The sequence below is a fragment of the Pseudomonas sp. TE6283 genome (genome assembly GCF_054060555.1).
The window spans coordinates 112,545-170,215 of record NZ_JBSSDH010000005.1 but is presented as its reverse complement, the minus strand read 5'-3'; the positions used below and the strand labels follow the sequence as shown (position 1 = coordinate 170,215).

General features: G+C 62.2%; 50 protein-coding genes and 2 pseudogenes (2 of these 52 cut by a window edge). 13 read left to right on the top strand and 39 right to left on the bottom strand.

Annotated elements, in window-relative coordinates:
* Window positions 1-1,298, bottom strand: partial view of an aminotransferase-like domain-containing protein gene (locus tag ACVWZ5_RS09610; RefSeq protein WP_241411926.1) — the 5' portion only. 100 nt of this gene lie to the left of the window's left edge; 1,298 of the gene's 1,398 nt are visible here — the first part of the coding sequence; it begins with the start codon at window positions 1,296-1,298; its stop codon lies beyond the left edge, outside the window.
* Between the two features lie 123 nt (window positions 1,299-1,421).
* On the opposite strand from ACVWZ5_RS09610, the gene ACVWZ5_RS09605 reads away from it, so the two are divergent.
* Complete coding sequence (locus tag ACVWZ5_RS09605) at window positions 1,422-2,603, top strand: MFS transporter (protein WP_457340579.1); 1,182 nt, start codon at window positions 1,422-1,424, stop codon at window positions 2,601-2,603.
* Here the strand turns inward: ACVWZ5_RS09605 and ACVWZ5_RS09600 are convergent.
* A complete protein-coding gene (locus tag ACVWZ5_RS09600) occupies window positions 2,554-3,315 on the bottom strand; it encodes an SDR family oxidoreductase (protein ID WP_062573232.1) in 762 nt (253 codons plus the stop codon). The two genes, ACVWZ5_RS09605 and ACVWZ5_RS09600, sit on opposite strands and share 50 nt — an antisense overlap.
* Before the next feature lie 176 nt (window positions 3,316-3,491).
* On the opposite strand from ACVWZ5_RS09600, the gene ACVWZ5_RS09595 reads away from it, so the two are divergent.
* Complete coding sequence (locus ACVWZ5_RS09595; RefSeq protein ID WP_096048404.1) at window positions 3,492-4,493, top strand: NADP-dependent oxidoreductase; 1,002 nt, start codon at window positions 3,492-3,494, stop codon at window positions 4,491-4,493.
* 57 nt (window positions 4,494-4,550) lie between these two features.
* On the opposite strand, the gene pyrF is transcribed toward ACVWZ5_RS09595, so the two are convergent.
* Entirely contained in the window at window positions 4,551-5,252 is a 702-nt protein-coding gene (gene pyrF / locus ACVWZ5_RS09590; protein WP_028691781.1) for an orotidine-5'-phosphate decarboxylase, read from the bottom strand.
* A 182-nt stretch (window positions 5,253-5,434) separates the two neighbouring features.
* On the opposite strand from pyrF, the gene ACVWZ5_RS09585 reads away from it, so the two are divergent.
* Complete coding sequence (locus ACVWZ5_RS09585; protein ID WP_065414470.1) at window positions 5,435-5,602, top strand: DUF2897 family protein; 168 nt, start codon at window positions 5,435-5,437, stop codon at window positions 5,600-5,602.
* 62 nt (window positions 5,603-5,664) lie between these two features.
* Here ACVWZ5_RS09585 and ACVWZ5_RS09580 read toward each other — a convergent pair whose 3' ends face one another.
* A complete protein-coding gene (locus ACVWZ5_RS09580) occupies window positions 5,665-5,997 on the bottom strand; it encodes a ComEA family DNA-binding protein (RefSeq protein WP_457340578.1) in 333 nt (110 codons plus the stop codon).
* A 316-nt stretch (window positions 5,998-6,313) separates the two neighbouring features.
* On the opposite strand from ACVWZ5_RS09580, the pseudogene ACVWZ5_RS09575 reads away from it, so the two are divergent.
* Window positions 6,314-7,435: pseudogene (locus ACVWZ5_RS09575) on the top strand (IS3 family transposase).
* The gene (locus tag ACVWZ5_RS09570; protein WP_435767865.1) at window positions 7,377-7,808 is read left to right on the top strand and encodes a hypothetical protein; all 432 of its coding nucleotides are present in this window, start codon (window positions 7,377-7,379) and stop codon (window positions 7,806-7,808) included. The pseudogene ACVWZ5_RS09575 and the gene ACVWZ5_RS09570 overlap by 59 nt, the downstream one beginning before the upstream one ends.
* A 3-nt stretch (window positions 7,809-7,811) precedes the next feature.
* Here the strand turns inward: ACVWZ5_RS09570 and ACVWZ5_RS09565 are convergent, their stop codons facing one another.
* From ACVWZ5_RS09565 to mtnA, 26 genes and pseudogenes are all read right to left on the bottom strand, one after another.
* The gene (locus tag ACVWZ5_RS09565) at window positions 7,812-9,824 is read right to left on the bottom strand and encodes a polysaccharide biosynthesis protein (RefSeq protein ID WP_435767866.1); all 2,013 of its coding nucleotides are present in this window, start codon (window positions 9,822-9,824) and stop codon (window positions 7,812-7,814) included.
* 69 nt (window positions 9,825-9,893) lie between these two features.
* A pseudogene (locus ACVWZ5_RS09560) lies at window positions 9,894-10,690 on the bottom strand (glycosyl transferase).
* A 307-nt stretch (window positions 10,691-10,997) separates the two neighbouring features.
* A complete protein-coding gene (locus ACVWZ5_RS09555; RefSeq protein WP_435767867.1) occupies window positions 10,998-11,423 on the bottom strand; it encodes a MaoC family dehydratase in 426 nt (141 codons plus the stop codon).
* On the bottom strand, window positions 11,420-12,088 hold the full coding sequence (locus ACVWZ5_RS09550; RefSeq protein ID WP_207851818.1) for an acetyltransferase: 669 nt from the start codon (window positions 12,086-12,088) through the stop codon (window positions 11,420-11,422). The genes ACVWZ5_RS09555 and ACVWZ5_RS09550 overlap by 4 nt, the downstream gene beginning before the upstream one ends.
* Window positions 12,089-12,149: 61 nt before the next feature.
* Entirely contained in the window at window positions 12,150-13,328 is a 1,179-nt protein-coding gene (locus ACVWZ5_RS09545; RefSeq protein WP_435767868.1) for a DegT/DnrJ/EryC1/StrS family aminotransferase, read from the bottom strand.
* Window positions 13,329-13,411: 83 nt separating this feature from the next.
* Window positions 13,412-14,008: a sugar transferase gene (locus ACVWZ5_RS09540; protein ID WP_062573207.1), complete on the bottom strand. Its 597-nt coding sequence runs from the start codon at window positions 14,006-14,008 to the stop codon at window positions 13,412-13,414.
* A 43-nt stretch (window positions 14,009-14,051) separates the two neighbouring features.
* Window positions 14,052-15,272: a glycosyltransferase gene (locus tag ACVWZ5_RS09535; RefSeq protein WP_435767869.1), complete on the bottom strand. Its 1,221-nt coding sequence runs from the start codon at window positions 15,270-15,272 to the stop codon at window positions 14,052-14,054.
* 6 nt (window positions 15,273-15,278) lie between these two features.
* A complete protein-coding gene (wecB, locus tag ACVWZ5_RS09530; protein ID WP_062573205.1) occupies window positions 15,279-16,409 on the bottom strand; it encodes a non-hydrolyzing UDP-N-acetylglucosamine 2-epimerase in 1,131 nt (376 codons plus the stop codon).
* A 23-nt stretch (window positions 16,410-16,432) separates the two neighbouring features.
* Entirely contained in the window at window positions 16,433-17,533 is a 1,101-nt protein-coding gene (wbjC, locus tag ACVWZ5_RS09525) for a UDP-2-acetamido-2,6-beta-L-arabino-hexul-4-ose reductase (RefSeq protein WP_435767870.1), read from the bottom strand.
* A 3-nt stretch (window positions 17,534-17,536) separates the two neighbouring features.
* The gene (locus tag ACVWZ5_RS09520; RefSeq protein WP_062573203.1) at window positions 17,537-18,571 is read right to left on the bottom strand and encodes a polysaccharide biosynthesis protein; all 1,035 of its coding nucleotides are present in this window, start codon (window positions 18,569-18,571) and stop codon (window positions 17,537-17,539) included.
* Between the two features lie 83 nt (window positions 18,572-18,654).
* Window positions 18,655-19,872 carry a glycosyltransferase gene (locus ACVWZ5_RS09515; RefSeq protein ID WP_435767871.1) on the bottom strand — a complete coding sequence of 406 codons (1,218 nt, stop codon included), beginning with the start codon at window positions 19,870-19,872 and terminating at the stop codon, window positions 18,655-18,657.
* Window positions 19,869-21,101: a hypothetical protein gene (locus ACVWZ5_RS09510; RefSeq protein WP_435767872.1), complete on the bottom strand. Its 1,233-nt coding sequence runs from the start codon at window positions 21,099-21,101 to the stop codon at window positions 19,869-19,871. The genes ACVWZ5_RS09515 and ACVWZ5_RS09510 overlap by 4 nt, the downstream gene beginning before the upstream one ends.
* Window positions 21,094-22,356 (bottom strand): EpsG family protein, encoded by a 1,263-nt coding sequence (locus tag ACVWZ5_RS09505; RefSeq protein ID WP_435767873.1) that lies wholly within the window; start codon window positions 22,354-22,356, stop codon window positions 21,094-21,096. Before ACVWZ5_RS09505 ends, ACVWZ5_RS09510 begins: the two co-directional genes overlap by 8 nt.
* An 85-nt stretch (window positions 22,357-22,441) precedes the next feature.
* Window positions 22,442-23,491 (bottom strand): LPS O-antigen chain length determinant protein WzzB, encoded by a 1,050-nt coding sequence (locus tag ACVWZ5_RS09500; RefSeq protein ID WP_435767874.1) that lies wholly within the window; start codon window positions 23,489-23,491, stop codon window positions 22,442-22,444.
* Between the two features lie 613 nt (window positions 23,492-24,104).
* Window positions 24,105-24,302 carry an MBL fold metallo-hydrolase RNA specificity domain-containing protein gene (locus tag ACVWZ5_RS09495; RefSeq protein WP_435767875.1) on the bottom strand — a complete coding sequence of 66 codons (198 nt, stop codon included), beginning with the start codon at window positions 24,300-24,302 and terminating at the stop codon, window positions 24,105-24,107.
* Window positions 24,303-24,339: 37 nt separating this feature from the next.
* Window positions 24,340-24,468, bottom strand: coding sequence for a hypothetical protein (locus tag ACVWZ5_RS09490; RefSeq protein ID WP_457340593.1), 129 nt, complete (start codon window positions 24,466-24,468; stop codon window positions 24,340-24,342).
* 52 nt (window positions 24,469-24,520) lie between these two features.
* Window positions 24,521-24,904: a hypothetical protein gene (locus tag ACVWZ5_RS09485; protein ID WP_435767884.1), complete on the bottom strand. Its 384-nt coding sequence runs from the start codon at window positions 24,902-24,904 to the stop codon at window positions 24,521-24,523.
* A gap of 310 nt (window positions 24,905-25,214) precedes the next feature.
* Window positions 25,215-25,478, bottom strand: coding sequence for a lipopolysaccharide assembly protein LapA domain-containing protein (locus ACVWZ5_RS09480; protein ID WP_435767876.1), 264 nt, complete (start codon window positions 25,476-25,478; stop codon window positions 25,215-25,217).
* Between the two features lie 19 nt (window positions 25,479-25,497).
* Window positions 25,498-25,794: an integration host factor subunit beta gene (gene ihfB / locus ACVWZ5_RS09475; protein WP_062573197.1), complete on the bottom strand. Its 297-nt coding sequence runs from the start codon at window positions 25,792-25,794 to the stop codon at window positions 25,498-25,500.
* Between the two features lie 323 nt (window positions 25,795-26,117).
* The gene (gene rpsA / locus ACVWZ5_RS09470; RefSeq protein ID WP_028690822.1) at window positions 26,118-27,794 is read right to left on the bottom strand and encodes a 30S ribosomal protein S1; all 1,677 of its coding nucleotides are present in this window, start codon (window positions 27,792-27,794) and stop codon (window positions 26,118-26,120) included.
* A gap of 123 nt (window positions 27,795-27,917) precedes the next feature.
* Window positions 27,918-28,604: a (d)CMP kinase gene (gene cmk / locus ACVWZ5_RS09465; protein WP_028690823.1), complete on the bottom strand. Its 687-nt coding sequence runs from the start codon at window positions 28,602-28,604 to the stop codon at window positions 27,918-27,920.
* Window positions 28,601-30,808: a bifunctional prephenate dehydrogenase/3-phosphoshikimate 1-carboxyvinyltransferase gene (locus ACVWZ5_RS09460; protein ID WP_338148687.1), complete on the bottom strand. Its 2,208-nt coding sequence runs from the start codon at window positions 30,806-30,808 to the stop codon at window positions 28,601-28,603. Before ACVWZ5_RS09460 ends, cmk begins: the two co-directional genes overlap by 4 nt.
* 211 nt (window positions 30,809-31,019) lie before the next feature.
* Window positions 31,020-32,114: a prephenate dehydratase gene (gene pheA, locus ACVWZ5_RS09455; RefSeq protein WP_028690825.1), complete on the bottom strand. Its 1,095-nt coding sequence runs from the start codon at window positions 32,112-32,114 to the stop codon at window positions 31,020-31,022.
* Window positions 32,114-33,199, bottom strand: a complete 1,086-nt coding sequence (gene serC / locus ACVWZ5_RS09450; protein ID WP_028690826.1) for a 3-phosphoserine/phosphohydroxythreonine transaminase — start codon at window positions 33,197-33,199, stop codon at window positions 32,114-32,116. The genes pheA and serC overlap by 1 nt, the downstream gene beginning before the upstream one ends.
* 133 nt (window positions 33,200-33,332) lie before the next feature.
* Entirely contained in the window at window positions 33,333-36,095 is a 2,763-nt protein-coding gene (gene gyrA / locus ACVWZ5_RS09445; protein WP_062573196.1) for a DNA gyrase subunit A, read from the bottom strand.
* 248 nt (window positions 36,096-36,343) lie between these two features.
* Entirely contained in the window at window positions 36,344-37,420 is a 1,077-nt protein-coding gene (gene mtnA, locus ACVWZ5_RS09440) for an S-methyl-5-thioribose-1-phosphate isomerase (protein WP_062573195.1), read from the bottom strand.
* Window positions 37,421-37,531: 111 nt separating this feature from the next.
* On the opposite strand from mtnA, the gene ACVWZ5_RS09435 reads away from it, so the two are divergent.
* The 4 genes from ACVWZ5_RS09435 (at window position 37,532) to ACVWZ5_RS09420 (ending at window position 41,081) form a co-directional block, all read left to right on the top strand.
* Window positions 37,532-38,857, top strand: a complete 1,326-nt coding sequence (locus tag ACVWZ5_RS09435; protein WP_457340577.1) for a TRZ/ATZ family hydrolase — start codon at window positions 37,532-37,534, stop codon at window positions 38,855-38,857.
* 63 nt (window positions 38,858-38,920) lie between these two features.
* A complete protein-coding gene (gene ubiG, locus ACVWZ5_RS09430) occupies window positions 38,921-39,619 on the top strand; it encodes a bifunctional 2-polyprenyl-6-hydroxyphenol methylase/3-demethylubiquinol 3-O-methyltransferase UbiG (protein ID WP_028690830.1) in 699 nt (232 codons plus the stop codon).
* Window positions 39,620-39,621: 2 nt separating this feature from the next.
* Entirely contained in the window at window positions 39,622-40,293 is a 672-nt protein-coding gene (gene mupP, locus ACVWZ5_RS09425) for an N-acetylmuramic acid 6-phosphate phosphatase MupP (RefSeq protein ID WP_062573193.1), read from the top strand.
* 47 nt (window positions 40,294-40,340) lie between these two features.
* Window positions 40,341-41,081 (top strand): YciK family oxidoreductase, encoded by a 741-nt coding sequence (locus ACVWZ5_RS09420; protein WP_207851637.1) that lies wholly within the window; start codon window positions 40,341-40,343, stop codon window positions 41,079-41,081.
* A 68-nt stretch (window positions 41,082-41,149) separates the two neighbouring features.
* On the opposite strand, the gene ACVWZ5_RS09415 is transcribed toward ACVWZ5_RS09420, so the two are convergent.
* From ACVWZ5_RS09415 to ACVWZ5_RS09385, 7 genes are all read right to left on the bottom strand, one after another.
* Window positions 41,150-41,935, bottom strand: a complete 786-nt coding sequence (locus tag ACVWZ5_RS09415; protein WP_084941754.1) for a TenA family transcriptional regulator — start codon at window positions 41,933-41,935, stop codon at window positions 41,150-41,152.
* Window positions 41,936-41,973: 38 nt separating this feature from the next.
* A complete protein-coding gene (locus ACVWZ5_RS09410) occupies window positions 41,974-44,430 on the bottom strand; it encodes an EAL domain-containing protein (RefSeq protein WP_062573192.1) in 2,457 nt (818 codons plus the stop codon).
* 242 nt (window positions 44,431-44,672) lie between these two features.
* A complete protein-coding gene (locus ACVWZ5_RS09405; RefSeq protein ID WP_280087659.1) occupies window positions 44,673-46,505 on the bottom strand; it encodes an ABC transporter ATP-binding protein in 1,833 nt (610 codons plus the stop codon).
* Window positions 46,498-47,130, bottom strand: coding sequence for a DsbA family protein (locus ACVWZ5_RS09400; protein WP_280087660.1), 633 nt, complete (start codon window positions 47,128-47,130; stop codon window positions 46,498-46,500). Before ACVWZ5_RS09400 ends, ACVWZ5_RS09405 begins: the two co-directional genes overlap by 8 nt.
* 3 nt (window positions 47,131-47,133) lie before the next feature.
* Window positions 47,134-48,066, bottom strand: coding sequence for an oxygen-dependent tRNA uridine(34) hydroxylase TrhO (gene trhO / locus ACVWZ5_RS09395; RefSeq protein WP_062361509.1), 933 nt, complete (start codon window positions 48,064-48,066; stop codon window positions 47,134-47,136).
* 205 nt (window positions 48,067-48,271) lie between these two features.
* Window positions 48,272-48,568: a BolA family protein gene (locus ACVWZ5_RS09390; RefSeq protein WP_062573189.1), complete on the bottom strand. Its 297-nt coding sequence runs from the start codon at window positions 48,566-48,568 to the stop codon at window positions 48,272-48,274.
* Between the two features lie 10 nt (window positions 48,569-48,578).
* Window positions 48,579-49,103: a DUF2059 domain-containing protein gene (locus tag ACVWZ5_RS09385; RefSeq protein WP_028690839.1), complete on the bottom strand. Its 525-nt coding sequence runs from the start codon at window positions 49,101-49,103 to the stop codon at window positions 48,579-48,581.
* Window positions 49,104-49,256: 153 nt separating this feature from the next.
* Here ACVWZ5_RS09385 and ACVWZ5_RS09380 point away from each other — a divergent pair, with 153 nt between their 5' ends.
* Complete coding sequence (locus tag ACVWZ5_RS09380) at window positions 49,257-50,651, top strand: class II fumarate hydratase (protein ID WP_062573188.1); 1,395 nt, start codon at window positions 49,257-49,259, stop codon at window positions 50,649-50,651.
* 37 nt (window positions 50,652-50,688) lie between these two features.
* Here ACVWZ5_RS09380 and ACVWZ5_RS09375 read toward each other — a convergent pair whose 3' ends face one another.
* Together ACVWZ5_RS09375 and pap are read right to left on the bottom strand one after the other, a co-directional pair.
* Window positions 50,689-51,645, bottom strand: a complete 957-nt coding sequence (locus ACVWZ5_RS09375; RefSeq protein ID WP_457340576.1) for a DMT family transporter — start codon at window positions 51,643-51,645, stop codon at window positions 50,689-50,691.
* A 177-nt stretch (window positions 51,646-51,822) separates the two neighbouring features.
* Window positions 51,823-53,316, bottom strand: a complete 1,494-nt coding sequence (gene pap / locus ACVWZ5_RS09370) for a polyphosphate:AMP phosphotransferase (protein ID WP_028690842.1) — start codon at window positions 53,314-53,316, stop codon at window positions 51,823-51,825.
* Window positions 53,317-53,451: 135 nt separating this feature from the next.
* Here pap and mnmC point away from each other — a divergent pair, with 135 nt between their 5' ends.
* The 3 genes from mnmC to ngg all read left to right on the top strand — a co-directional run.
* Window positions 53,452-55,422, top strand: coding sequence for a bifunctional tRNA (5-methylaminomethyl-2-thiouridine)(34)-methyltransferase MnmD/FAD-dependent 5-carboxymethylaminomethyl-2-thiouridine(34) oxidoreductase MnmC (gene mnmC / locus ACVWZ5_RS09365; protein ID WP_062573186.1), 1,971 nt, complete (start codon window positions 53,452-53,454; stop codon window positions 55,420-55,422).
* Window positions 55,423-55,567: 145 nt separating this feature from the next.
* Window positions 55,568-57,355 (top strand): N-acetylglutaminylglutamine amidotransferase, encoded by a 1,788-nt coding sequence (locus ACVWZ5_RS09360; RefSeq protein ID WP_062573185.1) that lies wholly within the window; start codon window positions 55,568-55,570, stop codon window positions 57,353-57,355.
* A gap of 3 nt (window positions 57,356-57,358) precedes the next feature.
* Window positions 57,359-57,671 carry the beginning of an N-acetylglutaminylglutamine synthetase gene (gene ngg, locus ACVWZ5_RS09355; protein ID WP_062573184.1) on the top strand. Its footprint extends 1,433 nt past the window's final position, so the window shows 313 of its 1,746 coding nt (coding positions 1-313); it begins with the start codon at window positions 57,359-57,361; its stop codon lies off the right edge, out of view.

Here is a 57,671-nt window from a genome sequence, read left to right as displayed (position 1 = left end):
TGCGGATCGAAGGCGCTGCCCGGGGTGAGCAGCACCGCATGCTCCAGCGCCAATCGCTCCAGCTCGGCAAAGTCGCGCCCAGGCACCCGGGCCCATACGAACATGCCGCCTACCGGCTCGCAAAACACCTCCCAGCCGCAGGCCTCCAGCTGCCCCAGGGTCGTGGCTCGGTGCTGACCCAAGCGCAATCGCAGACGCTGCACGCTCTTGCGGTAGCCGCCATTGGCCAGCATCTGCCCGACCACCTGTTCGGCGAAGCGCGAGGTGCCAATGCCAGCCACCATCTTCAGTTCGGCCAGGCGCGCGATCAACGGCGGGTCGGCCACAAGGTAGCCGACCCGCAACGAACTGCTGAGGGTCTTGGAAAAGCTGCCCAGGTAGATCACCCGCTGCTCGCTGTCGAGGGTCGCCAGGCGCGTGGCCGGGCCGTCCTGGAAGTCCGCATACAGATCGTCCTCGACGATCCGCAGGTCATGCTCACGGGCCAGTTCCAGCAAGCGGTAGGCCACCTTGGGCGTCAGGCAGGTGCCAGTCGGGTTCTGGTACAGGCTGTTGATGAACAGGCAGCGGGGCTGGTGCTCGGCCAGCAACTGCTCGAGCACCACCAGGTCCGGGCCAGTGGCGGTGCGCGGCACCTCGAGCATGTGCACACCGTGCAGGCGCAGCAAGTTGTACAGGTTGTAATAGCCGGGGCGCTCCACCAGCACTGTATCTCCCGGATTCAGCAAGGTTCGCACCAGCAGGTCCAGGGCATGGCTGGCGCCCTGGGTGGTGACGATCCGCTCCGGCTCGGCGGCGATATCCAGCCGCGCCAGCCCCTTGTGCAGTTGCAGACGCAGACTGGCCAGGCCCTGGGGCGGGCAGTAGTCGAACAGCGCCTCGGGCGCGCCGCGGCTGACCTGGCGGATGGCCTGGGCCAGCTCGGCTTCGGCGCGCCAGGCCACCGGCAGCCAGCCACAGCCGAGCTTGAGCAATTGTTCATGGCCTTCGCGAAACTGCCGCCAACTGCCGTCGATCGCCTCACCCCAGGACTCCCCAGGGTCGGGTCGCAGGCCCGGTTTGCGCTCGGCGACAAAGAAGCCCGCGCCATGCCGCGCCTGCAGCCAGCCGTTGGCCGCCAGGCGGTCGTAGGCCTCGATTACGCAGGAGGCGCTTACCGCCTGGGCCTTGGCCAGCGCGCGGATCGACGGCAGGCGCGCACCGGGGCGCAGGCGCTGCTGTTCGATCCAGGCCTGCAGGTGCTCGGTCAGTTGCTGGACCAAGGGGATGGGAAGATCACGATCAAGATGAAAATGCATGGCAAGTGTTCGCTGTTTTCAGGCAAACAGTTAAGCATAAATGCTCCGCGAGTGTGCCTTGGCGAGCACCACTGCCAAGGCCGATGCTGCCAACCACTGTCACTGCCTTGCGGATCCGTACCGATGTCCACTCGCCATGCCCCAGTCCTGCTGGCCTTCGCCCTGTGCCTGATCACCCTCGCGGTGAACCTGCAGGCCCCGCTGTACATCACCTACGCCGACCTGTCCGGGCAAGGCGCGGCGGCGACCGCCGTGGCCTTCTCCGGCTATGTGCTCGGCGTGCTGCCGGTGCTGTTGGCCCTCGGCGGCCTGGCCGACCGGGTGGGCAGACGCCCGCTGATCCTGGTCGCGCTGGCCCTGTCGATGGTCGCCACGCTGCTCATGCTGCTGGCACCGAGCCTGCAGATGCTGGGCCTGGCGCGCCTGTTCCTGGGGCTGGGCACAGGCCTTGCCTCGGCCACCGCCACCGCCTACATGAGCGAACTGATGGCGCCGGACGCCGATAGCCACGCCGCCACCTGGGTCACTGCCAGCACGTCGCTCGGTTTCGGCCTGGGCGCGGCACTGACCAGCCTGTTCCTGCTGCGCGGCCCGACCCTCACCCCCGGCAGTTTCCACCTGCAACTGGCATTGGCCGCCCTCGCCTTGCTGCTGGTCTGGCGTCTTCCCGACCCTCGTCCGGCGCAGTGCAGCGCCATGCTGCGCCTGCCCTGCTACCCCGCCGGCAGCCTGGCCTATGGTTTGGCGATCCTGCTGGCCTGGGCCTGTGTCGGGCTGGTGATCGCCCTGCTGCCGGGGATCCTGCGTCAGCACGGGCTGAGTGCCTGGTCGGGGTTCTCGACCTTCTGCGTGATCAGTTGCGGCTTGTTGTTCCAGCCGCTGGCCCGGCGCCTGGCCAGTGCCCAGGCGACCTTGCTGGGGCTGCTGATCCTGCCGTGCAGCTACGCGCTGCTGGCCTGGGGGGCCGACAGCGGCAATCTGCTGGGTGTGCTGTTGGGCGCCGTGGCCGCGAGCAGCGCCTGCTATGGCTTCATCTACCTGGGTGGCTTGGCGGCGGTGAATGAGCGGGCCGGGAGCGAGAAGACCCGGGCCAGTGCCGGGTTCTTCCTGCTCGCCTACCTGGGATTCAGCCTGCCGGTGATTTTTACCGGATTGCTCAGCGACCGGCTCGGCTCGCGACTGGCGCTGATCGCCTTCGGCGGCGTGTTGCTGCTCGGCTGCGCGGCCGTGGCACTGACGCTGTGGGTAACTTCGTTCAGATCGCCAACGCGCCGCCATCGACAGTCAGACTGTGCCCCGTCGTGAACGCCGCGCCATCGCTGCACAGGTACAGCACCGCGCTGGCGATCTCCTCGACCTTGCCGATACGCCCGACCGGGTGCATCGCCGCGGCGAACTCGGCCTTGCGCGGATCGGCCTCGTAGGCGCGGCGGAACATGTCGGTGTCGATCACCGCCGGGCATACCGCGTTGACCCGGATACCCTTTTTCGCATACTCGATGGCGGCCGATTTGGTCAGGCCGATCACCGCATGCTTGGACGCCGCGTAGATGCTCATCTTCGGCGCCGCCGACAGCCCTGCCACCGAGGCGGTGTTGACGATGGCCCCACCGCCCTGAGCCAGCAACAGCGGGAGCTGATACTTCATGCACAGCCACACACCCTTGACGTTGACCCCCATGATCGCATCGAACTCCGCCTCGCTGCCCTCCGCCAGGCGCCCCTTCTCGATCTCGATACCGGCGTTGTTGAAGGCATAGTCGAGCCGGCCATAGGCCGTGATGACCTGCTCATGCAACTGACGCACATCGTCGTCACGGGTGACATCGCAGGCGACGAACAGCGCCTCGCCGCCAGCCTGGCGAATCAGCGCCACGGTGGTTTCACCGCCGGTCGCGTCACGGTCGGCCACCACCACCTTGAGCCCCTCGGCGGCGAATGCCTGGGCCGTCGCCCGGCCGATGCCCGCCGCGCCACCGGTGACCAGGGCAACCTGGCCGGAGAAAGTCATGCTCATCACTGGCTCCTGCAAAAGGATGGGAAGTCGTGGCTGAGTCTAGTCAGGGCACCGCCGGGCTGGGCAGCATCATCAAGGGCACGGTTGGACTACTATCGTTCGCGGTGATCTTGCGTGACGCGGCCCATTCAACCCGCCGATCATCAGCCCCTCACACTCGTTCAGGAGAACTCGCCATGCCCCACACCAACCGCCGTTTCCTGCTGACCAAGCGCCCGGTCGGCGCCGTGCGCCGTGACGATTTCACCTATGAGCAGGGGCCCGCCAGCGAGCCGGGCGAAGGCCAGGTGCTGGTGAAAAACCTCTACCTGTCGCTGGACCCGGCCATGCGCGGCTGGATGAACGAAGGCAAGTCTTACATCCCGCCCGTGGGCCTGGGCCAGGTCATGCGCGCCCTAGGCGTCGGCGAGGTGGTCAGCTCCAAGCATCCGGACTACAAGCCCGGCGACCATGTCAGCGGCGCCCTTGGCGTGCAGGATTACTTCACCGGCGAACCCCAGGGCCTGCACCGGATCGATCCACGCCTGGCGCCCCTGCCCCGCTACCTGTCCGCCTTGGGCATGACCGGCATGACCGCCTACTTCGCCCTGCTCGAGGTCGGCCAGCCCAAGGCCGGCGAGACTGTGGTGATCTCCGGTGCCGCCGGCGCGGTCGGCAGCATTGCCGGGCAGATCGCCAAGCTCAAGGGCTGCCGCGTGGTGGGCATCGCCGGGGGCGCGCAGAAGTGCCAGTACCTGGTGGACGAACTGGGCTTCGACGGCGTCATCGACTACAAGGCCGAGGACGTGCTGGCCGGTCTCAAGCGTGAATGCCCCAATGGTGTGGATGTGTACTTCGACAACGTCGGCGGCGACATCCTCGATGCCGTGCTGTCGCGCCTGAACTTCAAGGCCCGGGTGGTGATCTGCGGCGCCATCAGCCAGTACAACAACAAGGAAGCGGTCAAGGGCCCGGCCAACTACCTGTCGCTGCTGGTCAACCGTGCGCGCATGGAAGGCTTCGTGGTGATGGACTACGTCAAGGAGTACGGCAAGGCCGCGCAGGAAATGGCCGGCTGGCTGGCCAGCGGCAAGGTGAAGAGCAAGGAGGATGTGGTGGAGGGCCTGGAGACCTTCCCCGAGACGCTGCTCAAGCTGTTCAGCGGGGAGAATTTCGGCAAGCTGGTGTTGAAGGTCTGAGATCAGCAGCCAGGCGCTTTGTGGGAGGGGGGCAAGCCCGCTCCCACGATCCCTGATTCAACCGCGGATTTCAGCCACAACGGCAGCCAACGCCTTGGCAGGATCCGCCGCCTGGCTGATTGGACGCCCGATCACCAGGTAATCGGAGCCGGCGTCCAGTGCCTGACGCGGGGTCAGAATCCGGCGCTGGTCATCCTGGGCACTGCCCGCCGGGCGAATTCCCGGGGTCACCAATTGCAGCGACGGGTGCGCCGCCTTCAGTGCCGGCGCTTCCAGTGCCGAGCACACCAGGCCGTCCATGCCGGCTTTTTGCGCGAGCGCCGCCAGGCGCAGCACCTGCTCCTGCGGATCGACATCCAGGCCGATGCCGGCGAGGTCCTCGCGCTCCATGCTGGTCAGCACGGTCACGCCGATCAGCAGCGGCTGCGGGCCGCTGCGCTTGTCCAGCTCCTCACGGCAGGCCGACATCATGCGCAGGCCACCGGAGCAGTGCACGTTGACCATCCATACACCCATCTCGGCCGCGGCCTTGACCGCCATGGCGGTGGTGTTGGGGATGTCGTGGAACTTGAGGTCGAGGAATACTTCGAAGCCCTTGCTGCACAGGGTTTCGACTATCCCTGAGGCGCTGCTGGTGAACAGTTCCTTGCCCACCTTGACCCGGCACAGGGCGGGGTCGAGCTGGTCGGCCAGCTTCAGGGCGGCGTCACGGGTGGGAAAATCCAGGGCGACGATCAGGGGCGTCTGGCAGGCGGACATGGGCAGGGTCTCTTGGCAAGTCGTAAACGGCGCGCATTGTAAACGAAGTGGCGTGGGGTTTGGGGGCCGCGGGTCATGAGAATTGGCCCGAGCGGGGGCGGCTCCTATAATTGAACCAACGGCTGCGGCAATGGCTCGAATGCCATGTAAGCGGTGCCCTACACGCTTTCAGGAGAATCTCGATGCCTTGGTATGCCTGGTTGATACTGCTTGTTGCTCTCGGGTCGATTGTCGGCGGATTGATGATGCTGCGGGATACGGCGAAGAAGTTGCCGTTGACGGAGGAGCAGTTGAAGAAAGTGCATGAGCGCAATGCCGAGGCCGATGCGAAGGATGCGCAGGATCGTTGAACCCACACCAGACCGTTCGGGCTGAAGCCGATTGGCACACCACCAACCGGCCGCCCCGCTGATCAATCCACGACCAGCCTGTCTCGATTCTGCTCAAGCAGCGCGCTTCCGATCCCCTTGATTTCCAGCAGTTCGTCCACCGACTGGAACGCTCCGTGGGTCTCACGATAGGCGATGATCGCCTCGGCCTTGGCTTTGCCGATCCCTTTGAGCTCTTTTTGCAGTGTGGCGGCATCGGCCCGGTTGAGGTTGACGTTCCCAGTCGCAGGAGCATTGACAGGCATTTCGATGGCTGCCGACTCAGCGTTCACCGTGGTCTGCGCCGCGGCAGGAAGCGAGAAGGAAAGGCATGTGAACAGCGGTAGAAGGAGGTAGGTCAGTACTGTGTTTCGCATGGTTGAGTCCTTGGGTTGGTTGAGGAGCAGCATTTCCTTGGCTGCCCTCTGAAACCTAGACGCAATGCACACAGCCGCAAATGGCAGGTTTGGTCAAATTATTTCGCAGAAAGCGCGTCCAAACACGATCGCCTCTACACGGTCGAGACTGACGCCCAGAGGCGCCAGCCCATGTAAGGCTCGCCGTGGTCCGATAATTTACTCCTCGATACGCATCGATACAAAAGCGATGCCAAGCTTCCGACGGTCCCCTGTAGGGGTCTAATGAAACCGGACACCTATTTAGGCGAGAATGTTCGCCACAGAGAGGTGCCTGATGACCAAGCAACGCCGTGCTGCCTGCCTGGTGCTCGATCAAGGCTACATTCATGCCGAAGCAGCACGCTCGCTCGGCTTGGTCGAATCGGTCCTACGCCGCTGGGTTAATCAGCCTCAACAGGAGCGCGGCGGCATCACGCCGGCCAGCAAAGCGTTGACGCCAGAGCAGCAAAAGATCCAAGAGCTCGAATCTCGGATAACGCGCCTTGAACGCGAGAAATCGATACTAAAAAAGCTACCGCGATCTTGATGTCGGAAGATCTCGAGCGTATTCGACGATCCACCAGTTCAGCGCCCATGAGCCCGTTGATTGGTTATGTGAGGTGTTCGAAGTCACTCGCTCAAGTTACTACGCACATCGCCATAGAAGGCGAACTCCGGACGTTGAACGACTACGGTTGCGCAGTCGAGTGGATGAGTTATTCACGCGCGGACGAAGTGCGCCCGGCAGCCGCAGTATCAAGATGATGATGCAAGAAGAGGGTGAGAAGATCGGGCGGTTCAAGGTCCGCAGCTGGCGTTGGTCAGCAAACAGCCAGGGGCGCATGCGTACAAAAAGGCCACAGTGGAGCGGCCAGATATTCCGAATATTTTGAACCGAGCGGTTGATGCCGAAGCGCCAAATCAGGTCTGGTGTGGCGACATCACTTACGTTTGGGCGCAGGGAAAATGACATTATCTGGCAGTTGTCTTGGATCTCTATGCACGCAGAATCGTGGGCTGGGCCCTATCAGAAAAACCGGACGCAGACCTCGTGGTCAAAGCGCTGGATGTGGCATACGAACAACGCGGTAGGCCTCAAGGGCTACTGTTCCATTCCGAACAAGGGTCGCAATATGGCAGCAGTCAATTCCGCCAGAGATTGTGGCGCTATCGCATGCGCCAGAGCATGAGCCGCCGAAGCAACTGCTGGGATAACGCGCCGATGAAGCGAGTCTTTCGCAGCTTGAAGTCAGAGTGGATACCGACCAGGGGCTACCTGACCGGGCAGCAAGCTCAACGAGACATTAGCCAGTACCTGATGAGCCACTACAACTGTATCCGCCCCCATCAATTCAACGATGGACTGGCTCCGGCGAAAGCTGAAGAAAAACTCAAAACTGTGTCCGGAATTAGTTGACCACTACACCCTGGCAATCGAAGTAGAACTCAAGGACGGCCAGACTATCGGCATCATCCACGCCGAGCTGCCGAAAGCCGGGTCGACCACCACCTGGGAAACATCCCAGGCACTCTTGAAAAGCAGCGACCCGCAGACATATCGTGACACGCAGACCCAGGCGCTCTATGCCAGAAATCGCATCACCGCAATGGACATCCGCCCGGTTCATGGGCTGGATCGCCTGTACGTCGGCCACTCGAAAGTGCCACAGGTACTAAGCCTGGGAAATGTGGTCTACATCGACACGGGCTGCTCATTTTCCGATGGCGCGCTGACGCTCATCGAGCTGGGGCGGGAGCGGATTACCACCTGCCGCCTCAGCGATCTTTAAAGCTCAGGGCTCCCGACGGCGCTGCAGGTATATCCAGTCGACGATCTCGCCATCGGGATTGTAGCCGCTGACCATTTCCCGCAACTGCTGCCTGACCATGGCGTAGTCGTCGGACGAAATCGCCTCAAGCAAAACACCCAGTCGCGACTTGAGTGAGTCCCAGTCCAGATAGTCTTCCTGGGCGCTCATGATCATCGGGTGACGGGTGGAAACCACATTGTCACCGATCAGCAACTCTTCGTAGAGCTTTTCGCCTGGACGTAAACCGGTGAACTCGATGGAGATGTCACCGTGCGGATTGGTATCGGAGCGCACGCTCAGACCGGACAGGTGGATCATCTTCTCGGCCAGTTCGACGATCTTGACCGGCTCCCCCATATCGAGCACGAACACATCCCCTCCCTGCCCCATCGAACCGGCCTGAATCACCAGCTGCGCGGCCTCGGGAATGGTCATGAAGTAGCGCGTGATTTTCGGGTGGGTCACCGTCAAAGGCCCCCCCGACTTGATCTGCTGATGAAATAGGGGAATGACCGAGCCCGATGACCCAAGTACATTGCCGAAACGCACCATGGTGAAGCGGGTCTTGTTGACTCTCGAGACATTGCCTGGGTCATTGAACAGCACCGGCGCCAGTTCGCGGCTCAACGCCTGAAGCACCATCTCGGCCAGGCGCTTGGTACTGCCCATGACATTCGTCGGGCGCACCGCCTTGTCGGTGGAAATCAGCACAAAGTTGGCCACACCGGATTGCAGCGCCGCCTGCGCGGTATTCAACGTGCCGATCACGTTGTTCAGGACACCCTCGGCAATATTGTGCTCGACCATCGGCACATGCTTGTAGGCTGCCGCATGGTAGACCGTCTCGACGCGCCAGGTGGACATCACATCCAACAGTTGGGCGGCATTGCGCACGGAACCGAGGATCGGCAGGACCCGGGTCGGCAACGAACCACGGTGAATGCTCTTCTCGAGCTCGCTAAGAATGCTGTAGAGATTGAATTCACTGTGCTCGAGCAACAACAAGGTACTGGGATGAAGCCTCAGGATCTGCCGGCACAGTTCCGAGCCGATCGAACCGCCGGCCCCCGTGACCAGAACCACCTTACCTTTCACGCAATGCTCGAGCAGGTCGGCCTGCGCCGGCACAGCGTCTCGCCCCAGCAGGTCCGCGATGTCCACTTCCTGCAGGTCGTCGACCTTGACCCGGCCGCTGGCTAGATCCATGAATCCAGGCACACTCCTCACATGCAATGGGTAGCCTTCAAGTAGATCAAGGATTTCGCGGCGCCGCGCCCGACTGATCGAAGGCACAGCCAGAAGCAATTCCTGGGCCCCGGTCTCCTCAATCATTTTTTGAATGTTTGCGGGCTTGTAGACCAGCAAACCAGCGATCACCCGATCAGCGATGCCGCCATCATCATCGATGAACGCCACCGGCCGCATGACCTTCCCCATGCGCAATGCGGCAACCAGTTGGTTGCCCGCAGAACCTGCCCCATAAATCGCCACTTTCAACGCACCATCATTGTTGCGGCTACTGAAGGGGATATGCTGCACGGTGGCAAACCAGTCACCCAGGAAGTATTGACGCATGGCCAGACGCAGCCCACCAACCAGCACCAAGCTCAACCACCAGTAGTTGAAAATGATGGAGCGCGGCACAAGGTATTGATGGTTCGCCGACCAATAGACAATCACGCCGAGTATCAAGGCAGAGAGAGTCACCGCCTTGAATATGGTGATCAACGCATCGTTGCCAAAATAGCGCATGACGGCTCGGTACATGCCGAGACGGATGAAGATCGGAATGGAAATCACGGGAGCACAAGCAAACAACCAAAGGTGGTGACGCACCAGCTCGGCCGACTCCTCGATCCCCAGTCGTACAACGAACGCCAACCACATCGCCACCCAGACGAGCAGGACATCAGTCAGCACCTGGATCAATCGTTTTTTAGTTCGCGGCAACCCCAGCAGAAATGTCCGCACGCTTTCCCAACCCCTATCGAACACCTTTGCTCCTATCTGCGATTATTTTCTTGCCCAAGCGCCAAGCATTCATCCCGCTGCGTACATGGGGCCTCATTCTCCACCACCCGCATCATAAGCCACGGCCAGCACCAGCAATGGTACATAGGCGGCCAGCAGGCCCACGGCGCCATTAATGTCGAACAGAATGACGCACACTGCCACTGGCAGCAACCAGAAGACATTGATCAACAGCACAGCAAGGGTGCGGGCAGGTACGCTCCCGCCCGCTGCGAAGCTCGGTTGTAGGTGTGCTGCGATGCGCCTCGTAAGGCCTCATGCCTCTGAACAAGCGACGGATGAGGGTATAGGTCACATCGATCACGAAGCCCCCAGCAGGATCAACCAGCACCAGAAGAGCTGCGACGATTCCCAACCAGTGTATAACGACAGCAGCACCATAATCAGGCCGTGAAAACCGCTTCCCGCATCGCCCATGAAGATCTTCGCCGAAGGGAAGTGCCAATACAGAAACCTAAGCACAGCCAGCATGAGAGTCAGGGGCAGCGGCATCAAATGTTCACCCTCGCCAAACCATCAAATCAGGCTGACGCCCAGGCAGATACTGACTGCCTCGACGCCGGCGATGCCATCCATGAAGTTGTACAGGTTGAGCAGCCAAACCAGGTGCAGCACGGCAACTGCAGCCCGACCCACTCCACACTGACCTCCACCCCGAACATCACCAGCGGCGGTACATCGCCGACCCAGTAGAGCCCCCAGGCCGCAGTCACAAAATTTCCCAATAGCGGCCAGCACACCGGGACGTGCCGATGGTCATCGATGAAACCGATCACGGCAACCAGACATCCGCCGCCCAAAAAGGCACACAGCATGGGGCCGTTAAGCATTTGCGATGCCGGCCAGCAACACGATCACCTATAAACCGACACGACAATGGCCATCCCACCACCTCGCGGGGTGGGCACAGCATGCGAGCGACGGGGGCCGGGAACATCGATCAGGCTCCTGGCCAATGCAAAATGGCGCAGACTCGCGGTCAAAAGCAATGAAACCAATATCACCAGTGGAGCCAACCACCACTGCATCATCATCTTTGATCCTTCCTAGAAACCATCGACGACGCCAGCCAACGGCTGTGTCACCCATTACGCCACTTGAGCGAAGGCAACACGTGCTCAAAATTCAGCCGGATATTCAGGGGATATAGATTTCCGCGCATCCATTGATGACTTTCTTGCCCTTTACCTTACACACCGTATCGAACGAGACGCGCCGCTTCTTCAGATCGACTGCGGTCACGCAGACCTCGGCCACCACGGTGTCATCGATATAGACCGGGCGCAAGAAGTTCAAGCTCTGGGAGACATACACACAACCCGGCCCCGGCAGCCGAGTGCCGAACAACGCCGAGAAGAACCCCGCCGACATAAGTCCATGGGCAATTCGCTTGCCGAACCTCGACTGCTCCGCGTACTCACGATCGACATGCACCGGATTATGATCGCCCGAAAGTCCGGCATAGGCCTTGATATCGGCATCGGTAATGGTCTGCGAATAGGCAACCGACATCCCCACCACGATCTGCTCCAGCGGGATGGCACCAAGGGCAACATCACTCACGAGCCGGCCCCCACCTTGCGCAATGGCTTGGCCGGGTTGCCGACTACCGTTTCGCCAGGCGCCACGCTCTTGTTGACCACTGCGCCCATACCGACCACTGCACCCTTGCCGATGATAATGGGCCGCTCCAAAGTGCCCTGCTTGATCACCGCGCCGGTGCCGATATAAGCATGGTCCTCGATACGCACGTTGCCGTTACATTTGACCCCCGGCGCGAAGGTGACGTAGTCGCCGATCACGCAGTCATGGGCGACGTACGAATAGATATTCGACTGGAAGAACCGGCCGATCTTCGCATTGGAGGTGATGGTGGTGAAAGGGCACAGCACCGCGCCTTCTCCTATCTCATTGCCATCGAGCACGACGCTCTGGGCCTGGGCGCGGATCTGGAATGGCTGGGCACCCTGCTCGAGCATGCGCTGGGCGACACGCTCACGTGTGGCACCACTACCGATTGCCACATTGAAGTAGCGCTGCGACGCCTCCAGGGCGAAGAAAGCCTCGGTACTCAGAACCTCATGACCGTTAACCGGCCCCTCGATCTCACCATCATCGACGAAGACGAGGCGATAAGTTTCGCCACGACGTTGTTCCAACATCTCGCGGGCCACCGGCATCACTTCCCGGCCAAACCCGCCGGCCCCAACGATTGCATAAATGTGCATCTTGCATTCCTCGCACGCAGGCTCGACCACCTACGCCTTGTTGAATTTGGTTGTGCCGGGCTCAGAGAGGCACGGCGCGCGCCATCACCGACGCCAGAACCTGACACGTCTTGTCGAGCTCCGCCTCTGTCAGGGTTGGGTGCACCAGCAGCATCAGGCTCGCTTCACCCAACTCGCGCGCCACCGGCAGCGCCTGCGCCGGACGCCACCCGGTGTTTTCGAACGCCTTCTCCAGATATACCTCGGAGCACGATCCCGAATAGCAGGGCACGCCGGCGTGATTGATCTCACGAGCGATACGATCGCGGTCCCAGCCCTCGCCAAGCTTGTCCAGTTCGACAAATACATAGCACTTGTAGGCAGCATGCTGGATATTGTCCGGCACCGTGGGGACACGCAAGCCCTGCAACGCTCGCGCGGTCGTCCAGATCCGTTCGGCATTCTGGCTGCGCGAGCGCTGCCAGTCCGCCATGCGGCACAGCTGTAGACGACCAATCGCGCCCTGGACCTCAAGCATCCGCCAGTTAGTGCCAAAGCTCTCGTGCAGCCAGCGGAAGCCCGGCGGGTGCTCACGTTCGTACACCGCCTCCCAGCTCTTGCCATGGTCCTTGAACGACCACATGGTAGACCAGAGGCTCTTGTCGTTGGTCGTCACCATCCCACCCTCGCCACCAGTGGTCATGATCTTGTCCTGGCAGAACGACCAAGCACCCACATGACCAATAGAGCCAACCGAACGCCCCTTGTAACGCGCACCATGGGCCTGGGCACAGTCTTCGATGACCTTGAGGTTGTGCGTCCTGGCCAGCTCCATGATCGGGTCCATGTCGCAGGGCCAACCCGCCAGGTGCACGCAGATAATCCCACGCGTGCGCTCGGTGAGCACCGCACGAATGGTATCGGCTGTGATGTTCTGCGAGTCGGCATCGACATCGGCGAACACCGGGATTGCACCGGCGTTAACGATGGACGAGACCGAAGCCAGGAAGGTCCGAGAGGTAACGATCACCTCATCACCCGCACCGATCCCCAGGGCGTGCAGGGCCAGATCCAGTGCCACCGTGCCGTTGGTCAGGGCGATCGCGTACTTGCACTCCGACCATTTGGCAAATTCCTTCTCGAACTCGCGACACTCCTGGCCAGTCCAGTAGTTGACCTTGTTGGAAAGAATCACATCGCGAACAGCATTGGCTTCTTCCTCGGTGAAGGATGGCCAGGGAGAAAATGGGGTATTCAACATAGTAGTGATTCCATCAATCGGTCAGTGGACCATCGTGCATCGTTCGACTAAGAACACGACAGCGCAAGGCAAAAAGACACGGCTCAGGGGCGGTTGCCGGAGAACTTGCTCATGGTCGCTTCCCCCGCAGCACTGATACCGTCTTTCCTGATCACTTTCTTCACAGTCAGGAAGAGGATCTTGAGATCCAGCCAGAAACTGCGATTATCCACATACCAAACATCGAGTTTGAACTTGTCCTCCCAACTCAAAGCATTGCGACCGTTGATCTGCGCCCATCCGGTCACGCCAGGGCGGACCTCATGGCGGCGATACTGCTCGGCCGAATACAGCGGCAGGTACTCCATCAGTAAAGGCCGCGGCCCCACCAGGCTCATGTCGCCCTTGAGGACGTTCCAAAGCTCCGGCAGCTCATCCAGACTGCTGGCGCGCAGGAAAGCGCCAAAGGGAGTCATGCGCTGGTCATCCGGCAAGGGATTGCCCTGCGCATCCAACGCATCGCGCATGGTGCGGAACTTGACCATCCTGAACGGCTTACCGCTGACGCCGGGTCGTACCTGGTGGAACAGCACGGGCGAACCCAGCCGGCGCCGAATTAACAGGGCAACGACCAGCATTACCGGGGACAAGACCAGCAGGCCGAGACCAGCGGCCACAAAGTCAAACAAACGCTTCAATATGGATAATCCTGAATCGGGTTGGGTATCACGCCTGGCACCGTACTTACCGGCCCAGGCGCTGGAAGTGTTCAGCGAAGCGCGTCACGCCTGCGGCGAGGGACAAGTGCTGAAGATAGTAAGCCCTGCCGTTCTCGCCCATTACCTGACGCTGATCCGCATCCAGCTCGCACATTGTCAGGATCGCAGTGGCCAGAGCCTGCGGGTTTTCCCATTCGGCCACAACGCCACAGCCAGACTCTCGTACTAAGGCCGCCGCGTCGCCTTCGACCGCCATCAATATAGGTCGGCCCGCCGCCATGTAGGCCTGGGTCTTGGAGGGAATGGTGACGGTGAACAACGGGTCCTGCTTCAGGTGCACCAGCAACGCATCGGCGTTGGCCAGATAAGGGCCGACCTGGTTCATGGGCACTGCCGGCAGGAACACCACGTTGTCCAGGTCTCGCTCCTCCACCAGGGCACGCAGGCGTGTTACCTCGACACCACCACCGAGCATCACCAACGTGACGTTCGCGGCAGCCGCCTTGAGCAGACCAGCGGCGTCGATCAGCGCATCCAGCGCCTGGGCCTTGCCCATGTTACCCGCGAACAGCACGCGCAAACGCCCGGGCGGCGGAAAGCCCGACGGCGCAGGCGCAGTCGGCGCGCAGATCATGTCCTCAGCACACCAGTTGTAGATGACATCGATCTTCTCTGCCGTCACCCCGCGCTCGATCAACAAACGCTTGAACCCAGGTGATAGCACCACCAACTGGTCGACCCGACGATATACCCAATCGCAGACGCGACCGACCAGGGCTATAGCCTTCTCGTTAGAGAACATGCCTGAGGCACGCAGCGTGTCGGGCCACATGTCCTGTATGTCGTAAACAACCGGCACGCGTCGCAACAGACGGATGAACGCCGCGCTCAAGCCTACGGTCAAGGGAGGATGATAGGCGTAGATCACATCGGGCCGACGCGCACCGAACAGGCCATACAGCAGGCTACTGGCGGCAAAGCTCGCGTAATTCAGCACCCGGCCAAGGCCGCTCTGTCCGTGGCTGGGATACAGCGGCAATCGGGTCACCTTGACACCGTCGATTACTTCTCGCTGGATCAGACGCATCCGATAGCCTGGGTAGAGTTTGCCCCCCGGATAGTTGGGAAAGCCGGTCAACACTTCCACGTCGAAGCCGCGGGCCACCAGTTCCCGGGCGAACACCAGCCCTTTGAAGGTCGGCTCAGGATCAAACCATTGGGTCAGCAGGAGTACGCGCACGGTCATGGGTGATCAGTACCTTCTCCAGACCGTACGCATCACGTAGTCACGGTAGCTGTGGATGATGCGCACGACCTTCTCCGAGACATTCGGCATGCTGTAATCCTCGACCAAGCGCAGACCGCGCGCCTCACCGCGCGGCTGGCTCTCCAGCAAGGCCAAACCTTGCAGCACGCGCTCCACCTCCAGGCCAGTCATCATCACCGCAGCCTCCTCCATGCCCTCAGGCCGCTCGTGGGCCTCACGCAGGTTCAATGCCGGGAAGTTGAGGATCGACGACTCTTCATTGATGGTACCACTGTCCGACAGCACCGCCTTGGACTCGAGTTGCAACTTGTTGTAGTCGGTGAACCCCAGCGGCTTGAGCAAGCGCACATTCGCGTGGAACTTGACGCCCAGGGCATCGACACGCTTTTGCGTCCGCGGATGGGTCGACACGATCACCGGCATGTCGTATTGCTCGGCCACCGTGTTGAGTACGTCCACAAGCTTGAGGAAGTTGCGATCGGTGTCGATGTTCTCCTCGCGGTGCGCGCTGACCACGAAGAAGCGCCCCTCTTCCAGGCCCTGGCGCTGCAGGACATCGGAGGCATCGATGGACGCCCGGTAATGGTTGAGCACTTCGAACATCGGGCTGCCGCTCTTGATCACCATGTCGGGCGACAAGCCTTCGCGCAGCAGATAATCGCGCGCGATGGTGCTGTATGTCAGGTTGATATCAGCTGTATGGTCGACGATGCGTCGGTTGATTTCCTCTGGCACGCGCATGTCGAAGCAGCGGTTACCGGCTTCCATGTGGAAGGTGGGGATCTTGCGGCGCTTGGCGGGGATCACCGCCATGCAGCTGTTGGTGTCGCCCAGCACCAGCAACGCCTCCGGTTCGACCTCGGCCAGCACCTTGTCGACCGCGATAATAACGTTGCCGATGGTCTCGGCGCCGGTGGCGCCGGCGGCATTCAGGAAGTGATCCGGCTTGCGGATGCCGAGGTCCTGGAAAAAGATCTCGTTCAGTTCATAGTCGTAGTTCTGGCCGGTGTGCACCAGCACATGGTCGCAGTGCTGGTCCAGGGCCACCATCACCCGCGACAGGCGGATGATTTCCGGGCGGGTGCCGACGACGGTGACAACCTTCAACTTCTTCATGGACATTCCTTGGATCTGGACCGTCAAGCGTTCAGCGGCTTGGCATAAGTGTCGGGGTGTTGGCGATCGAAGATCTCGTTGGCCCACAGCATGACAACCATCTCTTCATAACCGATGTTGGTGATGTCATGGGTCCAGCCTGGGACGGTCTCGACGATGACCGGCTTATCGCCGGTAGTCTGCAACTCGTAGAATTCGCCGGTCACCATATGGCGGAAGCGGAAGCTCGCCTGGCCCTTGATGACCAGGAACTTCTCGGTCTTGGTGTGGTGGTAGTGGCCGCCGCGGGTCACCCCTGGGTGCGCGGTGAAATAGGAAAACTGGCCGCTGTCGCCGGTCTTGAGCATTTCGACGAACACCCCGCGTTCATCGCCATACTTGGGCACCTCGTAGGTGAAACGCTCCTGCGGCAGGTAGCTGACATAGGTCGAATACAGCGCGCGGACGAAACCAGTACCGACCGGCTCGGTGATCAGGTTTTTGCGACTGTCGCGAAACGCCTGCAGGTACGAGGCGATCTCGCCGACGCTGACGTCGTACTGCGGCTCGACCTGATCAATGTGCTCGCCACGCATCACTTGAAGGAAGCAGCGCACCACATCGTCGATGTACACCAGGCTGACGCGTGCCTGCGGGTCATTGATCTGGATCGGCAGGTCACGGGCAATGTTGTGGCAGAACGTGGCGACCGCCGAGTTGTAGTTCGGCCGCGCCCATTTGCCGAACACATTGGGCAGGCGGAACAGATGGACTGGCGAACCGGTTTGCGCGTGCAGATCCTGCAGGACCTTTTCCGCGCCACGCTTGCTGGCGCCATAGACGTTGTCCAAGGCCGCCTGGGTCGACGAGGTGTACAGCAACGGCACGGAGCGCCCCGTCGCGCGCACGGCTTCAGCCAACGCCCGGGTCAGGTCGACATTGCCAGAGGTGAATTCCTTCGGGTCCTGCGGACGATTGATGCCGGCCAGGTGGAAGATGAAGTCAGCGTCGGCGACCTTGGCTGGCAGCACAGCTACATCATTGTCACGCGTGAAGGTAGCGACAGCGATATCCTTCAGTTCCTGCAGATGCACCAGCAGGTTCTTGCCGATGAAACCATCGGCGCCCGTAATCAGGACATTCATCGATCACTCCTCCGGAACGGCGTGCTCGCCGCGCTGGATCGCCTGCATGAACGCGAGCTTGAGCAGCAACTTCTGCATGCCTTCGACATCCAGGCGCTCGGTATTGTGGGAGTTGTAGTCTTCGGTATGGGAAATTTTTTCCTCACCCTGTTCGACGAACTTGGCGTAGTTCAGATCGCGCAGGTCCGGCGGCACACGATAGTAGTCCCCCATATCTTCTGCACAGGCCATTTCTTCCCGGCTCAACAAGGCTTCATAGAGCTTTTCACCATGGCGTGTGCCAATAACCTGAATCGGGTGCTCCGGTTGTCCGAGCAAGCCGGTCAAGGCCTTGGCCAAGGTTTCCACAGTGGCTGCGGGCGCTTTCTGCACGAACAGGTCACCATTGTTTCCATGCTCGAACGCGTAAAGAACCAGATCCACGGCATCCGCCAAGGTCATCATGAATCGGGTCATGTTCGGATCGGTGATGGAGAGAGGCTTACCGGCACGCACCTGGTCGACAAATAGGGGAATGACCGAACCACGCGACGCCATCACGTTGCCGTAACGGGTGCCACAGATCACGGTCTTGAGGGGGTCGACATTGCGCGACTTGGCGACCATGACTTTTTCCATCATGGCCTTCGAGATACCCATGGCGTTGATGGGGTAGACAGCCTTGTCGGTACTCAGACAAACAACCCGCTTCACTTCATTCTGAATGGCGGCTTCCAGCACGTTATCGGTGCCAACGACGTTAGTCTTGACCGCTTCCATCGGGTGGAATTCACAAGAGGGTACTTGCTTCAAGGCCGCGGCATGAAAAATGTAATCGACACCACGCGTGGCATTCAAAACACTTTGAAAATCACGAACATCACCAATATAAAATTTCAGTTTCGGACTGGCATAGCGCTTGCGCATGTCGTCCTGTTTTTTTTCATCGCGACTAAAAATGCGAATCTCGGCAATATCTGTATCCAAAAAACCTTTCAGGACGGCATTACCGAACGAACCGGTCCCACCAGTAATCATTAACGTCTTGCCAGCAAACATACTTTATCTCCCGAAACGGTCTTGCCTATACGCGCGAAGTTTATCGCATGGCCTAATGCTTGGACACCAATCTTAGCAGTTCTCTACTGCACCCGCGAGGGCGAAACCGAGCGGAGTATCTGCTCGGAAATGGTACTCACGGTCATATGCTTCGCGTACCACTCCTGCCCAGCACGCCCGACCGAAAAAAGCGTCTCTCGAGGCGCCTGGGCAACTGCTTTGAAATGCTCGACGAGCAGCGCCTTATTACTCGGCGAAGCGCTCCAGCCCGCGCCAATTTCGTCTTCAAGGATCGCGCCAAAATCCGTGGCATCCTCCACATAAGCCAAAACAGGTACCGCAGCCCGGAAGAAATCGATAGCCTTTGAAGGGAAGGTAGGAACCCCTACGTCCCCCGAGTTGAAGACCAACCCCACATCTGCGCCCATCAAGAACTCAATGTATTCATCACGTGGCCTAAACCCCATATAAAGGACACGGTCTTCCACACCATGACTTACTAAGTCATCTAAAATACGTTGTCGCTCAGGCCCATCACCAAAAATATAAAACTTGGCGTCAATGGCATTTTGCTTGGCGACCACCGCCAACTCAATAACCTTGGCAATGCCACGCCCCCTAATCAACTGCCCACCAAACACACAGACAAGTGACTCACCGATATCATGCTGGGCACGTACCTGCCGATAGCGCTCGACTGTACGCTGAAACACCGCGTCAGGCCCCCAAAGGTACAAGACCTCCGCCGCAGTTTTCGACGCCAAACGATAATTTTCCTTGAGAAATTCAAGATTGCGCGGCGACATCACGCCAATCGTATCGTAATGATTGTAAGCACTGTTCTCGATGGCACGCAACGGCGCGGCCAGAAGCCCTGGAACCAGCCCCAACTGATGGTGATAAATAGGAAAAAAATCCCACAAAACCAAATAGGACCGAACAATACGCGCACTGAGCATCTTGCGCAACGGATCCATGATCAATGCCGGCGAAAAATTCAAGACCAGATCAAACTGCTGTTTGGACAGCATCTCCTTCACCGGCGCTTTGATTGCGCGCGCGGCAAAGAACCATTTCAGCACTTTCCCCAGCTTGCCCTTGTAATATTTGCTCTGAACCGGAAAAACGTGCACACGAACACCGGCGCGCTCAACCTCGCAAGGCGCCTCGATTTTTCCTGACCAGTCCAAAAACACCACAACGACTTCATGGTTCAACGCCAAATGCTCGGCAAGACTATCGACCAACCATGAGTGTCCACGACTCAATGAATAGGTAGTACAAAGAACCAGGACCCTCATCGCATGCATCTCCTGAAGTGATCAAACACGTAGGCGAGCATCATACAGAAACACAGCGCATAGGTAATCACGTAAGCAAACCCGACACCACTCACCTGCCCCCAACCGCTCAGCGAGCAGAACAGCAGGACAAAAAGCCCACCTTGCATGAGCTCAAACACCAACGCCCGGCCAAACCTGTCCGCCGAGATGAGCGTGAACACGCAAAAAATCGCCGCCATCCGGAAGTAGTCACCGATCAGATAGTAGATAAAATACTCTCCCGCATCGGCATAACCATGCCCAAACAGCAGAAAAATAACTTCGTGCCTAAAAATATAGATGAATGTGGCGCCCGCCCCATACAACAAGGAAAGCCCCCCAAGCCTTGCCGCCCACCCTCCAAACTTGAGCCCACCTACATGTTTGGAAAGATAGGGCAACAGTAACGTGGCGCAAAATGTACCAAAAAACTGCTGCTGGGCATCTGAGTACTTCACCGCCACCTGCCAATAGCTCAAGGCCTGATGACCATAGTCACGATTGAATGCCTCTCGCACAAACATGCTGACCAGGGGCAGAGAGACCAACCCAGCATAGACGGTCAAACAATAACGGAAAACACTCTTGAATTTTGACCACGCCGCCAAGCGACGAAAATCAAGTCTTATTTTTCCGCTATATGCCCTGCGCATGAATATGATAGGCAACACATAAGCAAGCGGGATCCACCAGTACGACAGATTGGCGGCATCCAGATAAACGAGGATTGCCGCACCAGCGGCATATATCAATGCTCCAGCCATAATGGAGATCGAGTACAGGGCAACCCTGCCCCGCGCCAACGCAACCCCCATCAAGCAGCCATAAACATTTGAAACATAAAACAGCGCAAGGATATACGCAATAAACCAGCCACTGACCGACTGATAAAAGACATACTGTTCCAGCAGCCCTTTACAAACAACCAGCAACACAGCCAGCATCAGAAAAAATACAGCGCCATAGCTAAAGACTTCAGACACAGCCGCTTCGAACTGCTCGTCACTCTGCGCCTGGGACAGCGACTTCACCAGATAGTTACTGGCACCGCCCAGGGACAAGCCGAAGACAACCGCCAAGAAGGCCATATATTGGGTCAGATAGCCAAACCCCTCATCGCCGTAACTGGACGCCAGAAAACGCACGACAATCAGCGCACAGAGGGTCTTTAACGCAAACCCCCCGCCAATGTAAATAATTTTATTCAACTTCACCCTCCAACCATTGAGAGTTGAAGTCATCATAATACTTCATCGTCCTGGCCTTGCCATCGTTACTTTGCCCACCCAGCCAACGCTCCACCATATTGTAATAAGGTGTATAAGGATAAAACAAAGGACCTCGCACCTCGTGCACCAACACAGAGAAACTCATCAAGAGAAAACCCACCGCAACGATAGAACGCTCAAGCGGCCTCTGCCTCCTTACCACCGATAGCAACAAATAAAAATATGGCATCAGCACAAAGTATTTAACGCGATCATGAAAGATCGGATATTTCCAGAACAAAAAAAGCACAACAATGTAGATAAAGCTCAAGTTAACAAGGTAGCGTTCGAGCGCATTGCGCCAATCGGCACGTAATAGCAGGTAGATAAATATTGCCAGAATAAACAGTTTGTACAAAAATTCACCAAGCCCACGCACATAGAGCTCACTCAGCCTGAGATAGATCTCGACCTTAGATGCGATGAACGACGGCATATACCCCAGCGCCTGCTTGAGCACGCCCCCGAAGGCATCCAGACCGAGACCATACAAGATCACAACCAGCGACAACGTACTGATGACAATCGCCTTCGAGAATCTGAACCGCGCGCACAGCACCACCCCCCCGATTGCCAATGAAAACAGGTGAATGGTACTTGCTGCAGCCACCAACAGCGCGAAAACCAGAACCCGCCCTCGCAGGAGGGCAATCATGCCGAGCGCCAGCAGAGACAAGGCGAGCGACATGCGCATCACGGCCATCTGCAGAACCAGGAACAACCAGCAATAGTAGACCAGAAAGCCAGAAACCAAGCCCATGCCCAGCAGGCTATTCAAACGCACGAACACATAGAAATTGAAGACGCAGATAAGGGCCTGCACGCCCCAGAAACTGACGCCGCACAAGTAGAGGACGTAGAGAAGAACCGAAAAACCAGTTTCAGAGCCATTGCCACTACCGAACTGCACAGCCGCCAAAAGCCCTTCAGATTGTTCTATCCCGCTGAAGATATTCTGGTAAACGTACCAATCATACCCTGTTTCGTCACGAAGTCCGGCGATAAATACAAAGTAACTGAAGGCAATAAAAACAAGAAAACCAGCCGTTCTGCGCGTCTTGGGCGCCCCCAGTATCTCCAAAATATAAAAAGGCACCAAAATCACGGCCAAGAAAATATAAAAAAACACTCGAACTCCGCCATGCAGCTTTATTTTTTTACTGACCAAAACACCAAGCCAGTCGCCCCAGCGCACTCATCAGCATCATCGGAAAAAATGGCGAAAGCCCCCATGCCTTCACCACTCCAGCCAATCCTGCCGCCACCACACCGCGAGGAGACTATGCCACCCTGAACGTTTTCCGGTAAACATGCCCGAAGAGCGCAATCAGCACCCCAAATGCAGCACCCACCACCAGACCAATAACGATAATCATTAGCTTTTGAGGCTTAATGGGCCTATCGGGCTGCTCCCCCCCCCCATCAAGCTGAAAGACCGAGATTTTTTCAGGATTGACATCAATACCTTTATAGGTTTCGTAGCTCATCTGCAAGTCGCGCAAGCTCACAAGAAAAGGATCATCCTGCGTACGCTCTTCCAGGTTTTTGATCTCAGCCTGCAAAGCCTTGCTGCCTCGCATATAGGTCAACTCACCAAACATTCCTGCTGAAATTTCCTCTGACAGGCGCCCGCCCAGTATAGGGGGTTTCTCCAAGCCCACTGATTGCGCAATTGCAAGTGCTTCTTTCAAGCGAACGATCAAGTCCTCTTTCACCATCTTGCCATTTTCACGCAGCAGCGCGATTTTCCGCTCCAGGTTCTGAGCTCGGACCTGTGCTTCACGCGTAACGTTCTCCACCAGTTCCGCCTTGGTTATTGCTTCTGCCCTGCCGACGAAAATCTTTGCCCATTCGACAGCGGTCTGTGGGCTTTCGTTGAGCATGCTCACTATGACTCGCTCAGTCGCCCCCTTGCCCTCAGAACCCGTTGCGATAGTTTTCAGATAGCGGGCATAGAGATCGTCCTGGGAACGCTTGCGCTCTTCTTGCCCCAACGAAGGGAGATAGACGTCTCGGAAAAAGTCACGCCGTAACGACTCGGCCTGCACATTTCGCAGAAATACGTCATAGACATCTTTAACGCTATAGGGCACCAACTCGCCGTCCCTGCTACGTCCCAAATTTAGCTCGGCAATAGCATTTTTTGCAGGTGGCATGAGTATTATCTTGGCCTGGTAAACAGGCAAACTAATAAAAGCATAGGCCGCAGCGAGCACGCCTCCCAATACGCTACAAAGAAAGACAGTCGTCTTTTTCTTCCACAGTCCAACAATAAATGCCGACAGATCATCCTGATCGTCGGACAGACTCATCGCTTGATCATCACGCATTTTCAGCTTTCTTCCCTTTCACAGATGCTTGATTTAATCCCCATACGCGAATCCCAGCTCCCACAGCTTACAGGCTCGATCTGCATCAGCCCAGCAACGCCGTCCAATCAAGGCACTGCCAATCGTCACACCAGCAACGCAGCATGACCGGCAGCCTCCAGACACTTGCTTCTAACGATGGTGTTGCGCACTGGCGAAACGCCAATACCTATGAATGGAACACAAGCCATTGCCTGCAGTGAGGGGTAAGCACAAGGGAGACAGGACGTGCCCGTGGAGACAATGGATGGCAGTCGTGACAAGCAAGTCACAACGGAACCCCATACAGACGCTCCCCCCCTGATACCTGCCCCCTAACCAGACCAAAGGCTTCATCCCTGGCGATATATCCACGACCTGTAAGCACCAATTCAATGTTCCTTGGACTATCATTTGTTCTTATTTGACACTTGGCGCAACCAATACTCCCGACGCGCTCCCCCTTCCCCCGTGGAACCAGCGTAGTCGAAAGGCCAGGAGAAACCGCTGCGATTGAGGACGCCAGCGAATAACAGTGATCAGAGCGAAAAACCCCCCACCGAGTTCCGCGCGACAGGCGTATTAGTCCGCGATGTCACCAAGACAATCGTAACCCCTGCTCGCAGCGTGCCGCTCCAATGCTGCTTTCAGAGTAATTTTGGCGGCACTGGCCGCCCTGCTCCAGGATAATGTTTCCCGGCCAACATGGAATACCTTCAACAAAGCGCAGCAGCCCTGATTGATCGGCATGCGCAGAGTAACTGCCAACTGTGACGGCTTTCGCCTCGATCACGCGCCGCTCACCGTCAAGCTCAACCCATACAACCCCTTCAGCGTCCGCACTCGCCTGGATGACAGCACCGCACGCCCTGTGCCTGATAGCCGGCAAACATCACTTCATGTCGAGCATCACCAAGCATCGCTTTAAGATCGTTGACGATTCGCCCACCAGAGCACATTCCGTTGCCTGCCATGACAATCGCAGGGCGACCGTACTTTAGGTAGCAGACGTCAGCCCGCTCCGGCGGCGCCAATGGCCGCAGCAATGGATTGCCAGAAGCACCAAGATCTCCGGAAAAGACCACCCGGGTGCCTTTTGCCGGCGGGGTGCACTTCACACTCGATATAAGCCCCCCAGCAAATGCCCAGGACGCCACAAGCGGATAGCGCAATACAGCCCAGGCCTGTAGATACGACATGCCAATGCGCGAACGAGATGGATTCAATATGCCGCTTGAGCAGCACGAGGAATCGCTGCACCAGCAAAGGCTCATTACCGATCTCGAGCCGATAAGTATCTTCGAGCACAAAAGGCAGAAGCTTGGCGGAAGACTCACTGCAAAGGATCGGGCCACGGAAGCCCGCTGTCGCACAGGGCAGGAATACGCCCGCCATGGTCAAGGTGAACGGTGTGTTATGACCAGCAGCTGGACGCCGCCTATGCCAAACCCGAGCTCGCCAGGCCCCATATCGAGGCGGGCATCAGCGCCTTCCACCATACCACAGTCGACAAGCAGGCTGGCGCGATTGTCAAAGTGCAACTGGTAGCAGGAACCGGTGATGCCATACACACCACCATGATGAGTATTTGCCGGAAAATCCACCTTGCCGCCCCTCAGTCTGCCAGTACAGAAAGAGCGTTGTTAGGACACCCCAACCCCGACCAACAACGGCGACATGCCTCAATGATTCCTAGGAAATATCTTTATTTGCCGGTAAGCGCCGCTTGGCGGGCCGAGGCGCGAATCTTGCTTTTACCTCGCATCATGCCATAGGCCCCCAGCAGAGGACCAACAGCCAAGCCAATCACCAAAGCCGCCAGCACCAACACCGCAACCGGCACTGCGGGCGCTGACCAACCAAACAACACCAGCGTCACTGCCTGCTGGTTCTCCAGCACGAAGAACAGCACTACGGCCGCCAGCAGCAACACGAACAGCGCCGCCAGGGCGCGCTTGAGATTACGCATGGATCACTCCTTGAATGGCTCAGCCGGGCTCATGCTCTTCTTCATTAACCCGATCACGTAATTCCTTACCAGGCTTGAAATGCGGCACGTACTTACCTTCGAGGCTGACCGACTGGCCGGTCTTGGGATTGCGCCCTACCCGCGGTGCGCGGTAGTGCAGGGAAAAACTGCCAAAGCCACGGATCTCGATGCGATCCCCGGTCGCCAGGCACTGCGACATCTGCTCAAGCATGGTCTTGATGGCCAGCTCGACGTCCTTGGACGAGAGCAGCCCCTGATGGGTGACAATTCGTTCGATCAGCTCCGACTTCGTCATATTTTTCCCTTCGTTATCAAGCAGCTAGATCATTGCTTAATCAGTTTGTAGCACGCTCCGGTGAATTTGAACAGGGTGGTTCTTGACTAAACAAAAAAATTCAAGATAAGACGCAGCACGGGCAATCCTCACTCGGTACGAAGCCGAGCGCGCTGAGACGCGACTTTGCAGGCAAGCGGGAAAGCCTACCGCCCACGCCTCGCGCACGACCTCAGAAATAGCCACAAAATCTGTAGAAACAAACTGATTTGACCCAACCAGGCAAATCGCAGGTACAAAAAAGGGCGACCCGAGGGTCGCCCTTTTTACCGATCAAACAGAACTCAGTTCTGCTTGGCCATTGCTTCGCGCAGCAGCGCAGCCATGGTGGTATCGGCAGCCGCTTCCGGAGCGTTTTTCAGGCTCTGGATGGCTTCGCGCTCTTCAGCGTCGTCCTTCGATTTGATGGACAGGCTGATGACGCGGGACTTGCGGTCGACGCTGATGATCTTGGCTTCGATCTCTTCGCCTTCCTTCAGCACGTTACGGGCGTCTTCAACGCGGTCACGGCTGATTTCGGAAGCCTTCAGAGTAGCTTCGATGTCGTCGGCCAGGGTCACGATAGCGCCCTTGGCGTCAACTTCCTTGACGATACCCTTAACGATAGCGCCCTTGTCGTTGACAGCAACGAAGTTGGAGAACGGATCGTCTTCCAGCTGCTTGATGCCCAGGGAGATGCGCTCGCGCTCTGGGTCAACCGACAGGATGACGGTTTCCAGCTCGTCGCCCTTCTTGAAGCGACGCACGGCTTCTTCGCCAGCTTCGTTCCAGGAGATGTCGGACAGGTGAACCAGACCGTCGATGCCGCCGTCCAGACCGATGAAGATACCGAAGTCGGTGATCGACTTGATGGTACCGGTGATCTTGTCACCCTTGTTGAACTGGCCGGAGAAGTCTTCCCATGGGTTCGATTTGCACTGCTTGATACCCAGGGAGATACGACGACGCTCTTCGTCGATGTCCAGAACCATGACTTCCACTTCGTCGCCAACCTGAACGACTTTCGACGGGTGGATGTTCTTGTTGGTCCAGTCCATTTCGGAGACGTGCACCAGGCCTTCAACGCCTTCTTCCAGCTCAGCGAAGCAGCCATAGTCGGTCAGGTTGGTGACGCGAGCCATGACGCGGGTGCTTTCTGGGTAACGGGCTTTGATAGCAACCCATGGGTCTTCGCCCAGTTGCTTCAGACCCAGCGAAACGCGGTTGCGCTCGCGATCGTACTTCAGGACCTTGACGTCGATCTCGTCACCAACGTTGACGATTTCCGACGGGTGCTTGATACGCTTCCAGGCCATGTCGGTGATGTGCAGCAGACCATCGACGCCGCCCAGGTCAACGAACGCACCGTAGTCGGTGAGGTTCTTGACGATACCTTTGACCTGCTGGCCTTCCTGCAGCGATTCCAGCAGAGCTTCGCGCTCGGCGCTGTTTTCGGCTTCCAGGACGCTGCGACGGGAAACGACAACGTTGTTGCGCTTCTGGTCCAGCTTGATGACCTTGAATTCCAGCTCTTTGCCTTCGAGGTGGGTGGTGTCGCGCACTGGGCGGACATCAACCAGGGAGCCCGGCAGGAACGCACGGATGCCGTTAACGTCGACAGTGAAGCCGCCTTTAACCTTACCGTTGATAACGCCCTTGACCACTTCTTCGGCAGCGAAAGCAGCTTCCAGAACAATCCAGCACTCGGCGCGCTTGGCTTTTTCACGGGACAGCTTGGTTTCGCCAAAGCCGTCTTCGACCGCGTCCAGCGCAACGTGAACTTCGTCACCGACCTTGATGGTCAGCTCGCCAGCTTCGTTGATGAACTGCTCGAGCGGGATGACGCCCTCGGACTTCAGGCCAGCGTGAACGGTAACCCAGTCGCCGTCGATGTCGACAACGATACCGGTGATGATGGCACCCGGCTGAAGATTGAGGGTTTTCAGGCTTTCTTCAAAGAGTTCTGCAAAGCTTTCGCTCATTTTAATTCCTGTAGATTCGGGCGAAACAAACGCCCATAGCCACATTCCAGACAATGTGGGTTTCGTTAAGTAAAGAAGAACTGGCAGGACGTTGACTGGTGCCCCTGCCCGCTCTCCTCTCCATCAGGCCAGGTCGCGCAGGGCGAGCTCGCTTCTGATGCGTTGCAGCACCTGCTCGATGGACAACTCCGTGGAATCCAGCTGAATGGCATCGGCCGCCGGCTTGAGCGGGGCCACTGCGCGCTGGGTGTCACGCTCATCGCGCGCACGGATCTCATCTAGCAGACTTGACAGACTAACATCTTCACCCTTGCCCTTCAACTGCAGGTAGCGGCGACGGGCACGCTCCTCGGCGCTGGCGGTGAGGAACACCTTGAGCGGCGCGTCGGGGAACACCACGGTGCCCATGTCGCGACCGTCGGCAATCAAACCCGGGGCCTCGCGGAAGGCGCGCTGGCGCTGCAGCAGCGCCTCGCGCACCGCCGGCAGCGAGGCGACCATCGATGCGCCGGCACCGACGGTCTCGGTACGGATGACATGACTGACATCCTCGCCCTCGAGAATGATCTGCTGCAATTTGCCCGGCTCGGCAGCGATGAACTGCACGTCCAGATGGGCAGCCAGGGCCTTGAGCAGCTCTTCGTTGGTCAGGTCGACACCATGGTTGCTGGCATTGAACGCCAGCAGACGGTACAGGGCGCCGGAGTCGAGCAGGCGCCAGCCCAGCTCGCGGGCCAGCAGGCCCGCCACGGTACCCTTGCCCGAGCCGCTCGGCCCGTCGATGGTGATGACCGGTGCCTGCGAATTCACGACTTGCCCTCTTCGGCGACGCGGATGCCGACTTCCTTGCACAGCGCCAGGAAGTTGGGGAACGACGTGGCGACATTGGCACAGTCATGGATCACGATCGGCGCGCTGGCGCGCAGCGAGGCGATGCTGAAGGCCATGGCGATGCGGTGGTCACCGTGGCCGTGCACTTCGCCGCCGCCGATCGGGCCGCCGTCGATGATAATGCCGTCCGCCGTCGGCTCGCACTTCACGCCCAGGGCGATCAGGCCGTCGGCCATCACCTGGATGCGGTCCGACTCCTTGACCCGCAGCTCTTCGGCGCCACGCAGCACGGTGCGCCCTTCGGCGCAGGCAGCGGCGACGAACAGCACCGGGAACTCGTCGATGGCCAGCGGCACCAGGTGCTCGGGGATCTCGATACCCTTGAGCTTGGCGCCGCGCACGCGCAGGTCGGCCACCGGCTCGCCGCCGACTTCACGCTGGTTCTCAAGGGTAATGTCGCCACCCATCAGGCGCAGGATGTCGATCACGCCGGTGCGGGTCGGGTTGATGCCGACGTGCTCCAGAACCAGCTCGGAACCTTCAGCGATGGAGGCCGCCACCAGGAAGAATGCCGAGGAGGAAATGTCCGCCGGCACTTCGATGCGGGTAGCGGTGAGCTTGCCACCAGACTGCAGGGAGGCCACCGGGCCGTTCGACTCGACCGCGTAGCCGAAGCCGCGCAGCATGCGCTCGGTGTGGTCACGGGTCGGCGCAGGCTCGGTGACGGTGGTGGTGCCCTCGGCGTACAGGCCGGCCAGCAGCAGGCAGGATTTGACCTGGGCGCTGGCCATCGGCAGCGTGTAGTTCAGCGCCTTGAGCTTATGACCACCGCGGATGGTCAGCGGCGGACGGCCTTCAGGGCCGGTCTCGACCACAGCGCCCATTTCGCGCAACGGATTGGCCACGCGGTTCATCGGGCGCTTGGACAGCGAGGCGTCGCCAGTCATGGTGGTGTCGAACGGCTGCGCCGCCAGCAGGCCGGACAACAGGCGCATCGAGGTACCGGAGTTGCCGACATACAGCGGGCCGGGTGGCGGCTTGAGGCCGTGCAGGCCGACGCCATGGATGGTCACGCGTCCGTGGTGCGGGCCTTCGATGACCACGCCCATGTCACGGAAGGCCTGCAAGGTGGCCAGGGCGTCCTCGCCCTCGAGGAAACCTTCCACCTCGGTGGTGCCTTCGGCCAGCGAGCCGAGCATGATCGAGCGGTGGGAAATCGACTTGTCGCCAGGTACGCGGATCCGTCCGGACACGCGGCCACCCGGTTGGGCCAGGAAAATCAGATCGTTGGCGTTCATAGCGTCCACATAGGCCCGGCGGGCCAGGATTTTACTGAAATGCTCGCGGGCAACCCGGGCGCGGGTGAACACACCCAGCAGTTGGTGCCCGTCCCCAGCATCGACCGCGTCGCGTAAGGCGTCGAGGTCGCTGCGAAATGTATCGAGAGTGCGCAGGACCGCCTCGCGGTTGGCGAGGAAGATGTCGTGCCACATGATCGGGTCGCTACCAGCGATTCTCGTGAAATCGCGAAAGCCCCCCGCAGCGTACCGGAAGATCTCCAGGTTTTCATTGCGCTTGGCCAGCGAATCGACCAGGCCGAAGGCCAGCAGGTGCGGCAGGTGGCTGGTGGCGGCCAGGACTTCGTCATGGCGCTCCACCGGCATGTGCTCGACATCGGCGTCCAGTGCGCGCCAGAGGCGGTCGACCAGGGCCAGCGCCTGCGGGTCGGTTTCCGCCAGCGGCGTGAGGATCACCTTGTGGCGACGGAACAACGCGGCATTGGAGGCCTCCACGCCGCTTTGCTCGGAGCCGGCGATCGGGTGCCCCGGCACGAAGCGCGGCAGACGCTCGGCGAACGCTTCGCGCGCTGCACGCACGACGTTGCCCTTGGCACTACCCACGTCGGTGATCACCGCGTCACCCAGGTCAAGCTGGGCCAGGCGGGCCAGGACTTTCTCCATGGCCAGGATCGGTACCGCCAGCTGGATGACATCGGCGCCGACACAAGCGACGGCCAGGTCCGCCTCGCAACGGTCGACCACGCCCAGCGCCACGGCCTGCTTGCGCGACTCGGCATCCAGGTCGACGCCGACCACTTCGCGGCACAGGCCGCTTTCACGCAAGCCCTTGGCGAAGGAGCCGCCGATCAGGCCGAGGCCGACCACGACCAGGCGACCGACAATCGGTGCGGATTTGTTTGTTACAGCATCAACCACGAGTGCGAACCCTGTTCAGAAATCTAGGCAATCTGCGAGACCCACTGGGGCTGCGTTGCAGCCCATCGCGACGCAAGGCCGCTCCCACAGGACTCAGTACAGCTTCAAGGCCTGCACAATACCTGTGGGAGCGGCCTTGTGTCGCGATGGGGCGCGAAGCGGCCCCGGCAATCTCAAATCAAAGCACCGCCTTCGGATACGAACCCAGCACCTTCAGCGCCACAGCCTCCTGGCTGATCTGCTCCAGCACCGCCTTGATCAGCGGATCGCGGTGATGGCCGACGAAGTCGATGAAGAACACGTAGGTCCACTTGCCGCTGCGCGACGGACGGGTCTCGATGCGCGTGAGGTCGATGCCGTTCTCGTGGAACGGCACCAGCAGCTCATGCAGCGCGCCCGGCTTGTTGCTCATGGAAACGATGATCGAGGTCTTGTCGTCGCCGGTCGGCGGTACTTCCTGGCTGCCGATCATCAGGAAGCGCGTGGAGTTGTCCGGGCGGTCCTCGATTTTCTCGGCCAGGCGGGTCAGCCCGTACAGGTTGGCCGCCATGTCGCCGGCGATCGCCGCCGAGTTCCACTCGCCCTTGACCCGCTTGGCCGCCTCGGCGTTGCTGGACACAGCCACGCGCTCGACGTTCGGGTAATGGGCGTCCAGCCACTTGCGGCACTGGGCCAGCGACTGGGCATGGGAGTAGATGCGGGTGATGCTGTCGGTCTTGGTGTTCTCGCCCACCAGCAGGTGGTGGTGGATACGCAGCTCCACCTCGCCGCAGATCACCATGTCGTGCTCGAGGAAGCTGTCCAGCGTATGGCTGACCGCGCCTTCGGTGGAGTTTTCCACCGGCACCACGCCAAAGTTGACGGCACCGGCCGCCACTTCGCGGAACACCTCGTCGATGGCCGCCATCGGGCGGCTGACCACGGCGTGACCGAAGTGCTTCATGGCCGCCGCCTGGGTGAAGGTGCCTTCCGGGCCGAGGTAGGCGACTTTCAGCGGCTCTTCCAGGGCCAGGCAGGAGGACATGATCTCGCGGAACAGCCGCGCCATCTCTTCGTTGTCCAGCGGCCCCTTGTTGCGCTCCATGACGCGCTTGAGCACCGCGGCTTCGCGCTCGGGGCGATAGAACACCGGCGCCTCGCCTTCGGCCAGCGACGCGGTCTTGACCTTGGCCACTTCCTGGGCGCAACGGGCGCGCTCGCTGATCAGCTCGAGGATCTTCTCGTCGAGGCTGTCGATGCGCACGCGCAGGGCCTTGAGTTCCTGGTCGGACATCAGCCGTGCTCCTTCTCGAATTCAGCCATGTACTGCACCAGCGCCTCGACGGCCTCCAGGCCCAAGGCGTTGTAGATCGAGGCGCGCATGCCGCCAACCGAACGGTGCCCCTTGAGGTTGAGCAGGCCACGGGCGTCGGCACCGGCCAGGAAGGCCTTGTCCAGACGCTCATCGGCCAGGCGGAACGGCACGTTCATCCACGAACGGGCGTTGTGGCTGATCGGGTTGGTGTAGAACTCGCTGCCGTCGATGAAGCCGTACAGGCGGTCCTTCTTGGCGCGGTTGCGCTGCTCCATGGCCTCGACGCCACCCTGTTCCTTGAGCCACTCGAACACCAGGCCCGAGAGGTACCAGGAATAGGTAGCCGGGGTGTTGTACATCGAGCCGTTGTCGGCCGCGATCTTGTAGTCGAGCATGGTCGGGCAGCTGCTGCGGGCGTGGCCCAGCAGGTCTTCACGGACGATCACCACCACCAGGCCGCTGGGGCCGATGTTCTTCTGCGCGCCGGCGTAGATCAGGCCGAACTGCGACACGTCGGTCGGGCGCGAGAGGATGTCGGAGGACATGTCGACCACCAGCGGGACGTCGCCGGTCTCGGGCACCCAGTCGAACTGCAGGCCGCCGATGGTCTCGTTGGACGCATAGTGAACGTATGCCGCGTTCTTGGTCAGTTTCCACTCGTTCTGGCCTGGGATGGCCAGGTAGTCGTAGGGCTTGGCGCTGGCGGCGACGTTGACGTTGCCGAAACGACGCGCTTCCTCGATGGCCTTCTTCGACCAGATGCCGGTCTCGACGTAGTCGGCGGTGCCATTCTCCGGCAGCAGGTTCAACGGAATCTCGGCGAACTGCTGGCTGGCGCCGCCCTGCAGGAACAGCACCTTGTAGTTGGAGGGGACGGACAGCAGGTCGCGCAGGTCCTGCTCGGCCTTTTCGGCAATGGCCACGTAGTCGTCGCTGCGATGGCTCATTTCCATCACCGACAGGCCCTTGCCGCGCCAGTCCAGCATCTCGGCCTGGGCACGCTGCAGGACAGCATCGGGAAGCGCGGCGGGGCCGGCGCAGAAGTTAAAGGCTCGTTTGCTCACATCCACTCTCGCTCTGCCAAATAGAACAAATCGTCACTCACAGACCCCGCCAACCCCTGCAGGAGCGAGCGTTGCCTGTTCCAATCAGTCAAACGGGGCGACCTTGGTCGCCCCGTTCGGGTTGTTGCTTCGGTTATTCCTGAGGTGCCTCTTCGGCGCCTGCGTTGTCCTCGCCCACTGCATCGAGCGGGGCGCCCTCCTCGTCCGTCTCGACCAGGTCGTCGAGTTCTTCCTCGGATGGCTCCTGGACACGCTCCAGGCCCACCAGGGTTTCGTCCGTGGCCAGCTTGATCAGCGTAACACCCTGGGTGTTACGGCTCAGGCTGGACACTTCGCCGACCCGCGTGCGCACCAGGGTGCCCTGGTCGGAAATCAGCATGATCTCCTCGCCTTCCTGCACCTGGATGGCGCCGATCAGCAGGCCGTTGCGCCCCTTGGTGCCCATGGCGATCACGCCCTGGCCGCCACGGCCGCGACGCGGGAACTTGGACAGCGGGGTGCGCTTGCCGAAGCCACGCTCGGAGGCAGTGAGGATCTGCGCACCGGACTCGGGGATCAGCATGGAGATGATCTGCTGGCCCTTGCCCAGTTTCATGCCGCGCACGCCACGGGCATTACGGCCCATCTCGCGCACCACGCTCTCGGCGAAGCGGATCACCTTGCCGGCGTCGGAGAACATCATCACTTCCTTGGCGCCGTCGGTGATGGCCGCGGCGATCAGGGTGTCGCCTTCCTTGAGCTTCAGGGCGATCAAGCCGTTGGAGCGCGGACGGGCGAACTGCACCAGCGGGGTCTTCTTGACGGTACCGGAGGCGGTGGCCATGAAGATGTAGGCGCCGGTCGGTTCGGCGACCCACTCCGGGGTGTCGCCGTCTTCCTCGTCGATCTCTTCGGCTTCCACCAGCTCGCCTTCGATCACGCTATCGTCGCTGTCTTCCAGCTCTTCCTCAGGGTCTGCGTGCTGCTGCAGCGCCTCCAGGTCGATCTGCAGCATGGCGGTGATGCGCTCACCCTCCTCCAGCGGCAGCAGGTTGACCAGCGGACGACCGCGGGCAGCGCGGGAGGCCTCGGGGATGTCGTAGGTCTTCTTCCAGTACACCTTGCCCTTGCTGGAGAACAGCAGCAGGGTGGCATGGCTGTTGGCGACCAGCAGGTGCTCGATGTAGTCCTCGTCCTTGACGCCGGTGGCCGACTTGCCCTTGCCGCCGCGGCGCTGGGCCTGGTAGGCGGACAATGGCTGGGTCTTGGCGTAACCACCGTGGGAGATGGTCACCACGCGCTCTTCTTCCGGGATCATGTCACCGTAGTTGAGGTCGTGGCTGGCGTTGAGGATCTCGGTGCGGCGGGCATCGCCGTACTCGGCGCGGATCGCTTCGAGCTCTTCGCGGATCACTTCCATCAGGCGCTCGGCGCTGCTGAGGATGCGGATCAGCTCGCCGATCTGCTCGAGGATCTCCTGGTACTCGGCCAGCAGCTTCTCGTGCTCCAGGCCGGTCAGGCGGTGCAGGCGCAGCTCGAGGATGGCCTGGGCCTGCTCCGGCGACAGGTAGTACTTGCCCTCGCGCAGACCGTACTGCTCCGGCAGGTCTTCCGGACGGCAGGACTCGGCGCCGGCGCGCTCGACCATGACCTGCACCGCGCTGGACTCCCAGGCGGTGCTGATCAGCGCTTCCTTGGCTTCGGACGGGGTCGGCGAGGCCTTGATCAGGGCGATGACCGGGTCGATGTTGGACAGCGCGACCGCCTGGCCTTCAAGGATGTGGCCACGCTCGCGGGCCTTGCGCAGCTCGAACACGGTGCGGCGGGTAACCACTTCGCGACGGTGGCGAACGAACGCCTCGAGCAGGTCCTTGAGGTTCAGCAGGCGCGGGCGACCGTCGATCAGGGCGACGATGTTGATGCCGAACACGCTCTGCAGCTGGGTCTGCTGGTAGAGGTTGTTGAGCACCACTTCCGGCACCTCGCCGCGACGCAGCTCGATGACGATGCGCATGCCGTCCTTGTCGGACTCGTCGCGCAGCTCGGTGATGCCTTCGATCTTCTTCTCTTTGACCAGCTCGGCGATCTTCTCGATCAGCCGCGCCTTGTTCAGCTGGTACGGCAGCTCGGTGACGACGATCTGCTGGCGGCCACCGACCTTGTCGATGTCCTCGATCTCGGAACGGGCGCGCATATAGATGCGGCCACGGCCGGTGCGGTAGGCCTCGATGATACCCTGGCGACCGTTGATCTGGCCGGCAGTGGGGAAGTCCGGACCCGGGATGAACTGCATCAGCTCATCGACCGTGATGTCGGAGTTGTCGATCAGCGCCAGGCAGCCATCGATCACTTCGCCGAGGTTGTGCGGCGGGATGTTGGTGGCCATGCCCACGGCGATACCGCTGGAACCGTTGACCAGCAGGTTGGGGATCTTGGTCGGCATGACCGCCGGGATCTGCTCGGTGCCGTCGTAGTTGGGCACCCAGTCGACGGTTTCCTTGTGCAGGTCGGCCAGCAGCTCGTGGGCCAACTTGGCCATGCGCACTTCGGTGTATCGCATGGCCGCGGCGTTGTCACCGTCCACCGAACCGAAGTTGCCCTGGCCATCGACCAGCAGGTAGCGCAGCGAGAAGGGCTGGGCCATGCGCACGATGGTGTCGTACACAGCGGTGTCGCCGTGCGGGTGGTACTTACCGATCACGTCACCGACCACACGGGCGGATTTCTTGTACGGCTTGTTCCAGTCGTTGCCCAGTTCGCTCATCGCATACAGAACGCGGCGATGCACGGGCTTCAAGCCGTCACGCGCATCGGGCAGCGCTCGCCCGACAATAACGCTCATCGCGTAGTCGAGGTAAGACTGTCTCAGTTCGTCTTCGATATTGACCGGGAGGATTTCTTTGGCCAGTTCGCCCATGAGAAGCCTGATTCCTTTTTCTGGTGAAACTTCGCCTGATCCCTCGAAGGACGAACGAAGCTCGCCGCCGCAGCGCATATGGGGTGCGACGACTTACGACAAATCAATGAGTTGTGACATGGATCTGCGCAATGAAGGCCGCCGCAAAGAGCGGCCTTGGAAACTGCCGGATGGTATCACAAACACGGGACGCATGGGAGATATGGCAGGTTGCCTTGAAGCGCCATCCAAACGGGTGAAAAAACACCTCAATGCAGGCGTTTGCGGCACATCAACTGGGCGATTTTCGCCGTATCCGGACGCTCGACCACACCCCTCTCGGTGACGATCACGTCGATCAGGTCCGCCGGGGTGACATCCACCACCGGGTTGTAGGCCTCGACATCGGCCGTCACCTGGATGCCCGCGACTTCCAGCAGCTCTTCTTCGCCACGGGTCTCCAGCGGGATGTCCTCGCCGGTGGCCAGGTTCAGGTCGACGCTGGTGCTCGGCGCCACCACCATGAAGCGCAGGCCGTGGTGCATGGCGGTCACCGCCATCTGGTAGGTGCCGATTTTCGCCGCCACGTCGCCATTGGCGGCGATACAGTCGGCGCCTACCACCACCCAGGTGATGCCCTTGGTCTTCATCAGGTGCCCCATGGCCGCGTCGGCGACCACGGTCACCGGCACGCCATCGGCGGCCAGCTCCCAGGCGGTCAGGCGCGAGCCCTGCAACCAGGGCCGCGACTCGCAGGCATAGACCTGCTCGACCATGCCTTCCAGGGTGGCAGCGCGGATCACCCCCAAGGCGGTGCCGAAGCCGCCGGTAGCCAAGGCGCCGGCGTTGCCATGGGTGAGCAGAGCCTGTTCGCTGCCCTGGTGGCGACGAATCTGCTCGACGCCGAACTGGGCCATGGTCAGGTTGGCCTCGCGATCGCTTTCATGGATGGCCACCGCCTCGGCCTCCATCACCGCCAGCACATCCTCCCCTGGGCGCAGGCGCTGCAGGCGTTCACGCATGCGGTTGAGCGCCCAGAACAGGTTGGCCGGGGTCGGGCGCGCCTCGCCCAGCAGCATGAAGTCCTCCTCGAGGGACTCCTCCCAGCCGTCACCCTCGGCCAATCGCTGGCGCAAAGCCAGCACCAGGCCATAGGCGGCGCAGATTCCGATCGCCGGGGCGCCGCGTACAGCCATGTCGCTGATTGCCTCGGCCACCTCGTACGCCTGCGTGCAGGCCAGCCAGCACTGCTCCAGCGGCAGCAGGCGCTGGTCGAGCAGGTGCAGCACGCCGTCGCGCCATTCGATGCCCGTCACCGTCTCCGCCGCCATCAGTTGCTCGCGCATCGCCTCTCCCCGTCGCCCTGGCATCAAAAGCCGGCGATTATAGCGACCCTCAGCCGCGGACGCTCGGGTATACTGCGCGTTTAGCCGAACCGACCCAGGTATATGCCGCGCATGCCCACCGCCATCCCCCTCCTCGACCTGCTGCTTGTGCCGGACTGGCTGGTCCCCGTGGAGCCGGCCGGCGTGGTGCTCGAAGGCCATGCGCTGGGGGTGCTGGACGGCCAGATCGCCTGGCTCGGCCCCCGCGAGCGGGCACCCCGGGCCCGGGAAGTGCGCGAACTGCCCGACTGCGTGCTGACGCCTGGGCTGGTCAACGCCCATGGTCACGCCGCCATGGCCCTGTTCCGTGGCCTGGCCGATGACCTGCCGCTGATGACCTGGCTTCAGGAGCATATCTGGCCGGCCGAGGGCCGCTGGGTGGACGAGGCCTTTGTGCGTGACGGCACCGACCTTGCCATCGCCGAACAGCTCAAGGGCGGCATCACCTGCTTCGCCGACATGTACTTCTTCCCCCGCGAGGCCTGCGACCGCGTGCACCAAAGCGGCATCCGCGCGCAGATCGCCGTGCCGCTGCTGGACTTCCCGATCCCCGGCGCGCGCACCCCGGATGAGGGCCTGCACCTGGCCATCGAGCTGTTCGGCGACCTGCGCCACCACCCGCGCATTACCGTCGCCCTTGGCCCGCACGCGCCGTACACGGTCAGCGATGCGAACCTGGAGAAGATCCGGGTGATCGCCGACCAGCTCGACGCACCGCTGCACATGCATATCCACGAGACCGCCGGCGAAGTCGAGCAGGCGCTCAAGGACAACGGTGAGCGCCCGCTGGCCCGCCTCGCCCGCCTGGGCCTGCTGGGGCCGAACCTGCAGGCGGTGCACATGACCCAGGTCAGCGACGAGGATCTGGCGCTGCTGGTAGAAAGCAACACCAGCGTGGTCCACTGCCCCGAGTCCAACCTCAAGCTGGCCAGCGGCTTCTGCCCGGTGGAGCGCTTATGGCAGGCCGGGGTGAACGTGGCGGTGGGCACCGACGGTGCCGCCAGCAACAATGACCTCGACCTGCTCGGCGAAACCCGTACCGCCGCGCTGCTGGCCAAGGCCGTCGCCGGCTCGGCCACCGCCCTGGACGCCCACCGGGCGCTGTGCATGGCCACGCTCAACGGTGCCCGGGCGCTGGGCCTGGAGGCGACGACCGGCTCGCTCGAGGTGGGCAAGGCCGCCGACCTGGTCGCCTTCGACCTGTCGGGGCTGGCGCAGCAGCCGGTGCACGACCCGGTCTCGCAACTGATCTACGCCACCGGCCGCGATTGCGTGAAGGACGTCTGGGTCGCCGGCCACGCCCTGGTGCTGGACCGCCACCTGACGCGGATGGACGAGCAGGCCCTGGCCGCCAATGCCCGTGCCTGGGGAGCCCGCATCGGCGGGCGCAACGAATAACCGGGCGCCAGCCACGGCTGGCGCCCCGTGACACTTTCATAGAAGCTTCAGAGGACTGTTCAGATGAGCAACGTCGACCACGCCGAAATCGCCAAGTTCGAAGCCCTGGCCCACCGCTGGTGGGACCGCGAGAGCGAGTTCAAGCCACTGCACGACATCAACCCGCTGCGGGTCAACTGGATCGACGAGCGCGTCGCCCTTGCCGGCAAGAAGGTGCTGGACGTCGGCTGCGGCGGCGGCATCCTCAGCGAGGCGATGGCCCAGCGCGGCGCCACCGTGACCGGCATCGACATGGGCGAGGCGCCGCTGGCGGTGGCCCAGTTGCACCAGCTGGAGTCCGGCGTGGCGGTGGAGTACCGGCAGATCACCGCCGAGGCCCTGGCCGAAGAGATGCCCGAGCAGTTCGACGTGGTCACCTGCCTGGAGATGCTCGAGCACGTGCCCGACCCTTCGTCGGTGATCCGTGCCTGCTACCGCATGGTCAAGCCGGGCGGCCAGGTGTTCTTCTCGACCATCAACCGCAACCCCAAGGCCTACCTGCTGGCGATCATCGGCGCCGAGTACATCCTCAAGATGCTGCCGCGCGGCACCCATGACTTCAAGAAATTCATCCGCCCCTCCGAGCTGGGCGCCTGGAGCCGCGCCGCGGGCCTCGAGGTCAAGGACATCATCGGCCTGACCTACAACCCGCTGACCAAGCACTACAAGCTCAGCAACGACGTCGACGTCAACTACATGATCCAGACCCTGCGCGAGGAATGAGCATGCGCCTGCGAGCAGTACTCTTCGACATGGACGGCACCCTGCTGGACACGGCGCCTGACTTCATCGCCATCTGCCAGGCGATGCTCGCCGACCGCGGCCTGCCGGCCATCGACGACGCGCGCATCCGCGAGGTGATCTCCGGCGGCGCCCGCGCCATGGTCGCCGCAACCTTCGCCATGAACCCCGAGGCCGACGGCTTCGAAGCCCTGCGCCTGGAATTCCTCGAGCGCTACCAGCGCGACTGCGCGGTGCACAGCAAGCTGTTCGACGGCATGCCGGAGCTGCTGGCCGACATCGAGAAAGGCAACCTGCTGTGGGGCGTGGTCACCAACAAGCCGGTGCGCTTCGCCGAACCGATCATGCAGCGCCTGGGCCTGGCAGAGCGCTCGGCACTACTGATCTGCCCAGACCACGTGAAGAACAGCAAGCCCGACCCCGAACCGTTGATCCTGGCGTGCAAGACCCTGGGCCTGGACCCGGCCAGCGTGCTGTTCGTCGGCGATGACCTGCGTGACATCGAGTCCGGCCGTGACGCCGGCACCCGCACCGCAGCGGTGCGCTATGGCTATATTCATCCAGAGGACAACCCCAACAACTGGGGCGCCGACGTGGTGGTGGACCACCCGCTGGAACTGCGCAAGGTGATCGACAGCGCGCTGTGCGGCTGCTGAACCTTCGCGCAGCCCCCATTGATCGCAACCGATTTAAGGACAGACCGATGTTCGACTACACCGCCCGCCCCGACCTGCTCAAGGACCGGATCATCCTGGTCACCGGCGCCGGTCGCGGCATCGGCGCCGCCGCCGCCAAGGCCTACGCCGCCCTGGGCGCCACCGTGTTGCTGCTGGGCAAGACCGAGTCCAACCTCAACGAGGTCTACGACCAGATCGAGGCCGCTGGCCATCCGCAGCCGGTGGTGATTCCGTTCAACCTGGAAACCGCCCTGGCGCACCAGTACGACGAACTGGCGGCGATGATCGAGGAGCAGTTCGGTCGTCTCGACGGCCTGCTCAACAACGCCTCGATCATCGGCCCGCGCACGCCGCTGGAGCAGCTCTCGGGCGACAACTTCATGCGCGTGATGCACATCAACGTCAACGCCACCTTCATGCTGACCAGCACCCTGCTGCCGCTGCTGAAACTGTCCGAGGACGCCTCGGTGGTGTTCACCTCCAGCAGCGTCGGCCGCAAGGGCCGGGCCTACTGGGGTGCCTACGGGGTGTCGAAGTTCGCCACTGAGGGACTGATGCAGACCTTGGCCGACGAGCTGGAAGGCGTGGCGCCGGTACGCTCGAACAGCATCAACCCGGGCGCCACGCGCACGGCGATGCGCGCCCAGGCCTACCCGAGCGAGAACCCGCAGAACAACCCGCTGCCCGAGGAAATCATGCCGGTGTACCTGTACCTGATGGGGCCGGACAGCAAGGATGTGAACGGACAAGCGCTGAACGCGCAGTAACGCCCGGTTCGCCGGCAAGCCAGCTCCTACGGAATCGACTGTAAGAGCCGGGTTGCCGGCGAACTGTTTCAGCCCGCCGCCAATGCCGGGCGCAGACGCCCCTGCTGACGCCCCTCGAGCTGCATGCAACGCTCCAAAAACAGGAACATGCAGTCGTAGCTCTTGCAGATCGCCCGACGCAGTTCGGTGCGCAGCCCCAGCGTGGGGTTCTCGCCGGCCAGGGTGCAGATGATCTCAAGCGCTTCCCAAGGATGCGCATCATCGTACTGCGCATGCATCTTCAGCCACTTCATCGCGCGCTTGCGGGTGTCCTCGGGGAACCCTTGGGCATAGGTGTCCTCGGCGCACACCACCGCCGACCACTCGCCGGTGGCACCTTCGATGGCGTAGTTGGTGGCCGCCATGGCGATAGCCAACGACTCGGTGGCGCACACCCGCCAGCACCAGTCGTTGAGGCTGTTGAGCTCCGGCGGCACTTCCTGGGACTGCAATTCATGCAGATGGATACCGTGTGCCTGGCACCAGTTCACCCAGTAGTCGGCATGGTTGAGCTCGACCCGGATGTTGCGCATCAGCCAGCGGCGCGCCATGTCTTCGCCAGGGTGCCGGGCGTAGCGGGTCTTGGTGAGGTTGTGGGCCATGTAGAGGGAAAACTGCTCGACCACCGGCCAGCCACCGATCAAGTACTGGCGGATGGTCGACTGCTTGAGCTGGCCATCGCGCAATCGCTGGTAGAACTCATGCTCCACCACCCGGCGCTTGCTTTCGCGGCAATCCTCTATCAGTTGTTGAGCCCACTGCGGATAACTGGCCGGATCCATCAATGGTCCGATCCTTACGAACGCGTCGATCACTGTCAGCTCCTTGATTCCCTGTGATTTCCGGGCGTTGATCAGCGAAAGGTCCCCGGCGCCCGGTGCAGAAGGGGCCTCGCGGCAATCCGTTGGCGCTGCAGGCTGTCGCAGGTGAAGACCTGCGGGCGTTCGATAAGGTATCCCTGGGCGTAGTCAACGCCGATCTCCTGCAAAGCCTGCTCGATCAGCGGTGTCTCGACAAACTCTGCGATGGTCCGCTTGCCCATGACGTGACCGATGTGATTGATCACTTCGACCATCGCCCGGTTGATCGGGTCATCGAGCATGTCCTTGACGAAACTTCCGTCGATCTTCAGGAAGTCTACAGGCAAATGCTTCAAATAGGCGAATGACGACATTCCGGCGCAGAAGTCGTCGAGCGAGAATTTGCAGCCCAGTCCTTTCAATTCATTGATGAATCGGATCGCACTGCCCAGATTGGCGATGGCGCTGGTTTCGGTAATTTCAAAACAGATCAGTCGAGGCGGGATGTCGAACTCGCCAAACAGGCGTTGCAAGTACTCGAGGAACTTGTCATCACCGATACTTGAGCCGGATAAATTGATGGCGCACATCGCCAGGGGCCCCTCCCGGCCTTCGTCCACGCACTGGCGGATCACCTGGAACACGCTGCGCACCACCCAACGGTCGAGCGCGGTCATCAGCCCATAGCGCTCCGCTGCGGGGATGAAGCTGTCTGGCAGGATGGTGCGCCCGCTTTCGTCGTGCAGGCGCAGGAGGATCTCGATATGTCCGGCGCCCTCATGGGGATGCAAGGGCGCGATCTCCTGGGCGTAGAGGCAGAAACGGTTCTCCTCCAGCGCCACGTGCAATCGCTGGATCCAGGCCATTTCGCCAAAGCGCATGGACAGCTCGCTGTCATCGGCATGATAGACCTGGACCCGATTGCGTCCTTTCTCCTTGGCCATGTAGCAGGCCATGTCCGCCGCGCGCAACGAAGCTTCCAGGGTACTGGGCACCTGGGCGATGTGCACAAGGCCGAGGCTGACCGTGGTTACGAAGGGGCGCCCCTTCCAGACGAAATGCAAGGTTTGCACGGACTGGCGCAACTGTTCGGCAATGCGCTCGGCCTGCTCCGGCGGGCAATTCTCCAGGAGCACGCCAAACTCGTCGCCACCCAGGCGCGCGAGGGTATCACCCTCGCGCAGGCCCGACTGCAGCACCGCGCAGATATGCCGCAGCAATTCGTCACCGGCGGCATGGCCGCAGGTATCGTTGACCAGCTTGAACTGGTCGAGGTCGAGGAACATCAGCGAATGGCGCCCGGCCTGGCGCGCCAGGCCGTTGAGCGCCTGCTCCAGGCGATACTCGAACTCCCGGCGGTTGGCCAGCCCGGTCAGGGCGTCATGGGTGGCCTGCCAGGACAAATTGGCAATGTACTGGCGCTCCTGGGTCATGTCGTGTAACACCACCACGACACCACTGACCTGCCCTTCGGTGAGGATGGGCGAGCCCACCAGGTTGACCGACACCGTGCTGCCGTCCAGGCGCTGGATCAGCCGGGCGTGCTCGGCGCCGCCCTTGAGGCTGCCGCTGAGCACCTGCTCGACCAGCGTCAGGCTGTCACCCTCGGCGTTCTCGTCAAGCAGGCTGAACAACGCCGTCAGCGGCAGCCCCTGGGCCTGCACCGCCTGCCAGTGGGTCAACTGCTCGGCGGCCGGGTTCATATAGCTGATGCAACCGTCGACATCGGCGGTGATCACCGCGTCGCCGATCGATTCCAGGGTGATCTGCGCCCGCTCCTTCTCCTCCTGCAGTGCACTGGCGAACGCCTGGCGCTGGGCCAGCAGCTTGCTCGAACGTCGCCAGGCCATGGCGATCAGGAATAGCGCGGTGGCCAGGTTGGTGAGCATCAGCACTTTGAGCAACATCCGCGAGCCTTCACCCAAGGCATCGCTGAACGCCTTGGCGGCGGGGGTGACACCGTCATTGATGGCGACGATGCGCGCCTTCCAGTTGGCCACCTGGTGCGGATCGATAACGCCGCTGGCGAAACCTTGACGCATCTGCTGGGCCAGCACGTCGAGCTGGCGCAGGTAGTCGTCACCGATGTCCCAGTAATCGATGGCGGTTTCCATATAGCTGATATGACGGAAGTTGCGGTAGAACCAGATGATCCGGGCAACGTCCCCAGGGTGGTTGCCGCCCTGCAGCACGCCCTGGCGCGCCGCCTCCAGGTCCGGCTCGGGTCGGTCCAGGGCCAGGCGCAGGTTGTGGTCGCCCTGGGGCACCAGGATGGCCCGGCGGTAGCGAGCATAGGTCAACGGATCGCGGTCGTCGGCGTAGAGGTTGAGGTAATAGATGGCGTCCTTCTGCGCTTTGGACCACAAACTCTCGCCTGCCACGTAGGCGCGCATGGCGGACAATGCATAAAGGCTCAGACTGCCCAGCAGTACCTGGAAAACCACAACGGCGACGAAAGGCCAGATGATACCCAGCAGCCTTGGCGCTTCGAGAGTCCGATTTACCTTCATGTAGTCCCTGTCATGGCGGCAGATAAGGCACGAATCGACCTAGACAAGCACAGCGTAGGCCATTTGCCATGCCTGTGGCGTGGTTTTTGATGATGGGGAAAGGAGCGCAGCGCCTATAGAAGCGCCCGTGTTTCGCGAAAAGACCGCAGAGCGGACCCGGCAATCCTGAGCCAGGCGCGAGATCCAGGGCCGCTGCTCAGCCGTTCGCGACACAAGACCGCCCCTACACGGGCGCAGGTAGCTCAGGTCTGCTGCAGATGGCCGTAGAGCTTGGCGTACAGGCCGCCCTCGGCGATCAGTTGCTGATGGCCGCCGTCCTCGGCGACATGGCCGCCGTCGAACACCAACACGCGGTCGGCCTGCTTCACCGCCGACAGGCGGTGGGCGATGATCAGCGTGGTGCGGCCGCTGAGGAACCGCGCCAGGGCCTGGTGCAGGTTGTACTCGGTGGCGGCGTCCAGCGCCGAGGTGGCTTCGTCGAGAATGACCACCTTGGGCTCGGCCAGCACCATGCGAGCGATCGCCAGACGCTGGCGCTGGCCGCCGGACAGACGCACGCCGGAACGCCCGACGATGCTGTCCAGGCCCTGGGGCAGCGCGGCGATGGTGGCGTCCAGCTGGGCGATGCGCAGCGCCTGCCAGCAGGCATCGTCACTGCAATCGCGGCCCATGGTCAGGTTGGCGCGCACGCTGTCGTTGAACAGCGACGGGTGCTGCAGCACCACCGCGACGTTCTCGCGCAGGGTCTCCAGGCCGATCTCCTGCAGGCTGGCGCCGCCGAAACGGATGGTCCCGGCCTGGGCGCTGTACAGCCCCAGCAGCAGCTGCACCAGGGTGCTCTTGCCGCCGCCGCTGGCGCCAACGATAGCGACCTTCTCACCCGGGGCGATGGACAGGTTCAGTTGGTCCAGCACCGGCTCGTCGGCGTAGGCGAAGCGCAGGTCGCGCACCTCGATGCCGACCGTCTCGCGCCCGGCGAACGGGTCGCTGGCCGCCGGGTACTGCGGCTCGTCGGCCCGCGCCAGCAGCTCATTGAGGCGACTGAGCGCGCCACCAGCGGCGTAGTAGGCATATTGCAGGTTCAGCAACTGCTCCACCGGGCCGATCATGAACCACAGGTAGCTGAACACCGCCAGCATCTGGCCGATCGACAGGTCGGAGAACAGCACGGTGAGCATCGCCGCGGCGCGGAAGATGTCGATGCCGAACTGGAACAACAGGCCGCTGGCCCGGCCACTGGCATCGCTCTTCCACTGCGAGGCCACGGCATAGTCGCGCACCTCGCGGGCGCGCAGGCCCAGGCGACCGAGGAAATACCCCTGACGGTTGCCGGCGCGGATCTCCTGGATCGCATCGAGGGTTTCGGTCAGCGCCTGGGTGAAGCGTGCGGTGCTGTCGTTCTCGAGCTTCTTCAAGTGCTTGACGCGCTTGCCCAACTGCACGGTGAAGTAAATCACCAGCGGGTTGAACAAAAGGATCAACAGCGCCAGCTGCCAGTGCATCCAGATCAGGATGGCGGCGGTGCCGGTCAGGGTGAGCACGGCCACCAGGAAGCGGCTGAGGGTTTCGCCGACGAACTTGTCGAGGGTGTCCAGGTCGGTGACCAGGTGGGTAGTCACCGTACCGCTGCCCAGGCTTTCGTATTCCTTGAGCGAAATGCGCTTTAGCCGCTCGATCAGGCGGACGCGCAGACGGTAGACGATGTCCTTGGCCAGGCCGGCAAACAGCTTGGCCTGGACCACGTTGAACGCCAGCGCCGCCAGGCGCAGGCCCAAGGTGGCGCACAGCATCAGGCCGATATAGCCCGCGGCCACCTGCCAGCCTGCGGGCAGGAAGTTGTTCATCCACTTCAGTGCGGCGTCGCCATGCCCCAGCAGCACTTCATCCACCAGCAACGGCAGCAGCAAGGGGATGGGCACGCTGCACAGGGCAGCGAGCACGGCCACCAGGTTGGCGGTCCACAGGGCTCGCTTGTGGTGCAGGGCCAGGCGGCGGATTTCCGCCCAGCTCAGGCGATCGGGCACAGCGGGAGACTTCCCTGGCACAGGGTCTGGCGACCCTGGCAGGTCAAGCACAGGCGGCCTGCTGCAGCCAGCGGGCGAGCAGCGGTTGCAAGCTGTCCAGCGACTGGTAGCCGTTGGTCAGCAGGGCCAGCTGGCCATTGCGCTCGGCCAGCAGCGTCGGAAAACCGGCGATGCCCAGGTCCTGCACCCAGCCGAAGTCGGCACTTGTGGCGGCACGGGTATCGGCGCTGGTGAAGCGCTGCGAGAACGCCTCGCGGTCGAAACCGGCCTGTTCGGCCAGCTCCACCAGTTGCGGGGCGCGGGTGACATCCAGCCCCTGCTCGTAGAACGACCGCTGGATCAGCTTGAGCAGCGCCCAGGCCCGCTCATCGTCCAGCTCGCGCGCCGCGACCAGCGCGCGGCACGCAGGCTCGGTGTCGTAGACGAAACCGTCAGGCATCGCGCCATCGAAACGAAACGGCTGCCCGGTGGCGTCATGCACCGCCTGCCAGTGCTCGAGGATGTACTTGCGGGTCGAGGCATCCAGGGCGCTGCCGCCGCTGCGCAGGCCACCGGGCACCAGGCGGGTGACGACACCCGCCTCACGCGCCTGGGCGATCAGCGCCTCGGCCACCGGAGCAAAACCCCAGCACCAGGAGCACATCGGGTCCATCACATAGAGCAGGCGTGCGGACATGCATCAGGCCTCGGCTTTGTAGTTGTAGCCGATCGGGTGTGGCTGGTTGCGCGCCTTGGCCAGTTCAATCTGCTTCTGGCGGTCGATGGCGCTGCGCCGGGTCTTCTCGCTCAGGCTGTCCCAGCAATGCGGGCAGCTCACGCCTGGCGAATAGTGCTCCGACTCCCGGTCCTTCACGTCGATCGGGTGGCGGCAGGCATGGCACTGGTCGTACTCGCCCTCGCTCAGGTCGTGACGCACGGTGACCCGGTTGTCGAAGACGAAACAGTCGCCGTCCCAGAGGCTTTCTTCCTGGGCTACTTCCTCGAAGTATTTCAGGATGCCGCCCTTAAGATGATAGACGGCTTCGAAGCCCTCACCGAGCATGTAGCTGGAGGCCTTCTCGCAACGGATGCCACCGGTGCAGAACATGGCGACCTTCTTGTGCTTGCTCGGGTCGAAGTTGGCCTTGATGTAGTCGGGGAACTCGCGGAAGGTCTCGGTCTTCGGGTCGATCGCGCCCTTGAAGGTGCCGATGGCCACCTCGTAGTCGTTGCGGGTGTCGATCAGCAGCACTTCAGGGTCGCTGATCAGCGCGTTCCAGTCTTTCGGATCGACGTAGGTGCCGACCGCCTTGTTCGGGTCCACGCCCGGCACGCCGAGGGTGACGATCTCTTTCTTGAGCTTGACCTTGGTGCGGTAGAACGGCTGCTCGTCGCAGTACGACTCTTTATGGTCGACATCCACCAGGCGTGGGTCGCTGCGCAGCCAGGCCAGCAGCGCGTCGATGCCTTCACGGGTGGCCGAGACGGTGCCGTTGATGCCTTCATTGGCCAGCAGCAGGGTGCCTTTGACGCCGTTGTCGACCATGGCCTTGAGCAGCGGCTCGCGCAGTTCGACGTAGTCTTCCAGGGTGACGAACTTGTACAGCGCCGCCACGACGATCGGTTGGGTCATGAATCTGAAACTCCTGGTGGTTGCCCTCGTAAGGGGCGGACCGGGTTTGACATGAAAAAGCATGGGGGCGCCTTACGCCCCTTTCGCGACACAAGGCCGCATCCACAGGGGGATGCGCATTCCTTTGGGAGCGGCCTTGTGTCGCGAAAGGGCCGCAAAGCGGCCCCCGGATTTTGCGAGATTGTACCAGAACGACGGGAAGGATTCAGTGCCCGCCGCCGGCGCACACCGGCGAGGCCGGCGCCACGCCGACCGCCGCCCACTCCTCGGGCGTGTAGGTGTGGATCGCCAGGGCGTGGATCTCGCCCATCAGGTCACCCATGGTGGCGTAGACCTTCTGGTGGCGCTTGACGCTGTTCAGCCCGGCGAACTGCCCGCTGACCAGCACCGCCTTGTAGTGCGTTTCCTGGCCACGGCTGTGCATGTGGCTTTCGTTGCGCACTTCGAGGTGGTCGGTGCCCAGCGGCGCCAGCTGCTGTTCGATGCGTTGCTGCATGTTCATCGCGTCAGGCTCACTTCTTAGCCGGAGCGGCTGCCTTGCCAGCGCTCGGGTCGAGTTCCTTGGTCATATCGTCGAGCAGCTTGTTGACCACCGGCACCGCCGGCTCCAGGCTCTGCTGGGTCAACTGGGCCGACTGCTGGGTGACCTTGGGCATCTCGCGCAGGACTTTCTTGCCCAGCGGCGACTCGTAGAACTTGACCAGGTCGTTCAGCTCGGCCTCGGTGAAGGTCGCGGTGTACAGGTCGACCATCTTCGGCTTGAGCTTCTTCCAGCCGATGGCGTTGTCCAGGGCGGCGTTGGCCTTGGCCTGGTAGCTGTCGAGCACGGTTTTCTTGGCAGCCGGCGCCTTGGTCTGTTCGAAACGCTGGGCGAACATCTGCTGGACCTGCATGTACACCGGGGTGCCCAGCTTGTCGGCATTGGCCAGGGTCAGGAATTTCTCGGCAGCGGCATTGTGGCTCGCGGTGGCGGCGAGCACCTGGCCACTGGCGCAGGCCAGGGCAACGGCAGCACAGAGGACACGAAGACGGGTCATTGCATTTCCTTCAAGAAAGGGAGGCGGGTACCTCAGAGTAGAGCATTCTGCGCCGTGGTGGCGAAGTGCTCAAGTGGCACGACGAGCGACTGAACCGCTGCGACGAATCAGGGCCTAAACTGCGATTTCTGACTACAAAGGAGTGAGCGCAGCATGAGCCGTATCGAGACAGACAGCCTGGGCCCGGTCGAAGTTCCAGAGGACGCCTACTGGGGTGCGCAGACCCAGCGTTCGCTGATCAACTTCGCCATCGGCAAGGAGCGCATGCCGCTGGCGGTGCTGCACGCCCTGGCGCTGGTCAAGAAAGCCGCTGCCCGGGTCAACGACCGCAACGGCGACCTGCCCGCCGACATCGCCCGGCTGATCGAGCAGGCCGCTGACGAAGTGCTCGACGGCGATCACGACGACCAGTTCCCACTGGTGGTGTGGCAGACCGGCAGCGGCACCCAGAGCAACATGAACGTCAACGAGGTGATCGCCGGGCGCGCCAACGAACTGGCCGGCAAGGGCCGTGGCGGCAAGGTACCGGTGCATCCGAACGATCACGTCAACCGCTCGCAAAGCTCCAACGACTGCTTCCCCACCGCCATGCACATCGCCGCCGCCCAGGCCGTGCACGACAAGCTGCTGCCGGCGATCGCCGAGCTGTCGGCGGGCCTGGCCGAGCTGTCGGCGCGCCACACGAGCCTGGTCAAGACCGGGCGCACGCACATGATGGACGCCACGCCGATCACCTTCGGCCAGGAGGTGTCGGCCTTTATCGCCCAGCTCGACTACGCCCAGCGCGCTATCCGCGCAACGCTGCCGGCGGTCTGCGAACTGGCCCAGGGCGGCACCGCGGTGGGCACCGGCCTCAATGCCCCGCACGGTTTCGCCGAAGCCATCGCCGCGGAGTTGGCGGCCCTGTCAGGGCTGCCGTTCGTCACCGCGCCAAACAAGTTCGCCGCCCTCGCCGGTCACGAGCCGCTGACCAGCCTGGCGGGCGCGCTGAAAACATTGGCCGTGGCGTTGATGAAGATTGCCAACGACTTGCGCCTGCTGGGTTCGGGCCCGCGCGCCGGGCTTGCCGAAGTACGCCTGCCGGCCAACGAACCCGGCAGTTCGATCATGCCCGGCAAGGTCAACCCGACCCAGTGCGAGGCCTTGTCGATGCTGGCCTGCCAGGTGCTTGGCAACGACGCGGCGATCGGCTTTGCCGCCAGCCAAGGCCACCTGCAGTTGAACGTGTTCAAGCCCGTGATCATCCACAACCTGCTGCAGTCGATCGAGCTGCTGGCCGATGGCTGTCGCAACTTCCAGCAGCACTGTGTGGCCGGTATCGAGCCGGACGCCGGGCAGATGGCCGCGCACCTTGAGCGCGGGCTGATGCTGGTGACGGCGCTGAACCCGCATATCGGTTACGACAAGGCGGCGGAAATCGCCAAGAAGGCCTACAGCGAGGGCAAGACCCTGCGCGAGGCGGCGCTGGAACTGAAGTACCTGACCAACGAGCAGTTCGACCAGTGGGTAAGGCCGGAAAACATGCTGGCCCCTGGCGGCAAGGGCTGATCCGGTGGCCTCATCGCGGGCTTGCCCCGCGATGAAATTATCCATCAACCCGCACCCGACGTACCTTCCACCCCGCGATCAGCGACGGCCCCAAGGCCACCAACGCCGACCCCAGCACCACCGTCACCGCCCCTACATAGCCCAGGCCATTGATCTGCTCGGCATGCACGTAATCCGGCCACAGCCAGGCCGCCAGCGCCACAGCAACAAAGGTCACCAGCGGTGTCAGCGCCAGGGTCGCGCTGACCCGCGAGGCCTCCCAATGCGCCAGCGCCTCGGCGAACGCGCCATAGGCCACCAGCGTGTTCAGGCAGCAGGCCAGCAGCAACCAACCCTGCAACGGACTCAGCTGCAACGCCTCCAGCGGTTGCACCCAGGGCGTGAGCAGCAGCGCGCAGCACAGGTAGATCACCATCATCACCTGCTGCGAATTCCACACTGTCAGCAGCTGCTTCTGGCTCAGGGCATAGAACACCCAGATGCTGGTCGCCAGGATGATGGTCAGCACACCGGTGGTGTAGGTGCCGAGCGAAGTCAGCAGCTCTTCCAGGCGCTGGTTGAAGAACAACGCGAACCCCACCAGCAACACCACCAGCCCCAGGCCCTGCCCCAGGCTGAAGCGCTCCTTGAACACAAACACGCTGGCCACCAGCAACAGCACCGGCCCCAGCTGGACCACCAGTTGCGCGGTGCCGGGGCTGAGCAGGTTCAGGCCGACCAGGTACAGCACATAGTTGCCGACCAGTCCGGCCACCGCGACGGCCACCAGGCCCTTGCCCTTGATTCCGAGGCGGCTGAACGATGGCAACCTCCGATTAGCCGCCAGCCAGGCGAACAACAGGCCGCCGGAGACACTCAGGCGGTACCAGGTGACGGTTACCGGGTCCATCACCTGCAGCACCTGCTTGAGCTTGATCGGCAGGATGCCCCAGAGCAACGCCGTCAACAGCGCCAACAGAAGACCCTGGACCCAGCGTCCGGAAGAAATGTGCATGGTGTCCTCGAGTCGGGCCTTGGTGGGGGAAGGTGCAGTCTAAAGGCTTGCCGGGGAGGATGTGGCGGGAAAAGATTTCATCAGGTCATTCCCTGGACGCATGCTCAATACCCGAGGGGGCGGACTATCGTGGAGCAGGCTTGCCCCGCGAAAAGCCAAGCCCCCTGCACGATCCGCCTACTTCTTGTCCTTGGCGAACGCCGCCTCCAACGCCTGGTTGATCGTGCGCAGCACCTTCACCCGCGCCCAGCGCTTGTCATTGGCCTCCACCAGGGTCCACGGCGCGATCTCGGTGCTGGTGCGGTCGACCATGTCGCCCACCGCCTCGGAATAGACGTCCCACTTGTCGCGGTTGCGCCAGTCTTCCTCGGTGATCTTGTAGCGCTTGAACGGGATCTGCTCGCGCTCCTCGAAACGCTCCAGCTGGGTCTGCTGGTCGATGGCCAGCCAGAACTTGACCACCACCACCCCGGCGTTGCTCAGTTGCTCCTCGAAGTCATTGATCTCGCCATAGGCACGCATCCAGTCCGCCGGGCTGCAGAAACCCTCGACCCGCTCCACCAGCACCCGGCCATACCAGGAGCGGTCGAAGATGGTGAACTTGCCCCGCGCCGGGATGTGCCGCCAGAACCGCCACAGGTAAGGCTGGGCACGCTCTTCCTCGGTGGGCGCGGCAATCGGCACGATGCGGTACTGGCGCGGGTCCAGCGCCGCCGCCACGCGGCGGATCGCCCCGCCCTTGCCGGCCGCGTCGTTGCCTTCGAACACCGCCACCAGGGCATGGCGGCGCATGCGCTTGTCGCGCAGCAGGCCGGCCAGGCGCGCCTGTTCGGTGACCAGCTGTTCCTGGTAGTCGTGCTTGTCCAGGCGCAGCGTCATGTCCAGGGCGCCGAGCAGGCTCTTCTGGTCGATGCTGCGCCCCAGCGGCGCGACGTTGCCCTGATGCTTGCCCTTGGGGTTGTTGGCCAGGGCCGCCTGCAGGCTCTCCAGCAGGATGCGCCCCACTGCCAGGCTGCGGTAATGCGGGTCGACGCCCTCGACCACATGCCAGGGCGCGTAATCGCGGCTGGTGCGGCGCAGCACCCGCTCGCCGAAACGCACGAAGCGGTCGTAGGTTTCCGACTGCTGCCAGTCCAGCGGACTGATGCGCCAGTTGTGCAGCGGGTCATCCTTGAGCGCCTTGAGCCGGGCCTTCATCTGTTTCTTGGACAGATGGAACCAGAACTTGATGATCAGCGCGCCTTCGTCGCAGAGCATCTGCTCAAGGCGCTCGGCCCCGGCGATGGCCTGGTCGAGCACGGCATCCTTGAACTGGCCATGCACGCGGCCCTCGAGCATCTGGCTGTACCAGTTGCCGAAGAACACGCCCATCCGCCCCTTCGGTGGCAGCGCCCGCCAATAGCGCCAGGCCGGTGGCCGGGCCAGTTCCTCGTCGGTCTGCTGGTCGAAGGTGCGCACTTCGATCAGCCGCGGGTCCATCCACTCGTTGAGCAGCTTGACCGTCTCGCCCTTGCCGGCACCCTCGATGCCGTTGATCAGCACGATCACCGGGAAGCGTGCCTGCTGCTTGAGATCGTACTGGGCTTCGAGCAGCGCCTCGCGCAGGGCGGGGACTTCCGCTTCGTAGGTGTCCTTGTCGATGCTGTGACCGATTTCGGCGGATTCGAACATGGAGCGCTCCTTCAATGGATAAGCAAGATTAGCGGATTTGCGCCATGCGTATCGATTCTGTCGCGCCTTGCGATAGGGCCGACACTCGCCACCCGAATCGCTTAAAATCCGTCATCCGCTGCAACCGAGCCGACCATGTCCGATACCACCCTCCCCCAGCACGCCCAGATCGACTGGGACGACCAGGGCCGCCCCCACTCCCGGCAATACGACGATGTCTATTTCGCCATCAACGAAGGCATCGACGAGACCCTGCACGTGTTCATCGAGCAGAACCACCTGCGCCAGCGCTTTGCCGAGCTGGCGCCGCGGGACTGCCTGGTGATCGGGGAAACGGGCTTCGGCACCGGCATGAACTTCTTCTGCGCCTGGCAGCTGTTCGCCGAACTGGCCCACGCCGAGGCGCGCCTGCACTTCGTCAGCGTGGAAAAATACCCCCTGAGCCGCGCCGACCTGGAGCGCGCCATGCAGTTGTGGCCGACGCTGGCGGCCTTCACCCGGCCCCTGCTCGATCAGTACGTGGCGATCCATCCGGGTTTCCAGCAACTGAGCCTCGATGACGGCCGCGTCACCCTGACGCTGATGATCGGCGATGCGCTGGAGCAACTGCCGCAACTGGACGCGCGCATCGACGCTTGGTTCCTCGACGGCTTCGCCCCGGCGAAGAACCCCGACATGTGGACGCCCGAGCTGTTCGCCCAGCTGGCGCGCCTGTCGCACCCCGGCACCACCCTCGGCACCTTCACCACCACCGGCTGGGTGCGCCGCTCGCTGATCGAGGCCGGGTTCACCATGAAGAAGGTGCCTGGTATCGGCAAGAAGTGGGAGGTAATGCATGGCGTCTACAGCGGCGGGCCAGCCGCCCCTGCGGCGCCCTGGTACGCACGCCCGGCGCCCTTGCCGGGGCCACGCGAGGCGCTGGTGATCGGTGCCGGCCTGGCGGGCAGTGCCACCGCGCGCAGCCTGGCGGCCCGGGGTTGGCAAGTCTGCGTGTTGGAGCGCCACGACGGGCCGGCCCAGGAGGCCTCGGGCAACCCCCAGGGCGTGCTGTACCTCAAGCTGTCCGCCCATGGCACCGCCCTGTCGCAGATGATCCTTTCCGGCTTCGGCTACACCCGTCGCTGGCTCGAGCACCTGCAACGCGGCCAGGACTGGGACGCCTGCGGCGTGCTGCAACTGGCCTTTGACGAAAAGGAAAGCGAACGCCAGGCCAAGCTGGCGAATGCCTTTGACAACAGCCTGCTGCGCCAGGTCGACCGCGAGCAGGCCGAAGCCGCGGCGGGCGTGGCGCTGGCCAGCGGCGGCCTGTTCTACCCCGAAGGTGGTTGGGTACACCCACCGGCGCTGTGCCAGGCCCAACTGGAGCATCCGCGCATCCGCCTGCTCGGCCATGCCAACGTCATCGCGCTGCGCAAGGCCGAGGGTCTGTGGCAGGCCTGGGACGGCGAGCGCCTGCTGGCCAGCGCGCCGCTGGTGGTGTTGGCCGGGGCTGCCGATGTCCGTGGCTTCCCGGCTTGCGCCGGGTTGCCGCTCAAGCGCATCCGCGGGCAGATCACCCGCCTGCCGGCCACCGCGGCCAGCCGGGAACTGCGCACGGTGGTCTGCGCCGACGGCTACGTGGCGCCATCTCGTGGCGATGAACATACCCTGGGCGCCAGCTTCGACTTTCACAGCGAGGACTTGGCGCCGACCGTGGCCGAGCACCGGGGCAACCTGGCGCTGCTGGATGATATTTCCGCAGACCTGGCCACCCGCCTGCGCACCGCCGAACTGGACCCGGCACAACTGCAGGGCCGGGCGGCGTTCCGCTGCACCAGCCCGGACTACCTGCCCATCGTCGGGCCGCTGGCCGATGTCGAGGCGTTCAACCAGGCCTACGCCATGTTGGCCAAGGATGCACGTCAGGTGCCGGATGTGGCCTGCCCGTGGCTGGAGGGGCTGTATGTGAACAGTGGGCATGGCTCGCGGGGATTGATCACCGCGCCGTTGTCGGGTGAGCTGATTGCCGCCTGGGTCAGCGGCGAGCCCTTGCCGCTGCCCAGGGCGGTGGCCGAGGCCTGTCATCCCAACCGTTTCTCGCTGCGCCGGCTGATTCGCGGCAAGTAGCACTGTCGCCGGGGGCGCCTTGCGCCCTCGGGACCACTCACCCTATATAACAGATCGATCTAAAACTCTCACTACCTGCCCCGGTCCCTACCTAAGTGCCCCTTATTTCGGGCACCTTCCCCAACGGCAAAACCGGTAAGGACTTATGTGCGGATTAGCAGGAGAGTTACGTTTCACCCCCATCGACCAAGCCCCACGCCCGGCGGACCTCGCCGCGGTGGAGCGCATCACCCACCACCTGGCGCCCCGCGGCCCCGACGCCTGGGGCTTCCATAGCCAGGGCCCGATCGCCCTCGGCCACCGGCGCCTGAAGATCATGGATCTGTCCGACGGCTCGGCCCAGCCCATGGTCGACAACACCCTGGGCCTGGCACTGGCCTTCAACGGCGCCATCTACAACTTCCCGGAGCTGCGCCAGGAGCTGCAGGCCCTGGGCTACAGCTTCTGGTCCGACGGCGACACCGAGGTGCTGCTCAAGGGCTATCACGCCTGGGGCGCGGCGTTGCTGCCCAAGCTCAACGGCATGTTCGCCCTGGCCATTTGGGAGCGCGACAGCCAGCGCCTGTTCCTGGCCCGCGACCGCCTGGGCGTCAAGCCTCTTTACCTGTCGCGCAACGGCGAGCGCCTGCGCTTCGCCTCAACCTTGCCGGCACTGCTCAAGGGCGGCGATATCGACCCGATGATCGACCCGGTGGCACTGAACCACTACCTGAACTTCCACGCCGTGGTACCGGCGCCGCGCACCCTGCTGGCCAATGTGCAAAAGCTCGAGCCCGGCACCTGGATGCGTATCGACCGCCATGGCGAGGTCGAGCGCCAGACCTGGTGGCAACTGCACTACGGCCCGACCCCTGACGAGCGCGAGCTCGACCTGGAGGGCTGGACCAGCCGCGTGCTCGATGCCACCCGCGACGCCGTGGCGATCCGCCAGCGCGCCGCAGTGGACGTCGGCGTGCTGCTCTCCGGCGGCGTCGACTCCAGCCTGCTGGTCGGCTTGCTGCGCGAGGCCGGCGTGGACGACCTGTCGACCTTCTCCATCGGTTTCGAGGACGCCGGCGGCGAGCGCGGCGACGAGTTCCAGTATTCCGACCTGATCGCCAGCCATTACCACACCCGCCACCACAAGCTGCGCATCGCCGAGCACGAGATCATCGAGCAGTTGCCAGCGGCCTTCCGCGCCATGAGCGAACCGATGGTCAGCCATGACTGCATCGCCTTCTACCTGCTCTCGCGGGAGGTGGCCAAGCATTGCAAGGGCGTACAGAGCGGCCAGGGCGCCGACGAGCTGTTCGCCGGCTACCACTGGTACCCGCAGGTGAACGGTGCCGAGGACGCCTTCGGTGCCTATCGCGAGGCGTTCTTCGACCGCAGCCACGCTGAATACCGCGACACCGTGCAGGCGCCGTGGCGCCTGGACAACGACGCGGCCGGCGACTTCGTTCGCGAGCACTTCGCCCGCCCCGGCGCGCCGGACGCGGTGGACAAGGCCTTGCGCCTGGACAGCACGGTGATGCTGGTGGACGACCCGGTCAAGCGGGTGGACAACATGACGATGGCCTGGGGCCTGGAAGCGCGCACGCCGTTCCTCGACTACCGCCTGGTGGAGCTGTCGGCGCGCATCCCGGCGCGCTTCAAGCTGCCCGACGGCGGCAAACAGGTGCTCAAGCAGGCGGCGCGCCGAGTCATTCCCCACGAAGTGATCGACCGCAAGAAGGGCTACTTCCCGGTGCCCGGCCTCAAGCATCTGCAAGGCGCCACCTTGGACTGGGTGCGCGAGCTGCTGACCGACCCCAGTCAGGATCGCGGGCTGTTCGATCCGGCCGTGCTCGACCGCCTGCTGAGCAACCCCCACGGCCAGCTTACCCCGCTGCGCGGCTCCAAGCTGTGGCAGTTGGCGGCCTTGAACCTGTGGCTCAGCGAACAAGGAATCTGACCAATGAAAGCCCACGAGATCGCCTACGGCCAGCGCCTGCTGCGCGGCCAGGCGCCGTCTTACGAGCGTCTGCAGGCACGCCTGGCCGGTGACGGCAGCGAGCCCCATGACCAGCCGCGGGCCGTGCATTGTGGCTGGGGGCGGCTGCTGATCGGGCACACCTACCCCGATCCGCTCAGCCTGGCCGAAGCGCTGCTGCAAGAACAGGCCGGCGAGCGCGATATTGCCCTGTACGTCGCCGCGCCGCAGCAGGTGCTGGCCCAGGCGCCGCAACAGCTGTTCCTCGATCCTTCGGACACCTTGCGCCTGTGGTTCA

What these genes read in the sequence shown, in the direction of transcription:
- ACVWZ5_RS09605 (WP_457340579.1), top strand. Translation starts at nt 1,422, where the DNA reads ATGTCCACTCGCCATGCCCCAGTCCTGCTGGCCTTCGCCCTGTGCCTG.
- ACVWZ5_RS09600 (WP_062573232.1), bottom strand. Translation starts at nt 3,315, where the DNA reads ATGAGCATGACTTTCTCCGGCCAGGTTGCCCTGGTCACCGGTGGCGCG.
- ACVWZ5_RS09595 (WP_096048404.1), top strand. Translation starts at nt 3,492, where the DNA reads ATGCCCCACACCAACCGCCGTTTCCTGCTGACCAAGCGCCCGGTCGGC.
- pyrF (WP_028691781.1), bottom strand. Translation starts at nt 5,252, where the DNA reads ATGTCCGCCTGCCAGACGCCCCTGATCGTCGCCCTGGATTTTCCCACC.
- ACVWZ5_RS09585 (WP_065414470.1), top strand. Translation starts at nt 5,435, where the DNA reads ATGCCTTGGTATGCCTGGTTGATACTGCTTGTTGCTCTCGGGTCGATT.
- ACVWZ5_RS09580 (WP_457340578.1), bottom strand. Translation starts at nt 5,997, where the DNA reads ATGCGAAACACAGTACTGACCTACCTCCTTCTACCGCTGTTCACATGC.
- ACVWZ5_RS09570 (WP_435767865.1), top strand. Translation starts at nt 7,377, where the DNA reads ATGGACTGGCTCCGGCGAAAGCTGAAGAAAAACTCAAAACTGTGTCCG.
- ACVWZ5_RS09550 (WP_207851818.1), bottom strand. Translation starts at nt 12,088, where the DNA reads ATGCACATTTATGCAATCGTTGGGGCCGGCGGGTTTGGCCGGGAAGTG.
- ACVWZ5_RS09545 (WP_435767868.1), bottom strand. Translation starts at nt 13,328, where the DNA reads ATGTTGAATACCCCATTTTCTCCCTGGCCATCCTTCACCGAGGAAGAA.
- ACVWZ5_RS09535 (WP_435767869.1), bottom strand. Translation starts at nt 15,272, where the DNA reads ATGACCGTGCGCGTACTCCTGCTGACCCAATGGTTTGATCCTGAGCCG.
- wecB (WP_062573205.1), bottom strand. Translation starts at nt 16,409, where the DNA reads ATGAAGAAGTTGAAGGTTGTCACCGTCGTCGGCACCCGCCCGGAAATC.
- wbjC (WP_435767870.1), bottom strand. Translation starts at nt 17,533, where the DNA reads ATGAATGTCCTGATTACGGGCGCCGATGGTTTCATCGGCAAGAACCTG.
- ACVWZ5_RS09520 (WP_062573203.1), bottom strand. Translation starts at nt 18,571, where the DNA reads ATGTTTGCTGGCAAGACGTTAATGATTACTGGTGGGACCGGTTCGTTC.
- ACVWZ5_RS09515 (WP_435767871.1), bottom strand. Translation starts at nt 19,872, where the DNA reads ATGAGGGTCCTGGTTCTTTGTACTACCTATTCATTGAGTCGTGGACAC.
- ACVWZ5_RS09500 (WP_435767874.1), bottom strand. Translation starts at nt 23,491, where the DNA reads ATGCGTGATGATCAAGCGATGAGTCTGTCCGACGATCAGGATGATCTG.
- ACVWZ5_RS09490 (WP_457340593.1), bottom strand. Translation starts at nt 24,468, where the DNA reads ATGTGCTCTGGTGGGCGAATCGTCAACGATCTTAAAGCGATGCTTGGT.
- ACVWZ5_RS09485 (WP_435767884.1), bottom strand. Translation starts at nt 24,904, where the DNA reads ATGGCGGGCGTATTCCTGCCCTGTGCGACAGCGGGCTTCCGTGGCCCG.
- ACVWZ5_RS09480 (WP_435767876.1), bottom strand. Translation starts at nt 25,478, where the DNA reads ATGCGTAATCTCAAGCGCGCCCTGGCGGCGCTGTTCGTGTTGCTGCTG.
- ihfB (WP_062573197.1), bottom strand. Translation starts at nt 25,794, where the DNA reads ATGACGAAGTCGGAGCTGATCGAACGAATTGTCACCCATCAGGGGCTG.
- rpsA (WP_028690822.1), bottom strand. Translation starts at nt 27,794, where the DNA reads ATGAGCGAAAGCTTTGCAGAACTCTTTGAAGAAAGCCTGAAAACCCTC.
- pheA (WP_028690825.1), bottom strand. Translation starts at nt 32,114, where the DNA reads ATGTCCGACCAGGAACTCAAGGCCCTGCGCGTGCGCATCGACAGCCTC.
- gyrA (WP_062573196.1), bottom strand. Translation starts at nt 36,095, where the DNA reads ATGGGCGAACTGGCCAAAGAAATCCTCCCGGTCAATATCGAAGACGAA.
- mtnA (WP_062573195.1), bottom strand. Translation starts at nt 37,420, where the DNA reads ATGCGCGAGCAACTGATGGCGGCGGAGACGGTGACGGGCATCGAATGG.
- ACVWZ5_RS09435 (WP_457340577.1), top strand. Translation starts at nt 37,532, where the DNA reads ATGCCCACCGCCATCCCCCTCCTCGACCTGCTGCTTGTGCCGGACTGG.
- ubiG (WP_028690830.1), top strand. Translation starts at nt 38,921, where the DNA reads ATGAGCAACGTCGACCACGCCGAAATCGCCAAGTTCGAAGCCCTGGCC.
- mupP (WP_062573193.1), top strand. Translation starts at nt 39,622, where the DNA reads ATGCGCCTGCGAGCAGTACTCTTCGACATGGACGGCACCCTGCTGGAC.
- ACVWZ5_RS09420 (WP_207851637.1), top strand. Translation starts at nt 40,341, where the DNA reads ATGTTCGACTACACCGCCCGCCCCGACCTGCTCAAGGACCGGATCATC.
- ACVWZ5_RS09410 (WP_062573192.1), bottom strand. Translation starts at nt 44,430, where the DNA reads ATGAAGGTAAATCGGACTCTCGAAGCGCCAAGGCTGCTGGGTATCATC.
- ACVWZ5_RS09400 (WP_280087660.1), bottom strand. Translation starts at nt 47,130, where the DNA reads ATGTCCGCACGCCTGCTCTATGTGATGGACCCGATGTGCTCCTGGTGC.
- trhO (WP_062361509.1), bottom strand. Translation starts at nt 48,066, where the DNA reads ATGACCCAACCGATCGTCGTGGCGGCGCTGTACAAGTTCGTCACCCTG.
- ACVWZ5_RS09390 (WP_062573189.1), bottom strand. Translation starts at nt 48,568, where the DNA reads ATGAACATGCAGCAACGCATCGAACAGCAGCTGGCGCCGCTGGGCACC.
- ACVWZ5_RS09385 (WP_028690839.1), bottom strand. Translation starts at nt 49,103, where the DNA reads ATGACCCGTCTTCGTGTCCTCTGTGCTGCCGTTGCCCTGGCCTGCGCC.
- ACVWZ5_RS09380 (WP_062573188.1), top strand. Translation starts at nt 49,257, where the DNA reads ATGAGCCGTATCGAGACAGACAGCCTGGGCCCGGTCGAAGTTCCAGAG.
- ACVWZ5_RS09375 (WP_457340576.1), bottom strand. Translation starts at nt 51,645, where the DNA reads ATGCACATTTCTTCCGGACGCTGGGTCCAGGGTCTTCTGTTGGCGCTG.
- pap (WP_028690842.1), bottom strand. Translation starts at nt 53,316, where the DNA reads ATGTTCGAATCCGCCGAAATCGGTCACAGCATCGACAAGGACACCTAC.
- mnmC (WP_062573186.1), top strand. Translation starts at nt 53,452, where the DNA reads ATGTCCGATACCACCCTCCCCCAGCACGCCCAGATCGACTGGGACGAC.
- ACVWZ5_RS09360 (WP_062573185.1), top strand. Translation starts at nt 55,568, where the DNA reads ATGTGCGGATTAGCAGGAGAGTTACGTTTCACCCCCATCGACCAAGCC.